Below are 57,671 nucleotides of genomic sequence, written 5' to 3'. Positions count from 1 at the left end.
CGATCACTTCAACAAAAGTCCTGATGATTTGTGATACCGGCTTATAATTGGTATCTGAAGGGAAATTCCCCCAATTATCGTTCATGGTCATACAGAATTCCCATGCCCCATCAGGTCTTACGATAGGAACACCTTGTTCAGGAGTACTATAATCGCCATAAGTTTTGAGTCGGGAATTGACAATCACTTTTGGGTTCCAGGCCAATAAGGTGTCTTTTAAAAATTCTGCGCGCCATTGTTCGCTCGATTTTTCCCAATCGCCATCAAACCAATATAAATCTGGATTATAATTCGTACTCAACTCTTTTAGCTGATCATGATTAAATTTAAGAAAACGTTGCCATGGCGATAATTGATTTTGATTCTTTTGAGGATAATCCTTTCGGGTATCAGGTCGTGGGAATACGACATCATAATCAGGGTGCGACCAATCAATCAACGAATAATACAAACCTACTTTCAGGTCTTCTTTTCTTAAGGCATCTACCAATGGGCCCACCAAATCGCGTTTGGCAGGTGTTTTCTCCACCACGTTCAATTTACTCACTTTAGTACCCCATAAAGCCACTCCATCATGATGTTTTGTGGTCAACACCGCATAACGTGCTCCAATTTTCTTGAACAATTTTGCCCAAGCTTCAGGATCGTAGTTTTTTGCAGTAAATTCTTTGCCTTGCGCCATATAATCATCATAGGTGATTTGCTTATGGTACAACGACCAAGATTCGCCAATACCGTTGACGCCATAATAGCCCCAGTGCATGAAGATACCGAGTTTAGCATCTTGAAACCACTCCAAGCGTTCTTCTTTTGTTAGCTTTTCTTGAGCCGTAGCTTGATTGGCGACTAAGAAAGCTAATACCGCAATAATCTTAAAATATTTCATCCTTAATTGATTTATTTATATCTTTTGTTTTGTCTGATCTTTTTAAAAATACCATCTTTATTTCAAAGTAATTTCTATAATGGTATCGATTTCATTTTGGTCTGCTTCAGGGATTTCAATACGTAATCCATCTTTAGATTGTTTGGTCTTCACTTTACTTTTATTAGAGAATAATTTAGCCGATTTAATAATTGCCTTAAACTCTGGAATGACAATAGGTTTTGTTTGTTTTTCTAACAAATGAAGGTAAAGCACATTTTCTTTTTGGGTTGAAACCCAGTCTTTGCTTGGTGGGATAATTCCAGCTTTCGTCCCGTATATGGTCTCCCCGTTTGTTTTCAACCAATCCCCTATTTCAGATAGAGATTGAATATGTTCCTCTTGTATTTTACCGTTCGGCATAGGTCCGACATTTAACAACAAATTACTTCCAAAACCCGATGCTCTGACTAAATAATGAACAAGCTCTTTCTGTGATTTATGCTTTTTGTCCCGTAAGTCAAAACCCCAAGACCCATTAATGGTCGCACAAACCTCTCTTGGCAATTTACCAACATGGGATGCTGAAGTCCCAAAACTTGTTTTGTTTTCTCCAGGTAAATCTCTTTCAAACATTTGAAAATCTTCTCCTGGCTTAAGGGCGTCGTGATGGTTATTTCCAATTAAACATTGCGGTTGTAGATCGTGTATTAGTTTATATATCTCGTCATAATGCCAGTTGGCATTCTTTTTATCCCAATCGCCATCAAACCAAATTCCAGCAATATCGCCATAGTTGGTCAACAACTCTGTTAATTGAGCTTTCATAAAATCAATATAGGCATTCCAATCCCCCTCTTTTCTTCCTTCGATTCCATTACCTGTCGAACCTCTCGGGAAATAATCATCACGATGCCAATCAAGCAACGAATAATAAAAGAAAAGTTTGATTCCTTCCTTCTCACAGGCCTCTGCCAAATCTTTTATAACATCCTTTCCATAGGGTGTTTTTTTAACAATAGTATAATCTGTGGCTTTAGAATCAAACATTGAAAATCCATCATGATGTCTCGTAGTGATGGTCATGTATTTCATTCCCGCATTTTTTGCAATCTTCACCCATTCTTCCGCATTAAATTCAATGGGGTTGAAAAATGAAGGCAATTTCTCGTAAGCATCAATTGAAATATTTTGATTGTTCATCACCCATTCACCATCACCCAAAATACTATACACCCCCCAATGAATAAAGAGTCCGAATTTAGCATCTTCAAACCATTGCCGAGCCTCCAAATTATTTTCGGTTGGCACATAACTGGTTTGGGAAGTAACCTCTTTGGATGTACTCAAAAAGATTAATGCCGCTATTATAATTCGTATCGTCTTTAGATTCATTCTTTAATTAATTATAATTTCATCAACAAATAACCACACACCACCAACAGCACCAGGAAGTTTCTCCAGACTTTCAGCAACCACTTTTACATACCTTACCGATTGTTCTTCAAATGACACTTTAAAATCTTTTAAATCGGATGCTGGGTTTTTAGCAAAAGCTCTCTTTTCAACGCCTACATCTTTATAAGTTTTACCATCGTTGGAAACATAGACGCTTACTGAAGTTGGGAAATAAATTCCAGGCCCTTGATTTTCTAAGGTTCCTACAAGAACTTCATGAATAGGCATCTCCTCACCCAAGTCCACAACGGCTTCCATTCCTTTCCCCAACCACGCTTGCCAACGGCCGTCCTGGAAGTTTTTGCTGCCTCGTAAGGTGTTGACCATGCCAAACTCACCATCACCTTGATAGCGATCGTCATAAATTTCTTTAAAAGTCACCTTTTTACCTACGGCTTTATGAAATGCGACCGTCGTATTAAACGGCACACCAACCGCTTTATCATCTTTAAATAATGACGCGTGAATAGTCGTCGTTTTATCGATTTTTAAAGGTTCGGTGTATTTTATGGCATTGTCTGAAAGTTGATCTTCATTTAATGAATATCGAATATCTGCATCGGTAAATTCATTTTTCAGGCTTACAGAAGCCTCTTTGGTATCCATGTCTATTTGCACGTCGGCCATAACCAGATAGGCACTTTTCGCATAATTAATATCTAAATACTCAAAACGTTCGAAAAGGGTCAAAATTCTTTTTGAAAAATCATCCCAATCTCTGGATTCCTTTGGGCTCCAAACGGCTTCAGACAATGCCGCTAGCCTTGGATAGATCATATACTGAGAATGTGATTCCGTTTTAATTTGCTCGGACCATAAATTTGCCTGCCCTCCCAAAACGTGTTTGGCCTGCTCCGGTGTCATCGTTTCTACAATAGGGTCAAATTCGTATACTTTGCTTAAAGGGATGTAACCACCCCACGCCAAAGGCTCTTCATTTTGTGGCCCTTGATAATAATCAAAATACATATACGAGGTGGGCGTCATAACCACATCGTGACCTTGGTCTGCAGCTTCAATACCGCCTTCAAAACCTCTCCAGCTCATCACAGTAGCTTCTGGAGCCAAACCACCTTCTAAAATCTCGTCCCAACCAATCAGTTTTCTATCGTGTGAAGCAATAAAACGTTCCATTCTTTTGATAAAATAGCTCTGTAATTCATCCACGCTGGCCAAACCCTCATCTTTCATACGTTTTTGACAATGTGGACATTTCTCCCAGTTGGTTTTTGTAGCCTCATCACCACCAACATGGATATATTCCGATGGAAACAATTCCATAACTTCCAACAGAACATTTTCTAAAAACTCAAAGGTCGATTCTTTTCCTGCGCAGTAAATCTCTGTGATTGGCCAAACCCCACCTGATGGCACACCAATAGGCGTTTCAAAACATGACAATTCCGGATAGGCTGCAATGGCACTCATAACGTGCGCCGGCATTTCAATTTCAGGAACCACCCCTACGCCTTTTGATTTGGCATAGGCCACAATTTCCTTGATGTCTTCTTGTGTATAGAATCCGCCGTAAGTGGCGTCATCTTCTGGGGTCGTCACGCGACGGCCATCCCAATGTGAGTCTTCTTGATCGTTTCTAAATCCACCGATTTCAGTCAGTTTTGGATACTTTTTAATTTCAATTCGCCAGCCTTGATCATCCACTAAATGAAAATGAAACACATTCATTTTGTGCATGGCCAACATATCGATGGTTTGTAGGATATATTCCTTTTCAAAAAAATGACGGGCGACATCCAAATGTAAACCTCGCCACCTAAAGCGCGGTTCATCCTTTATGGTGAGGTTCGGAATTATCCAGTCAGTATTTTCTACAAGATCCTTACTTTCAATTTGTGTAGGTAGTAATTGTCGGATCGATTCCACTGCATATAAAAATCCTGAAAAGGTTTTTGCTTTTATGGCGACTTTTTCAGAATTCACAACCAGTTCGTAGGCTTCATCATTTAAATTCTCATCGACAATAAACTCGACATAATTAGTCTGAGGTGCTTTTTCCGAAACACCCAAAGTCCATCCTGCTGCATGTTTAAATTTATCCGCTAAAATGGAAATAATTTCATTTTGAGAAGCATCAGAAATCACAAATTGCGTTTGGTCATTAAACTCAAAAACGCCGTCTTTCAACTGCAATTCTACTGGTTTTGGGATGATGGCAATGTCAGCTTCTGTAAAAACTTTAGTCTCTTTACTTTCTTGGCAGGACGCCATCATGGCGATGACAACTAAAACCATCATCTTTTTTAATACGTTCATTTTCAAAAATTTAAATATTGCGATAAAAATCAATAATTCTACAAAGATGTTGCTCCTCTGGAGCTATTTAACTTTAAACATGGTTCTTATTCCTCCCAAGCCATTTTAAACGTGGCATCTTCCATGCGGTTGCCTTGTTCTTCATCGTATATGGCATAATTAAACCCAGAACGCAAACTGTAACCGGCATGCTCGCCATTTTTATTGACGGCGATAAATCCGACTTGGAGATATTCCATGTCCTTGTGGTTTTTATGCTTATTGTAAATGCGTTCCACAATTTCCTTACAGGCTTCAAGAGGCGATTTGCCCTGACGCATCAATTCCACCACCATGGCACTTCCTGCGGTTCTTAATACGGCCTCACCCAAACCAGTGGCCGCTGCCGCGCCTACTTCATTATCTAAAAACAGGCCTGCACCGATGATTGGTGAATCGCCAACACGTCCGTGCATTTTCCAAGCCGCACCACTTGTGGTACAACCTCCTGAAATATTACCATCTTCATCAATAACCAACATGGAAATCGTATCGTGGTTTTCCATATTGATGACGGGTTTATATTTGGATTCTTCCATCCATTTTTTCCAATCGGCTTCTGCTTCTGGCGTTAATAAGTTTTCTTCCTTAAAACCTTCAGACAAGGCAAACTGAAGCGCACCTGCACCTGCGAGCATCACGTGAGGTGTGTTCTGCAATACTTTTTTGGCTACTGAAATGGGATGTTTGATGCCTTGCAAAAACGATACGGATCCACAGTCGCTGTTATGGTCCATGATACAGGCGTCTAAGGTTACTTTACCTTCTCTATCAGGAAAACCACCGTAACCCACACTTCTCACCTCAGGATCTGCTTCAGGAATTTTCATACCCTCCTCAATGGCATCCAAGGCCGATTTTCCATTTTTCAATTGCTTCCAAGTTTCGTCATTTGCCGGCAAGCCATGGTTCCAAGTGGAAATCACCAAGGGCTTCACTGCTTTTTTATTAGATGCAGCAGCTGCCACAACAGGCTCCTTACTGGTTAAATTATTACAGCTTAAAACCGTACTAACTCCTATAGTTCCTAAGGCAGCTTTTTTTATAAAATTCCTTCTATCTGACATTGTCTGATTTTTTAATTATATAGTTTAGAAGATGGTGCCATTGAATTTTTACTGGTTTTACTGGGCGTATTTCCCATATTAAAAACCAATTCTCCACCTGCCATAATCTCTTTATGTGTGATGTAATTTCGGTCTATCTTCTCGCCATTTAGTGTAATGGTTTGAATGTATATATTGTCTTTATTGTTATCCAAAGCCTTTACTGTAAAGGCTTTTCCATTTTCCAAATTAAGGGTTGCTGAATCAATCAGCGGTGATCCGAAGACATATACCCCTTGTGCAGGATTCATAGGATAAAAGCCCAAGGCACTGAATACATACCACGATGACATTTGTCCGCAGTCTTCATTGCCGCAATGGCCGTTCGGTTCATTTTGATATTGGGTTTCTAAAATCTCTCGGACCAATTTTTGAGTCTTCCACGGCTTTTCAATATAATTGTACAAATAAGCAACGTGATGACTCGGTTCATTACCATGCGCATATTGACCGATCATTCCTGTACTGAAAATAGGTAATATGTCTTCTGGCAACGGGTTTAAAGTAAACATGGAATCGAGTTTCTTTTCAAATACTTCTTTACCACCAAGAGCCTCCGTAAGCCCTTCGATATTGTGCTGAACTGACCAAAAATATTGCCAGGCATTACTTTCGCAGAAATATGACGAATAATCCTTAGGAACGAAATCCTCAACAAAAGTGCCATCTTTTAGCTTTGGACGCATAAATGTACTTTGCGTATCATAAACATTTTGCCAATTTTCCGAGCGTTTTATAAAGGTATTATAATCGTCCGTTTTTCCCAAGGCTTTTGCGAATTGTGCAATGCACCAATCGTCATAGGCATATTCCAAAGTTTTGGAAACCGACCAATCATCTTCCTCGTCACCCGCTGGCACATATCCCAAAGCCATATACTCATCGATTTGTCGAGAAGCATCTGTAGCACTGGCGATACACGCTTCGTAAGCTAAATCTGCATTGAAATCTTTAATCCCTTTAAAATAAGCATCCACAATTACGGGAACAGCGTGGTAGCCAATCATCATATTGCTTTCATTGCCTTGCATGGACCAAACTGGTAAAAGACCTGTTTCCTTATAATGGGCGAGCATGGAATTGACCATATCTGACACCCTATTTGGATGCATGATGGTATATAATGGATGCGCCGCGCGATAGGTATCCCATAGCGAAAAGGTATCGTATCTATCAAAACCTTGAGCGTTCATGATACTATCATTGGCGCCTTTATAATCGCCGTTATGATCACTTAATAAGGTGGGTGCCAACATGGATTGATACAGCATCGTATAAAAAATACGCTTTTTGGTATCGTCAGCTATCGTGATGTTGATTTTATTGAGTTGGGTTTCCCATTTGCCTTCTGCCTTGCTTCTTATTTCATCAAAATCAAAATGTGGTGCTTCCTCTTCCAAAGATTTGTACGCCCCTTCAATAGTTGCTGTCGATATTCCGGTTTTTAAGATGATTTGGTCGCCTTCTTCAGTGGCATAATCCAAAATGATCTTTGTGTTTTTTCCTCTAACTGGCGACTTCGTCAACGAATCATTTTTAAATAATTGATACGACTTAAAAGGTTTCGAAACCTTTATTACAAAATAAACCCGTTGGTCTTTTGCCCAACCTGTAGATTTCCGATAGCCTTCAATGGTGGTGTCATCAACCACATTAAAATGGGTTTCAGTAGGACTGTCCCAATTTAAGGAATAGCCCAAATCGATGTGAATTTGCGTGCTATCGTCTTTAGGAAAAGTGTATCTATGAATGCCGGTTCTTTCGGTGGCGGTTAATTCTGCCTTAATGCCAAAATCCAATAAATCGACCGTATAATACCCCGGCGATGCGGATTCCTTTTCATGTGAAAAGCTCGAAAACGGTTTAAATAGATTGGCTTCTATGCGTTCTGAAAATCGGCTGTTGGTAGGCATTACCAAAATATCGTAGAGATCGCCGGCGCCTGTTCCGGATAAATGCATATGTGAGAATCCAGTAATAATAGAGTCTTGGTAAAAATAACCTGAAATGCGGTCCCATCCAGAAATCCCAATATCAGGACTCAATTGTACCATCCCAAAAGGAACGGTAGCACCAGGATAAGTATTTCCAGGGCCATCAGTTCCAATAAACGGGTTGACAAAACTGGTTAATTTAACTTGGTTTGATACATCCGCAGATTCCTTGCACTGAAGCAAAAACAGCGTAAAAAAAAGCGTTATTAGACCAAATTTTTTCATTTCTTCTTATTTAAAGCTTTCTTTCGTTTCCCTAATGGTTTGCAGATAAGCATCGGTTAATTGTGGTCCATCAAAGAAGGTAACGCCTTTGGCACCATTGTCCTTGGCGTAATGAATGGCTTCTTTTAATTCTTCCGCAGATGTAAATGGCGGTAAAAAAACGCCAGTATTTAATCCGACATTTTTAGGTTCTAAATCGGTGACGCCTTGTTTAGTGGCATACCCGATCCAATCGATTTCCTCGTTATAAAATCCGTGGTAAATCATTGGATAGACTTCATCAATATTCCATTTGTCCCAACGTTGACGTACCATATGATCGGCCATTTCAGGATAAGGAAAAACCGCTGCAGTTAAGTTTTTGTTGTGTTTATGGACGATATCATAAGCATCATTCACCAAATTGCGAATCGCATTCAACCTGAAATTCTTCCATTCCATATCGATAGCGGTGTTCTCACTTTCCAATGGATTTTTATGATGTATTTTTTCGAATTCGCTAATGCAGACCTCACAATAACAAAAATCGTATTCTGCCATTTCAGTTTCTTGCTTTAAATTATATTTCGGAAGTAAACCGATTGGTAAGAAGATATCGGGAAAACGAATATAGTCCAAATGCACACTTTCAATGCCGTCCACTTTTGCCATTTTCTCAACCAATCCTAAAATATGGTTTCTCGATTCAGTCCGTGTAGGGCATAACCACTGATAGTAGTTGACATACGGACGGGTATCAAAACAGGAGTTACCATCTCTGCTGACCATATACCATTCCGGGTGTTTTTGAGCAACAGTATCGCCTGCGCGATTTGCAGCCCACATCCAGGCATGTACTTTTAAACCTTCTTTAGCGGCTAACGGGACCAAACGTTCGAGTTCCTCAGGATCTGTGGAAGTATTAATGAGAAGTTCATCAATTCCGCCGTCTTTATATCGCTTAAATTCGGCCGCATAATCCGCATTGGCTTTGTCTTTATTGGAAGTGATCCAAGTCCCAAATTTAAAAGCAGGTTCTGCAGGTGCTACAACTGTTGCTAAATTGTTCTGCTTGCTTTCTTGTTGATTACAACCAGCCAATACCGAAAGACAGATGACAAATAAGAGGAATTTAATTTTCATGTGAATGGAATTTAATATGAATATTTAGTACAAACTTTCAAAAAGAGTATTTAATAGCTCCTGATCTTTATCTAAACTATATTCCCAAAACATAGCACCACCCAAACCTTTTTCCTTAATATAGTCTGCCTTTAACTTTATTTCTTTAGGTGTATCATAAGAAATAAAAATTTTATCGGTGGGATTCCAGAGGTAAGATGCTTTTGCAGATTCGTCATACATTTTTTCGTACTTGCCAGATTTTAATTTTTCAAGAATTTCCCAGTAGGAAATAATATAACCACCTTGATTAGCGTTGGCGTATAAAGGAACTTCTGTTGGTGCTACTTTCTCCCATTGTCTGCCATAAAAAGGAATTCCCAAGACTAATTTTTCAACTGGAACACCCGCTTTAATATGTCTGTCGATGGATTCTACGCCACTATTTCCGCCATATTTTTCTTTATCCGATGAGTGTAAATTAGCATGATGCCCAGTTTGGAACATCCAACCTTGGTAAAAGTCGTAGCCCATCACATTAATAAAATCAAGGTGCTTGTGTGCTTCTCCTAAATTGGTGTGGTCGATATAGGCTTGATCCGCACCGGTGGCAATAGTTAAAAGATAATGTGTGTTGTCTTTCTCACCTTGTACATCCAATGCTTTACGGATTTCAGCCAAAAGCAAAGTGAAGTTATCTTTATCGGATGGACGGAAGTCATTGTCTTCTGCACGTTGACCAGGATATTCCCAATCTAAATCGACCCCGTCAAATTCATGCTTTTTCAAAAGTGCAACGCAGCTTTCTGCAAACTTTTTTCGAGATGCATCATAAGCTGCCATAGTTGAAAACTGGTCAGACCAAACCCAGCCGCCCACAGAATACAGGACTTTTAAATCGGGGTTTTGCTCTTTAAGTCCAATCAAAGTGGCGATTTTGGCCGCATCCGTTTCCAATTCAAACGCTGCTTTTCCTTCTACAATATTGGCAAAGGCAAAGTTAATATGGGTGAGTTTTGTGGCATCGATCTTTGAAAAATCATAATCTTCGTATCCTGCGGCATAACCAATGATTTTCATATCTACGTCAGATCTTTTTTCAATGGTTTGCTCCTGATTTATTACGTCTTGATTTGTTTCTCTCTTTTTTTCAGAGGTGTTGCACGCGAAAAAAAGTGGGATTAGAAAAAGATATTTGATTATTCTCATAATATAATTTTTTTATACCTCTCAGTCCCGATAACTATCGGAACTGAGAGGTTTTGTCGATACTCAATTCATTGACTTAGAAATTCCCCATCCTCTTTTATGATCAGCATTTTATCTGTAAACGGACTTTTAGCTGAAATGGTCCATCCAAATCTATGGGTTTCAATTTTTGGTTCGATCGTTTTTCCTTCAACAACTATTGGGGATGAGGATAGTTGTTCCACCGAAGTTGCCCATTGTTTATTCGTCTCGTAATGTTTCTTTTGGGCTCGGAACAAATTATACATCTCCCATTTTATTTTTTCATCATTTGGGATTTCAAACGTATCCTTTCCGCCTGCTTCTGTTGATGAGAAATATACATAGCCCCATTTTTCAGGTTCGTGCATATTGATGACGCCTTGTGATGACCAGACCCAGTTGTATTCTGGTAGATAATTTCCTTTGGCATCTTTTTTCCGTTCGTATTTACCATCGGTAATTTGATGATCCCAATTGACTCTGGAAAAATTCACACGCCAAAAATCATCTTTAGGAACATTTTCTTCAAAATAAGCTTTATTGAAAACATCCCAAGGAATTGCCATTTCGAGTACCCAACCTTTGTCGGTATCATTAGGATTATTCAAAGTGCCATCGATAGTGATGGCCGATTTCATACCTGTAGCGGTCCAATCGTTTAAAACCACATTGTTTTCACGATAGGGTTTGTTGACGAATAAATCCCAAACTGTATTGATGGCGTTCACCTCTATTTCATAATAATTATGGGCATCGCCATTAGGATCAACAAAGACCTCGAAATCATTGTTATAGAAAATAATGGCGTCGTGTTCAGTAATATCTGCCCAAACGTGTGGTTCGTCCATTTTCGCCATAATATAGAAATAGGTGTCATCCCAGAGCATTTTGACTTGGGTATCGTAGGTTGGTTTTTTTATGCCTTCAATGTCAATGAAGAGGTTGGTCCAATCTACTTTATTCCAGGCGGCATCGGTATCCTTCCCGTCTATTTCAATAGGTTCAGGACTATGATAAGCGATATAGCTTTCTGGAATGATGGTGGTCTGTGATTGCGCAAAAGTTGTCATAGTGACAACTGCGCATAATAGAGTCAAAAAATTAATCTTTAAAATCATTTCATGTCCTAGTTTTAATAACTGATGGTTTTTAGCCTCGTTTTCCTTCGAGTATATTTAGACCTACAAGGTTTTGAAAACCTTACAGGTCTAATGAACTTACAAACTATTGTCTTTTGTAAACTGAACAACTTCGCTCAATTTACCAAATGCCATGGCGACTACAGTATCTGCAGCACCATAGTAAATCGCCAGTTTATCTGCTTCTATATCATGTAACGCCGCACAAGGGAATACCACGTTGGGTACGTCTCCTGTGGTTTCGTAAAGTTCTGCAGGCCCCAATAAATACGGTTGGGTTCTGTATTTCACTTTATCGGGTTGATTTTCATCTAAAAGCGCAGCCCCCATGGCATAACGGAACCCGTTACAGGTAGTGATGACCCCGTGATAGATCATCAACCAACCTTCATCTGTCAAAATAGGAATTGGACCCGCACCAATCTTGGTACATTGCCAAGCACTATCTACAAATGGAGTTGTTTTCATCACACAACGATGCTCTCCCCAATATATCATATCAGGACTGTAGCTGATGTAAATATCACCAAATGGCGTATGGCCATTATCACTTGGGCGACTCAACATCGCGTACTTTCCGTTGATCTTCTTAGGAAATAAAACCCCGTTTCTATTGAACGGCAAAAAGGCATTTTCACATTGGAAAAACTCTTTGAAATCGTAGGTATAAGCAATCCCGATCGTTGGTCCGTGATAGCCATTACACCATGTAACCCAATACCGATCCTCGATAAACACAACACGTGGGTCATATTTATAATCGGATTCGATCATTTCTGTGTTTCCTGCTTGCATCACGATAGGATCATGATTAATGTCCCAATCGATCCCATTTTTACTGAAGCCAGCAAAAATATTCATCTGTACCGATTTGTTATCGCACCTAAAAACGCCGGCAAAGCCATCGCCAAAAGGGACCACGGCACTATTAAAAATACTGTTGGAGGATGGAATATCATATCTGTTGATGATAGGATTTTCAGAATATCTCCAAACTACATCATTGCAACCTTCCGGTTTATCTTGCCAAGGAAATGTACTCATATAAGACTATTATTAATTTTTTATGTTTATTCTAAATTCACTGTTTTTTGTTCTTGTTTCTTTGTAAGTCCTCAGTCAGCCGTCTACAGTCCCCAGTTTTACATCGCTCATGGATTTTCCTGCATTGATCATGTAGTTTTCATCACTCACCACTGAACTTCGCTGATTAGTGTTGACTGTTATTCCTTATTCAAAAATCAACATTCTTCAATCGTTAATCGTTAATCAAATTTCGTTATTTTTTACGACTCACAATTCACCTCTAATTCGGAATCTTCCGCACCTTATCCAACCAAGTAAACTTTAAAATAATGGAGGTTATCAAAAATACGCCTAAAGAAACAAATGCCTTAGGATAATCGCGGATAATAAAGTAAATAGGCAGTACAATCATGCTGGATTGCCAAACAATCCCAATGGCACAATTTAACATGTCTGCCCAAAATTCAGAATTTCGTTCAATTTCAACTTTGTCTTTCTTTAATTCCTGTAATACAGGTTTCCAAAACCCCCAAGGATGGACGTTCGAATAAAATGCTTTGAGCACCTTCATATCTGTGGGTTGGGTGAGATACGTTCCTAAGAAAGAACCCAAAAGCGACACCCCAAATATGATTGGAAATAAATAGATAGCAGAGACATGCGATAAATCGTAAAGCAACGTGCCCTCCGAAAAATGCGCTTTATTCTGATCCAATAAAAATTGTAAACTGGCAATAATCAAACCTGACAACATCCCCCAAAAATAACCCCAGCCGTTAAAACGCCACCAGATCCATTTCAGGAAATTGGCCGCCACATAACCACCAAACAATGAACTGGTAATCCATAAGGTCAACGAGTTGATGGAGTCTGCAAAAAAGCCCATAAACACTCCTAGACCAACAACGGCAAAAGAAGCAATATGGCTGGCCTTTATATAATGGCTATTTGATGCTTTGGGTTTAAAATATTTCTTATAAATATCATTGACAATATACGCAGGCCCTGCATTGACAAAGGCCGAAAATGTAGACATAAACGCCGCCAACAACCCTGCTAAAAGCAAGCCTTTAATGCCCACCGGAACATGGAAATTAACGACTTGAGGCAGTAAAATTTCCAAATCGCCCCAGGCCAAATTTGGATTTGTCGCCATTTGTGGAGCCAATACCACCAAGGCAATGACTACAATACCACCTATTAATAAATACCGTGGAATAAACAATACTAAGTTGGTGAAGCCACTCATATATGCCGCTTCCTTAACCGTTTTTGTTGACAAAATGCGTTGCATATCAAAACTTGGTGTAGGCCCTGCAATACTGGCAAAAAATCCTTTAAAAAGACTCATCCCTATCAAAGCACCAAACATTTTATAACCTTCTGAATCTACTAAATTATTAAAAGCTTGATATTTGTCGCTCCAATGCGTTCCTAATTCCCAATCGAAAAAAATGTTTTTCCACTCTTCAGTAATCACACTTGTAACTTCGATATCAGTAAAAGCAAAAAACGAATATGCCGCAACCAAAACTCCGGCAAGAACCATTATTCCATATTGTAGCACCTCAGTAGCCACAACGGAGAACATCCCTCCTTTGATCGTGTAGATGGTCGTGAGCAAAATAATAATTAAGGCATAAGATTGCTCAGAGGTCAATAATTCTGAAGCTCCACTATACAAGGCTAAATCCCATGGCAAAATAACGGTCATAAACTTCCCGACCCCCTCAAAGAAATAGGCAATAAAACCAATAGAGGCAATGACGGCAAAAAGTGCCACAATTTTATGCGACGCTCGTCCGGCTTTGTCATCGCCAAATCGGGTTAATATCCATTCCGATCCGGTCATGATATTGGAGCGCCTGATCCAAACGGCCAAAAACATCATGATAAAAATCTGATTCCATATTGGCCAGAGCCACATGAGCATAAAACTCTTGGTCCCATAGAGAAATAGCCACCCGACCATTAGTGCCGTTCCTGAAATATCAAACATTCCAGAACCGTTGCTCAATCCTAAATAATACCATTTTATGGAATTGCCACCCAGAAAATAAGAATCCAAGCCTTTGGAAGCTCTTTTGGACATCCAAATCCCCACGCCCAATGTCAAAACAATATAGACAGCAATAATTGATATGTCAATAATATCCATTTGTCGTTAGTTGTTGGATGGTTGCGAAATGTTGTTTACTCCCCAGTTTTTATTCGGTTGGTCACCCATCACAAAATGTAAAGTGCCACCTTTTAAAATTTCTTCATGAGAGATTCTTGTTTGATTAAATTCCTTTCCATTCAAGGTTGCAGATTGGATATAGAAGTTTTTATCTGAAACATTTTCTGCTTCAATAACAAAGCTGTTATCTGCCAGTTTAATGGTCGCTTTTTCAAAAATAGGCGTCCCAATTTCGTATTCTGCCGAAGCAGGATTCATAGGATATAAACCTATTGAGCTCAAGACGTACCATGCGCTCATTTGTCCGCAGTCTTCATTCCCACTCAAGCCATTCGGAGTAGTATTGTATTGGGTGTCCATAATATGGCGCGCCCAATATTGTGTACGCCAAGGCTGATCGGCATGATTGAACATATAGGCAATATGATGGCTTGGCTCATTCCCATGTGCGTATTGACCAATAAGTCCGGTGATATCTGCAGAAATATTATCGCCTGTAATTTCAGAGCTTTCAGTAAATAACTGCTCCAATCGTTTTGAAAACGCATCATTTCCACCGTGGATTTTTATCAGGTCATCCACGTCTTGTGGTACAAACCAACTGTGTTGCCAGGCGTTACCTTCGGTATAATCGGTCTGTTCTCTGTGATTGGAATGTTTAGCGTCAAAAGGTTCGTTCCACGATTTTCCATCTACCGATTTTCCGCGCATAAATCCGGATTCCGCATCATATAAATGTTGGTAAGCTTTTGATCGTTTTAAGAAAAACTGATAGTCTTCTTCCTTGCCCAATTCCTTTGCCATTTCGGCCACACACCAATCGTTATAGGCATATTCCAAAGTGATGGTCACAGATTCGTCCAATAAACTGTAAGGAATATAGCCGTGTTTTTTATAATGATCCAAGCCACGTTCATCCTGCATCATGGTGTTTTTCATCGCTTCGTAGGCCTTTTCTGCATCAAAACCGCGAATTCCCTTTTTATAGGCTTCCACGATTACGGGAATAGAATGGTACCCTGTCATGGTATTTGTTTCGTTGCCGTACAAGGTCCATACAGGTAATATCTTTTTAACTTCATAATATGCCAACATGGAGTTGACCATATCAGAAACCCGATCAGGAGCGATTAAGGTCAACAAAGGATGTTCTGCTCTAAAGGTATCCCAAAGGGACAAAGTGGAATAGGCCGTATAATCATCTGCAGTAACTATGCTATCGTTCTCCATTCTAAATTGGCCATTTTTATCACTAAAAGTTACAGGTGCCAATTGCGCGTGGTACAAAGCCGTATAAAAAATAGTTTTTAAGGAATCGGTTGGAGTTTCAACAGCTATTGCCGACAATGCCGAATTCCATAAGTTCTTGGCATCTGATTTGGTCTTCTCAAAATCAAAACCATCCGTCCCTAAATTGTCTTTGGCATTTTCAATACTCACCGATGACACCGCTACTTTTGCGATTAACTCCGTACTTTTTTCATTATGATCAAAAAATAACTGAGCGGTAGATTTAATGCCTTCATGCCCCCCATCTTTATAGACTTCACCATCCACATAGAGTTTATAATCTGCAATTGGCTTTGAAAATTTAGCCACGAAAAACACCTTTTGGTTGTGCGCCCAACCCGTGCTATGACGATAGCCACTAACAGTATAGCGGTCCTCAACTTTTAAGGAAGACGCCACAACTTTATCCCAGTTAATTGCAAATCCTAAATTGATAATTACCGATTGGTCATCATCCTCTTTAAAGGTGTATCTATGATAGGCCGTTCTTTTGGAGGTTGTCAATTCTACATTGATATTGTGATCCTCTAGAAACACCTGATAATAGCCAGGACTTGCCTTTTCATTATTATGATTGTATGTCGATTTATACGGAAGACTATCACGAGACATTGGATTTAAAGTCAAATCAAAGGCTTTGTTACTAGGCATAAAAAGAATATCTGCCAAGTCGCCAATTCCTGTACCACTTAAGTTCAAATGACTAAAACCTACAACAATGCTATCAGAGTAATGGTAACCAGAACACCAATCCCATGCACTAATACCGTTTACGGGACTTACTTGAAGCATTCCGAAAGGAACTGTTGCACCCGGGTAGGTATGCCCATGTCCTCCAGTTCCAATAAATGGATCTACATAACTGGCAAGATCCACCTTTTCAGTTGATATAGATTCTGGCTTTTCTTTACAGCTTACTATAAAAACAGTACTTAGAACAATGAGGTATAGTTGTTTCATCATGATATTTTAATCAGAATTATTAAATGCATTGTATTTTATTCACTTCTAAAAAAAGCAAAATATTCCCTCCTTGCTTCTATTCTGTAAAATGTACAGTCCTTTACTCTTTACAAAGAAAATGACATACATTTAACTCAATTTGAGACGATCTCATAATCCTTTCAAAAAACAAAAAAACAAGACGAGATCAATCTATAAATTTTCATAATTTTAACCACAATTAAAATAAATTTAGACGGACAACACGTTAACTCCCCTGAACATCACTAAAAATATTTTTTAATGAAATATAACTCCAATCGACTTTACAGAATCTCGTTTTGGCACCACATTATATTCTGGTTAGTTTACTTTTTATTCAATACGTTTCGCTGGGGAAGCTACTTTGATGATTACCTCTATTCATTAAAAACAAATTTGATTGGCTTTCCAATTCATATCTCGTTGTGTTACTTCAATCTTTATTTTCTGATGCCAAAATTTTTGTTCAAAAGAAAATATACCGTTTATATCATTGCAATATTTTCAGCCGTTTTTTTAATGGTGCTTGCAAAATTTAACCTTACTTATTTTTTAATTAGCAATGAAGTTTGGCCAGAAGGTCCGGAGCCAATCCATGCATTATCCTTGAATTACGTTATTGATATGATGATTGGTGAACTTTATGTAATCACATTTGTAGCGGCCATTAAGGTAACTTTGGACTTTTTAAAAGAACAGAAGCGAGTTGCCGACCTAGAAAAAAACCAATTAGAAACCGAATTGTTATTTTTAAAATCGCAAATATCACCCCATTTCTTTTTCAATACGCTCAATAACATTCATTCTTTAGCACTGGAAAGATCAAACAAAACGTCTAAAATCATCTTAAGGCTTTCAGAATTGATGCGGTATTTACTTTATGAAACACAGTCTAAACGGCAATCGTTGGAAAAAGAAATCATCTGTATTCAAAATTACTTAGATTTAGAAAAAATTCGTCATGACGATTTACTTGAAATCAACATGACCATTTCAGGAGAATTGGAAGACAAAGAAATTGCTCCAATTTTGTTGCTCACTTTTGTAGAAAATGCTTTTAAACATGGTGTCAATAAAAATATTGGGACCGTTAAAATCGATATTGATTTCACTATTATAGAAGATTTTCTCTATTTTACCCTCACAAATCCATTACCTGCAGTGACAGAATTTAAACATGAAGTGAGTCATTCAAGTGGAATAGGATTAGAAAATGTGAAAAAAAGATTAAATTTAGGCTATAATCAGTCAGATTTTAAGTTGGACATTAGTAATGATGACCATGTTTTTACCATAAAACTCAAGATAAAAGTGATTTAGCAACCGCTTTAAACTCTCATATTTATAAAATAGAACGCATGAAAATAAAATGTTTAATTATTGACGACGAGCCCTTAGCTGTTAATGTAATTAAAAATTATTTGCAGCAAATTGAAGATATTGAAGTGGCTAACACCTTCAACAATGCCATTGATGGGTTAAACTATTTAAAAAACCATAAAGTGGATGTCATTTTTCTGGACATCAACATGCCAGTTCTTGATGGTTTGAATTTTATTAAAAGTTTAAAAGAACCGCCCTTGATTATTGTGACCAGCGCCTATAGTGAATATGCCGCTGAGACTTATGAACTTGATGTTCTTGATTATTTAATAAAGCCCATAGAATTCCCAAGGTTCATGAATGCCTTAAATAAGGTTTATAGACGTATGAATATCAGTCAACCGTCTGCAGAGCCCATTAAATCACGGCCCTATCTTTTCATAAAAATTGACAAGAAAAAAATGAAAAAAGTCTTTTTAGATGAAATATTAATTATAGAAAGTCTAAAAGATTATTTAAAGATCAATACCACCAACGGAAGGTTTATGATCCATAGCACCCTCTCCGATTTTACCGATTTATTACCTGCTGCGGATTTTATTAGGATCCATAGATCTTATACTATTTCCATCAATAAGATTGATGCCGTAGAAGGTAACAGTATTGAAATAGATGGAATGCGTTATGTTATAGGAAGATCCTACCTTGATGAGGTCAAGGACAAGATTTTAAATTCTTCCATTTAGAGACGCAGTATTAAGTATGAGGAATTAAGAATTAAGAATTAAGGCCTCATATCTCCTTTATAAATCCTCTTCATTGCCCAATAAAACGACATACACTTACCACTTCCAAAATACCAATCATTCAGATCAAGATGTATGTCTGAAAGAAGGTTTGTGGCGGACCTACTCTGCCTTAAACCTTTTCTACCAATCTGATTTTAAATTGAACAGCATCCAGAAAAACCAAATGGACTGGAACTAAAAAGGGAGAACTATTGAAAGTTCCCCCTTTTTGACTAAACATAAAATAAAAAAATGAAAATTATGATCTTATTCCTGTTGTGCCCACCATAATGGCGTAAACACAGAATCAGGACCGCCTAATTTCTCGACAGCTTGGCCATATCCACCTGGGATGTTGCTACCGAAGTTAGAAGGATATTTTAACCTTTGAGCAAAAAACTTAATGCTGCTCGTCATATAATTACCATCTGTTAATGCTGGCATATTAGTTAAAGGTTTTTCAACCGTTGGGTTTTCAAAGAATGGCAACCCAAGTCTTCTATGATCATTCCATGTTTCCAATGGCAACCATGGGTTTTGGGCAATAAACTTTTGAGTAATGACTTTAGTCAAAAGATCATTGTTCACATTGCCATCTTTATATAATCCATTTGCAGGATACTTTAAATTTATTGTACCCGCAGCACCGGTATAACCGTCTTTATAAGTCATAGCTACCGTTGACGATGGCTCCGTTGTATGTCCCCAACTTACAGAAGTTCCTACTCTACTGTAATCTTCAGAAGTTAAATACTCACTTAATTGCGCTGAGACACCATTATAGGCAAAACTGTCCGCGATACCTTGCTCATAAGCAGCTTGGCCACTCAAAGGCACAGCCCACCCTCTTACCGCTGCTTCAGCGATTAAGAAATGAGATTCCCATGAGGCAAAGAAAATCCTTTCGTTAGAATTATCTCTATATTTATTAACCAAACGTGGCAAAGTACCGATCCAGCCGTACACCCTGTTTTTGGATCCTTTATCTCCCCAATCACCTCCACCGTAAGCATTCCAAGTGAAAGCCGCATCAATGGTCTTTATGACATTTTCACCAGAAGCATCTACTAGCGTCCTTACTGTGGTCTCTGCACTGTCATCCCAAGAAGGATATCCGTTGAATTCTGGGTTATTAAAATCGCCAGGAATCGCGTACAATTCATAAGCTCTCGGATCTATAGTATTTTGCAATCCATCAAAAAAGAAACCAGCAGAAGGATCATTTGTTTTTGAGGCAAAATGCTCATCAAACTTTAGACCCATATAATTGGCTGGCTTAATATAAGAGTGCTTATCTGCTGCTAATACATCTTCAGAAGGGATACCTCCCAATCCAATCATAAGGTTGTTAATCGTTGCAGACATTCGAAAATCATTCCATTCTCTGGTCATTACTCCTGAGTAATTATCCCATCCTGCTTTTTCTGCAACTGCAAAGTTATCATCAGCCGCTGAAATAAATATACCACCATTTGCAGCATCTTCAAACTCTTGCTGCGCTTTAGACGCGTCAACTTCAGATAAACGCATTGCTAAACGCATTCTTAAAGAATTTCCATATTTTTTCCATTTGGCATAATCATATTTATAGGCTGGATCCAATTTTTTAAGAGCATCATCAGGGGATGAAACTTCCATATCCAATGCATTGGTTGCCTCTTTCAATTCTTGAAGCATATAGTAATACACAGATTTTACATCTGTATACTCAGGATTAACGCCCTCAAAGCCATCGATAGGAATAGGTCCAAAGTTATCGGACATTTCACTCATAAGGTAGGCACGCCAAATTCTTGCAACTTGTTTAAGATTTGGAACATGCTCTCCAGCAGTTCCTTTTGCAAGTTGCTGATCTGCAACCACAATCCCTGCGTTAATATTCTTCAACCAAGAAGACACGTAACCATTGTAATAGTCACTTGACCAGTCATCATTTGGACTGCCTAGAGCTAACCCAGCAGGTCTAGTCATTCCTCCTACACGGTCCCAATATAGCGCATACATACGCTCTGATATATGAGGATCCATTTGGGCGCCACCAATAGAATTATTAATAAAATACTCTATTTGAACCTGGTCTGCACTTGCTGCAACCGGGTCTATGTTTATTTCTTCAAAGTCCGAGCAGGAAAGAAATGCTAAAAGCAGACCACCCACTAGGCTTGTTTTGTTAAATATTTTTCTCATAACTTATATATTGTTTTTTTAACTTAAAGATAAGCATTTCTTAAAAACTTAATGAAAGGTTTAAAAATATACTACTTGTTGTTGGAGGTGAAAGGTATTCAAACCCTGTTGCATTCGTACCTGTAGCAAAAACAGATTCTGGATCAATACCATTCAAGTTGCTGTCAATCATCCATACATTATTTGCAGAAACTCCAACTTTAATATTTTGAATTCCTGAATTTCCCAACAATTTTGAAGGAATTGTATAATTAACATTTACACTTCTTAACCTTACGTTGGTAGCATCGTAGATATTTGCCTCGTTGATTCCTAAGTTTCCAGAGTTATTGGTGATATGTTCCCAGTAAAGTCTTGGAGAAATGTCTGTAGTATTGACAGCATATCCTCCGCTTCCATCACTAACTACACCGTCAACCACAATATCGGCTCTTTCGCCGTTAACCACGGTTATGGCTGCAACCCCCGCTTCTTGCATTGCACGATTGGTACCAGAGAAAATCTCACCACCTATTCGAGCATCAATCATAAATCCGAAGGAAAGATTTTTGTAAGAAAAATTGTTTGTAAACCCAAGCATGTAATCTGGTTGTTGATTACCCAATTTAAATTTCTCTCCATTATTTGCTACTTGTGGACGTCCATTGGCATCTACAATTATTTTTCCAAAATAAGGGCTGGCCTGGTCTTCTACTCTAGCATACTTAGTACCCCAAATCTCACCATAACCACCACCTTCTATTGCTAATACTGCTAAGTTATCAAAACCTCCCAATTTATATTGTGTGATATCATCAGCTAAACTTTCAATAGTGTTTTTGTTTTTTGAGTAGTTTAAACTCGCATCCCAGTTAAAACCTTCAGGATTGTCAAATATTCTTCCATTAATGGATAACTCAACACCTTTATTTTGCACATCTCCAGCATTGACCATCTTAAAATTATAACCACTCAAAGGATCAAGAGGCAAGGGAATCAATTGGTTGGTAGCGTTAGATTTGTACCAAGCAAAATCAAATCCTAATCGGTTATTAAAGAAACGACCTTCCAAACCAATTTCTTGAGATTTAATCAACTCACTTTTTAAATCAGGATTGAAAAGCGTGTTGCCCGTACCTGCAGTGGTATTACCATTGGGATCATTTCCAATATTATAACTGTTATAAAGCTTATAAGCATCAAGGTCATTACCTACCGTAGCATAAGATGCTCTGATTTTACCAAAAGTTAACCAACCTGGCAATTCAGAACCTGCTTTTCTAATCATATCTGTAAATACGAATGACGTACTAACAGATGGATAGAAGAATGATCTGTTTTCTTCACTTAAAGTAGAAGACCAATCGTTACGTCCTGTAAAATCAACGAATATGAACCCGTCATAATTAATTTGCAAAGTTCCGTAAAGTGAATTGGTTTTTCGTTCTGTTGCCCCTTGACTTACGCTTGGGCTACTGACGCCATTATTTAATGAGAATAAGTTAGGCACCACAAGTTCTCCAGAATTTCCATTGATATAATTAGAGTTTCTTCCCATCAAGTTTCCACCAAGTGTAGCAGAACCACCAAATTTTCCAAAAATATCATCTTGAGCAGCCATCAACAAGAAACTGAAGTTTTTCTCTATAAATGATTCCTTACCAAAAGTATATCTGCCCGTGTTGTTCCCTGGGCTACCAGCATACAATTTAGATTCTGTAGTGGTTGTATAAATATCAGCACCAGCTCTTGCTTCAGCACTTAACCAATCAGTAATATCATATTTAATAGATCCGTTCAATAAGAAACGATCTCTCGCATCATTGCTCAATCTATTTTCAGCAGACCAATATGGGTTCTCAGCATTTTCACTCACGAACCACCTCATTTTTCCAAATTCATCCGTAGTGTCTCTAAACTGTCTGATATCAACAGATCTTGGCATTTGAACTACCGTACCGAAGGCGTTATTATTATTATTTCCATTCAAAGGTCTGTTACCTGCTTTTGAATTGATGTACTGAACTTTTACATCAGTAGTCCATTTCTTAGTTTCTCCAAATTTTGTGACCGCTCTAGTGGTTAGATTCAATCTTTCAAAAGTTGATCCCGGGATATTACTATCGTCGTCTAAATAACTCGCTGACGTGTACAACGAAGTCCCATCAGTAACTTGCTGTTGGAATGACAAGCTATAGGTTTGGTTAAAACCACCATTATAAAAGTTGCCAAGATTGTCATAAGAATTCAACGTCGTTGGTTTACCTTCCCAATCCACAACTGATTGTCCTTCAATTCTTGGGCCCCAACTTAACTTGCTTCGTTCATTATAAATTCCCAAATCCCCTTGACCAAATTGGCTTTGAAGTTCTGGCTCAATAAATAATCTTTCAAATCCTGTAGTTGCAGAAAAAGTAATTCCTAAACCTTTTCTTGACTTTCCTGTTTTAGTTGTAATTAAAATTACACCGTTACCTGCACGTGAACCATATAAAGCTGCTGCAGAAGCACCTTTTAATACCGTCATGGTTTCAATATCATCCGGGTTTAAATCGCCTAAACCATTCCCCATATCCGGTGAAGGATTATAGAAGTCATTATTATCGGCACCTGTAAAGTTATCCATCGGGATTCCATCAACCACAATCAATGGTTGGTTGTCACCCACAAGCGAACTATTACCCCTTAGTACAATTTTTGAAGAACTGGCAGGACCATTACTTCCTTTAATAACTTGAACACCTGCTACTTGACCAGATAGTGCATTAGCCACATTAGACTCTCTTGTCTCTGTTAAAGTCTCACCTTTTACTTCTTGAACCGCATATCCTAAAGATTTACGTTCTCTTTTAATGCCAAGAGCAGTAACTACTACCTCATCCAATTGACTCACATCTTCTACAAGCGATACATTAATAACAGTTTTGCCATTAACTACTACCTCTTGAGTCGTAAATCCAACATAAGAAAATTGTAAGGTACTCTCAGCGGTTGCTACTTCAATACTGTAATTACCATCAAAATCTGTTGTAACTCCTTGGGAAGTGCCTTTTACTACCACACTCACCCCTGGAAGTCCTAAACTGCTTGCAGCATCAACAACAGTTCCATTCACAGTTGTTTGTGCCTGCATACCATAAGTGCATAGAATCCCAAACACCAATAGTAATTTAAGTACTTTTTTTGTCATAATATTATATAAGTTTAATTTGATCTTATAAATGACTGTAATTAATCAAACAATACTAAATAATTTCGACTAATGACATTTTTAGAGAGGAGTTGGTCGACATATAACCTTGTAGTTGCTAATATTTATGGTTTTTAGCCATAAAATTGCGTGAAGGCAAAATTATGAGAAAGCCTTGTATTACAACTTTTTAACGCGCTTCCAAAATCCTATTTTAGGACTTCCAGAATATTTAAAAATTCAAGAATTTCAAACATCAAACAACGCGTTTTATGAGTACAGTTCATTTTTGTAAATAGTTCATATATTGACCACATTATAAGCACTTTTAATTACACAAAATGTTGAGATAATTCTTTGATCATGGAAATATTAAACCGTACAGATTTGGATACAAACCACTGATAATAGTCAAAAGGTGCAAAAAACTTCAACTTTGGCTTCATTATTTTAGACTCTTGTCTAAAACTACAAATCTTAAAAAAAGCATTTAGGATCACTTTTCCAACCCATTAAAAAGGGCTTTAAATATTAAATCACTAGCTTCTTTAATCGCACCGTCCTCCATATGAATTGGGACGCAAGTAAACATCCATTTCCAAGAATTATTATCCTGGGGAATTTTTAAAAGAATGGTATTCCATCCCTTTTTAAGCTGGATTTTTGTGGGTGCTCGGTAAAAATAATCTTCGTCAATAAAAGGGATTTCATCGGTTTTAGTTTCTAAATTGGGCTGTTTCCAAACCGGAGGTGCCACTTCTTCAGTATTAATCCATATTTTGGGATTTGTGGTGTGCCACTGCCCCTGATCAGGGAAAGGCCCCACCCTACGACCTCCCGAACGCGACCAGCCCTGAAAACCTATCCAAAAATCCTGTAGACGCTCATCGGGCGAATAAATTTGGGTTGTAGCATAATAAGTGCCCGTTTTCTCAGTGGTTAATGCAGGAAAACCAAAAAAGTGTTTTAAATGAAGCGTACCGCCAACTTTAGGTTCAGACCATTTATAGGTTTTTTCGTCAACATTATACGATGCTACTGGGGAGTCTCCAACAGGAAAATTCAGTGAAACATCATTAGCATTTTCAAAGGGTCCGATCACATTCCAATGGAAATCGGTTTGTCGGATATATTGAAATTCCTTGCCCTCAAAAAAGAGATCCCGATGAACGATGACCTTGTCTTCAAAGGCCTCAAATTCATGCAAATCGGCAGTGTTTAAGGCCGGTAATTTGGCCCAATAATCCAATTTATTCTCTTTTCTTCCTTTCCATATCGCATCCGCATAAAAAACTATGGAAGGATAGATGGGGTTTTGTTTCAAAATATCACGCTCATTCGCCACATTATTGTCTGGCCACGCACATAATATCCCACCCAAAGCAAGAGAATCACCTTTAGGCTGTCTACAAGGTTGCTGGAAGAACAAACGCGACATGCCTGCAAAAGGATCTAAATGGTTGATATAATTAGCGCGCGAGTCTATAAAACGATGTCCCTCTCGAGGATCAAATTGGGCCCAAAGCTGATTGATGGAGGTAGAATCTCCCTTCACTTCAATACCTTCCATCCAAACGATTAACTCTCTATCATGAGACTGTACGCGATCCATAATTTGTTTTACAAATCCGTCTTCCACATATTCTTCGAGATTCCTAACCTCATCCGTACCGATATGTATATACGGCATATCCTCAGCACTCACCAATGAACATAATTCATCAAACAGATTCAATAATGTGGGTAGCGCCCTTTCATCCTTCATCGATTCAAAACCCATGGCTTTCCTAAATGCTGCGGAATGGCCCGGAATATCAAATTCTGGAATGACCGTGATATGACGTGCTTTACAAAATGCTACGATGTGTTTAAAATCTTCTTGGGTGTAGAATTTCCCTTTACCTCTTGATGTTGCATCTTCCGATTGTAACTGTGGATACAATTTACTCTCCAAACGCCAACCTGGATCATCGGTTAAATGCCAATGGAAGACATTGTATTTGTATTGCGAAAGGACTTCAATTTGTTCTTTTAACTGGGCTACAGATTGAAAATTCCGTCCGGTATCATGCATAAATCCCCGGATTTTAAATGCGGGCCAATCCGTGATATTTAATTTTGGAAACAGGCCTTCTTTACCCTGTTTTCTAAAAACCTGTTGGAGTGTTTTTATGGCGTAGTAGGCCCCTTTCTCAGTACTTGCCCAGATTTTAATATCGCCATCAATAGTTAACTTATAGGCTTCATCAGGATTATCGACTGAAAGCTCTTCCTTAATGATTTGAACGGTTAAACCATTTGACGATTCGCTAATGCCTTCTTTTTGGAAGAATGCACTCAAAAGATCGGATGCATTTTTAAAATCGGATGCATTAATATGAATAGACTTAAACGTCAGTTCTCCCGCGCCATAAGTGATTTCTTGTGGGGATGGGATGATGGGGTATTTGACTTCAAGAGGATCTACTTGTTGTGAATTGGCATATCCGTTGAAAACAAACATTAGGCTTAAAGTCATAAAATAAATGGTAGCCTGAAAGGTGTTTTTATTAAGAGATAATATCATAAGATTTGATTTACTAATTCTATAGACCTCACAGGTTTTCCTCCTTTGGCGGACAGGTTGAAACCTGTTAGGTCTTGCTTGACTTCAACTTGTTATTTCATCAACCTAAAAACGATCACATCTCGGGATGGCACGTCAATCGACATTTTACTGTCGGTCGCACCCACAACCGCATTCTTCCAAAGGTCCTTTACCTGATAGTTGCCTTCAAAACCTTTGATTTTGATGTTAGCCCACTCAATTTCATAGGTCTTATTTGTGGTCTCTCTATTAAAAAAGCAGATAGAAATATCACCATTTGCCAATGGTTTTTGCCAAATTTCAAAATTGCCAAAATCTTCAATTTTAAAGCCTTGCTTGCCCAAAACGTCTTGGTTAAGGGCAATTAATTCTTTATTTGTTAAGATATTGTGATCAACAGGAGTCATTTCCCTTAAATCGTTACCGGCCATTAAAGGTGCTGCCAACATACACCACATACTAAAATGGGCTCTTGCTTCATTTTCTGGCATATTGTTATTTCCAACGGCCAACATATCCGGATCGTTCCAATGTCCAGGGCCCGCATATTTTTCCAAACCAACCTGCATATCGACCAAGTCTGCCCACCCAATGAGATTTCCCCAAATATTGCCATCGTATCTTGCTCCCATATCAATGTCTAAGGTAGTTCTCCAAAGGTGGCCTACATCTTTTGCCCATTCCCATGGTTTATTTTCACCCCATTCGCAGATGCTAAAAACGATTGGACGTCCGGCCTTAAAAAGTTCATCCCTCATCAGGGTGTAAGATGCTATAGCGTCTTGCCCTTCTGTATGGCACCAATCGTATTTTAAATAATCAACATCCCATTTGGCATAAATTTCTGCATCCTGACGTTCAAATCCCTTACTTCCAGGTCGGCCAGCACAGGTTTTTGTTCCGGCATCAGAATAGATTCCGAATTTCAATCCTTTTGAATGAACATAATCCACCAAACTTTTTATCCCAGAAGGAAATTTCTTTTTATCCACTATGATATATCCATTTTCATCACGACCTATTTGCCAACAGTCATCTATCACAATATACTCATAGCCAACCTCCTTAAAACCTTTTTCGGCCATGGCATCCGCCATTTCCTTTATCACGGTTTCATTGACACCATCACATTGAAAACTGTTCCAGCTATTCCATCCCATGGGCGGGGTCATTGCTAAATTATCGAATTTTTGAGCGGCCATTTCTTTTGACAAAAAGAAGGTCAGTAAAAGAAAAAAAATTCTTGTTTTCATGAGTTTGATATTTGGTTTAATTGATAAAATTTGAAAATGTTGGCGCAGGCAAACCGTAATTATTGACTAAATTTCCATTGGAAAAAGGTGTATACCCGTATTTCACATATCGTGGGTGCTCAATTTCTGGGGACCATACCTTCAACATCCCATTCACTATTTTAGTTTGGGCAGGCACAAATTGTTTATCGGAACTCGCAATAAAAACATCTTGTACCGAGGAGTTCTTTAAGGTACTTAAACCTTCCCCGTATTTGAAATGAATTTCAAGGGTATTGCCGTTGACGTTTACGAAATCTAAAAGAGGGCCAGAATAACCCATATCAAAATCATAATCCTTATGTAGTGCTATGTTTGACAAACGCTCGCCAACGACCCACTTTTTTATTGGATGCACGTCAGTTTCATTCCCGACATCATAACTGACCGCCATTCCTGTATTTGGAATATCCAATAACCGTCTTTGTGAATCCCTAAACTCTCCCCAACCCAACCTGTTTAAGCTACTTAATTGCACATAATAAAATGGTAACTCCCCCTTTTTAAAATGGTGGCGCCAATCGTTCACCAACATGCCGAATAAATTTGAATGGAGCTCAAGTTGCTCAACATTGGATTCTCCTTGATACCATATGACGCCTTTAATGTTGCAATCTTTAATGGGAAGAATACCAGCATCAAATAACATTGTGGGCTGATAAGGATGTCTGGCCTTTATTTTGGTTTTGGAATGCTCGGCCATATTCAACTCAATCCTATCCGCCACCCAGGTATCTACCATCGGATTTAAACGCGTGTCATTTAACAGATCAATGGTTTCATGTTTTTGTTCCATGGCTTCTCTGCTTATCCAACTTTGAGTGGGCGAGCCACCAATGGCATTACAAATTATTCCTATAGGAACATTTAACTTCTTCTGAAGGGAATAGGCAAAGGCATAGGCTACCGCTGAAAATTTTTCAAGATTCTTAGTATTTGAAGTTGTCCATCCTGAAGATTCAAAATAATCTGCCGCATTGCAATTTTCAAGATTGGTATCACTAAATTTTTCTCCGGAGAGGGTTTTCCCTTCCATAGAAAACAAAAACACCTGATCATTCAAAGAGTCCTTTAAGACGGTGGCGGCGCTTTCCATATTTCGTACCATAAAATCCATATTGGATTGCCCAGAAGCCAACCAGACCTCACCAACATACACATTTTCTAACTTAATGGATTTTGTTGGTGTTGAAAATTTTAGGGGATAGGGCCCACCGGCTTTCTTGGCTGGGAAATCAACTTTCCAATGGCCATTAAAATCAGATTTTACTGTTTTGGATTCCTTGTTAAATTGAATCGTCACGGCGTCATTAAAATTAGCAGAACCATTAAAACGAATCGTTTCATTTCTTTGAAGGACCATATTTTCACCGTAGAGCAAAGGCAATTTCAAATCGCCATAATCTCCTGTGATAGCACTAAAAACTTTATTGGCGATTATTTGGGCGCCTTCTTTGGTAGGATGTAAATTATCGGGAAAATATTCTGGAAATCGATATAATGGCTCGTGCAAATCAATTAAATCAACGGCAGCCTTTTTAGCAATAATTTCTATTTTTGACTGAATTTCCTTAAAACTCTCGCGCATGCCTTCTTCAAACCAATGGTGCCCCGAAAAAGTTGGGGTCATTCTGCAAAGAATAACCTTAGGTTTTGAGGGCAGGTTTTTATAGATAGCAATCATATCAAGATAGTCCTGCTCAAAATCTTCTTTATGATTGGGCCAATTGTTATTGCCTTGGTCATTCAATCCTAAATGGAGAATAACAATATTGGGTGCAAAGTCTTGTGATTGTTTAAATACCGCTTGATTCCAATAGGGTTTATGTCCATTTTTCAGCATCGTAGCACCAGAATAACCAAAATTACCCACCTTATAATTAGAACCTAGTTTTTGCTGAAGCTGTGCAGGAAAGCTATTTTCCTCGCGATCTTCAATTCCTGCACCAAAAGTAACGCTGTCACCAACGCAAGCAACTTTTAGGGTTTGGGAAAACAGTGCGGATGCAAAAAGCAACATTACCGACATAATAAGGGAATGTCGGAGAATCCCTAGTGTTTTCAGTTTAGAAATCATGGTGTATTGTTTTTTTTTAAGCTGAGCCTACAATTAAAATCACAACATACGGTGCAATTAACGTGGTCAAGATCCCGTTGACACACATTGCCAATCCGCCGTAAGCGCCAGATAAATGCCCTACTTCCAAAGCTCGAGCAGTTCCAATACCGTGTGCTGCGGTCCCTAAGGCAGTTCCCATGGCGGTTTCACTTTTTATTCCGGAAAACTTCAAGAATGCCGGTCCAAACGCATTTCCAAAGATTCCAACTGCAATCACTACACCGGCAGTAAGTGCTGGAATTCCTTGAGTAATCTTTGTTATTTCAATAGCTATAGGCGTAGTAACTGATAGTGAAATTATAGATTTAATAATCACATCAGGCGCATTTAAGAAAATTGTAAGCAAAGACACTGATAAAACACTTATGATTCCGCCACAACAAACTGCCAATAAAAAAGGATAGATGTTATGTTTGATCAATTTATATTTCTCAAAAAACAAGACACCAAGAGCCACGATGGAAGGCCCTAAGAAAAAGCTTAAATACTTTCCCCCTTTGTTATAATCGTCAAAACTGATATCAAATAGAACCAAGAACAAAATAATGAAGCTTATTGCGATCAATACCGGATTAAAAAGCACAAATTTCAGTTTTGTTCGTAATGCTCTAGCGGCAATGAAAGCCGCCAAAGTAATGACAATACCAAAAACAGGAAGCATATAGAGCTCAGTCATTTTTCTCAAATTTTTGTTGGATCAGTGCTGTGACGTATAAGGTGATTAAAGTACTTACTCCTGCGGCAACCAAGAGAATCAACCAATACGACTTTATAAAATCGAAATAAGACATCAGCCCAACACCAAACGGAATAAAAAACAAAATCAAATAGTTCAGCAAGGTATCGGCAGCAGGTTTTACTGACTCCAATTTGATGAGTTTCAATTTCAACGCGGTAAAAATCAAGATCATTCCCAAAATATTACCTGGTAATGGGATTTTAATTAGGGAACTGATCAATTCTCCTAAACCTAGAAATATAAATAAGATCAAGAATGCTTTGAGCATTTTCAAACCACTCTTGAATGCGTTTTTATTTTTTAAATTAATCTTCAATGACCTATGACTCATCCGTAAACTTTGAAATTATAAAAACAGAAACGAGTGTTGAGGATACTAAAATCTGATCCTAAAACAGTCCTCGCAGTTCCGAAATATAATGATAATACCTACAAGGTTTATAAAACCTTGCAGGATTATGTCACGAAATATCAACTCCTATATTCTATTTTTTCGGCTTTTTGTAAGAATCCTTCCCATCCGTCAACCAGTCTAAAGAAAAACTAACAAAGGGATTTTTTGTGTATTCATCCTGTTCAAAAAACAATCCGATATCGCCGTTTTCAAGAATGGTCATGTCTGAGTATGCTGAAGGTCCTTCATAAATAGTTTTACCTTCTGACCAAGTTTTGCCTTCGTCATAACTGATACGTACCGACATATTGACGCGTCCTTTTTCTGATTTGGCATTGGAAAAAAGAAGTCTGTTCTTTTTATAACCATCTTCAATTGCTGTATAACGAATGATGCTTGCATTACAGCCCGGATCAATTAATTCTGGCGCCTCTTTAGTGGTCCATGTTTTGCCTTCGTCAGTTGAGGTGTGCACATAGCGCATTCCCTTTCCATTGACACGTGCATTTATCATTAAGGTACCATCAACAAGCTCAATCACTTTTGATTCGTCAGCTGGCTGAATAGCTGTATCTATAAAATACCACGTTTTGCCGTGATCGTCACTTCCAAATAGATGAAGTCCACTGTTGAGATTCACCATCGTATGCAACAATTTGCCGGAGCGTGTTTGAATTCCCCTGCCTGAAGTTATGAATTTAAAATCCTTTTTCCATTCGGGTTTTGCAATTTGAGAGGTGATATCAACCGGCTTACTCCATGTTTTACCGTTATCAGCACTTTTCACAAAATGAAGATAATAGATGTCTTTTTCAGTATCTAAATTCATAAAATTGTAAAACATGAAAATTTCGTTGGTCACATGATCTACAATCAAAGAAGGATCAGATGCCGATTGTCCATCAGGAAAATCAACTACCGATTCTATATTGGACCAAGTTTTCCCATTATCAGCGCTTCGTCTAATAATAATGTTGATGTCCCTACTAAATTTCAAATCGCCACAACCCGGAACGCGCTCATCAATAGCAGCAATAACATCGCCATTTGGCGCGGTTATAATGGCAGGAATTCGGTAGCATTCAACGCCTTCCGTCATAGAAGTGTTGAACAAATCCTGAAATACCGGCGCCCCATCACTAGTGGCTTTTTGAGCTTTTACACCGCAATTAAAAAAGAATGCTGAGATGAGTACTACGACTAGTTTTTTCATATTAATAGACTTTAAAATTAATTATTCATACATATTATTGACATCGGCTTGATGTAATTCTTCTAAAAAATCAGCGACATTTTGAACAACGACATCTAAAAAAGCTTTGCCTTTTTTTTGGGTAGCCCTTACCGGATTTCCCACTCCTGTATCTTTAGTGACCTGTGTCCATTGGCGCTGTGCGCTCACCCAACCTTCTTGGAGGCCTTTTATTTTAAATTTTTTAGCGCTCCCATTTCCGGCATCATCCAAAGACAACACCAAATGGGGCGCAATATGTAGCATGGCAGAGGTTTCCAATTCTCCAGCATGGTCTCCTGGTTCATCAAAATAAGATTTAGCATTGGATGCTTGCCACCAGTTGATTGAACACACAAATACTTTTGGAAAATCTAAACTTAATTCCCGTATCATTTGTTTAAAGTTATTTCCTCCGTGGGAATTGATAATCACCAATTTTTGAATATTATGTCCATTCAAAACCTCAACCACATCTTTGAGAACCGCATATTGCGTGCTCGGGCTCATATTCATACACAGACTTATATCCATTTGTCCCGTATTGACACCAAAGGGGATGGTAGGCAACACAATCACCTTTGCCTCTTTTTCCCAAGCCTTCCTTGCGCCTTCAATAGCCACAAATTCCGCTTGAAAATTATCGGTAGCATATGGGAGATGGTAATTATGGGCCTCTGTAGCGCCCCACGGCAAAATAGCAACGGTATACCTGGTTTCCTTAACGGCTTTCCAATTGCACTCCGCCAATACATATGGTCTTATGGTTTTCTCCATGGTCACTAATTTTATTTATTTTCAATGCGTTCAAAAGTCTTCCAACATTGGTACATGGCTCTTGGAACGTGAAAACAGCCTTTCCATTTTCCGCCTTTCAAATCTAACAATACTTCCCCCTGCCTATTTAAATAACCAAACCATTCGCCATTTTCAGGATCAGAAAAATGAGACCAGGCATACTCATGAACCTTTTCGTACCACTCCATAAGTTCTTTTCTACCCGTATGTTCATAAGCTTTGGACAATGCCACCAATGCCTCCAGATGCACCCACCATAATTTTTGGTCCCACTCCAATTGTTGTGGTGGCTTTCCCAAGGCGTCCATAAAATACAAAATACCGCCGTATTTCTTATCCCAACTGTAGTCTAAAATTCGCAAAATGGTATCTGCCGCTTTGCCAATGAGCTGGGCATCGTTTCTTCTAACACCAATATCAATCATAAACCACATGGCTTCGATACCATGACCGGGATTTAAAAGACGTCCGTTAAAACTATCTTCATGCGATCCATCCGATCGCACAAATTCATAGATAAGCCCTGATTCTTTATCTAAGAAGACATTCATAACTTCATTAATGCTGAAATCAATGGTTTTGTTGACTTCCTCCACGTCCAAAACACCTTCCAGTTCCAATACTAAATTGGATAAAATCATCGGTAGCGAAAAGCTCTTTAAAGACCGTTCACCCGTTGTTTTCTCATAATACCCCTTAGGATTGTCTTTTTTCCTTAAGATATTGAGATAGGTTTTTTTTGCGAGTTCTTTGATGCCATCATCTCCTGAGGCAATGGCGTATTGGCTAAACGCCATAGCCGCAAAGCAATCTGAAAAAATATTATAAGGCTGCACCAATGGTCTTCCTTCTTTTGTGGTTGAGAAATAAAAATTACCATCTTTATCCATTCCATGTTTTATGATAAAATCAATGCCATGTTTGGCTATTTTTAGCCAATTCTCGTTTTTTTCAACCGTATTATAAAGCATCGAAAACGTCCAGGCCTGTCGGCCTTGAAGCCACATAAATTTATCCGTATCATAAACGGTTCCATTTTTATCCAGGCAAGTGAAATAACCACCATGTACGGAATCAATGGAATTTCTTTCCCAAAATGGAATAATATCATTTAGGAGCGTATTTTTGTAGAGTGATGTATATTTCATTTAACCTAATATTTATTAAAAATTAAACGTACTTTTTAAAGGTAAACCCTTATATTTACGTTATATGTTATACATAATACAAACTTAATGAAATTAGAATTATAAATTACATTTGTACAAATTAAATTAGCATGAAAAACCGCGTAGGCCTTAAACCGTTAACCAATTTAAGTTTAGTTGACAAAGTTGAAATACGAATCACAGAATATATTAAATCCAACAAACTTGAAGTAGGCGACACTATTCCAAAGGAGATGGAGTTTGCAGACGCTCTTGGAGTCAGTAGAACGGTTGTGAGGGAAGCTTTGACCAGACTGAGAACCATTGGCATTATCGATTCAAAAAAGCATAAAGGCATGGTGCTCTCACAACCAGACTTTATTGAAAATTTCGCAAAAATAATGGAGACCAATTTGGTTGGTGATGAAACCTTAAAGGATATTTTTGAGCTACGTTTAATTATGGAAATGGGGATGGTGGATCTTGTATTTGCCCGTAAAACAGATGAAGACTTAGTGGAGCTGGGCAAAATTGTAGACGAGATGGAAATTGACAAAATAGAATCTCACGTTTTTAGCCTTAAAAACGAGGTTGCTTTTCACGGAAAACTCTACGAAATGTCTGGTAACAAAACACTACACAGACTTCAAAACATACTACTTCCCGTTTTTCAATATGTACATGACCACAAAATGGCAGATGCCAGAACATATACCTATTCCAAAAAATTTGTATCCCACCGTCAACTTTTAGACTACCTGAAAGAAGGCAATAAAGAAAAGTTCAGAAAAGGGCTGGCACGTCATTTAGAGCCTCATTTTGATAGAGTTCTTAAGAATGTCGAATTTTAACTTTAACAACTGCTTTTTTTACGTTTGATGGCTCTCCGGTAGTGATATCTGGCATGTGGATATCATCTGGAAAAAAAATTGCGTACATTCCTTTATGGACTGTGATGACATCAAAAGGCTCATCAAATAACATATAATCGTCAACGTTGTCATAAGCTTTTTTAGGTGTTTGACCGTGGCGCATGGTAATCCCCATTTGTTCAACACCTTCAATAATATATTGAACATCTATATATTTTAGATGTGATTCCAAAAGATTTCCATCCACTTGCTTCGTCTGATATTCTTTATAAATCACAAAAAGATCATCACCCTCAATCTCATGTCTGCCCATTGGCAACTCATTGAAGTTCGTATTTTTTATATAATCCAAAGCCTTGGCAACACCCGGATGAATTGCTTTATAAAGCTCTATATTTTCTAATTTGTCCAATATCATAATCCATAAATTGTTCTTAGGTTAAAAAAAAACCAAACTTAAAATAATTATTTAAGCTTGGTTCTTTTCAAAATATAAAAATTGCTAGTAATCACTCAAATGTTCTAATAACCCAATAGCATCCAACTCTGCTTTTATACCTTTATAAGCCTCTTCACCTAAGGTTGTATGCGGAAATCTGCTAGGCCCACAATCAATGCCAAAGGTTTTCATAAAGCCTTTTGCAACACCGTTAAAACCACCATGACTGTCTAAAATCTCAACAAATCGGATAGCTTTTCTTTGTAACTCTGCGGCTTCGGTCATATTGCCTGCCTCAAACAAGGTTTTTATTTTGTAATATAATGGTGCCATGTGGTTGTACGTACTTCCCACCCATCCCTCTGCCCCTAATGGCAAACTGGAAATAAAAATTTCATCAAACCCAAACAAGATATTATATTTCCCACCTTCAAAATGTTTGCAGTGCAAGAAATCGATCAAATTATTATTTGTAAACTTGATGCCCTCCAAGGTTGGTATTTCTTTGGATGCTGCTTTTAAAAAGTCAAGCATATTCAAATTAGCACCACTTAAAACTGGAATATGATAATAGTAAAAAGGAATGTTTGGCGCACATGCGGCAACCTCTTTACAATACTGAACTAATTTTTCAATACTATTTAATTTAAAATAGTAAGGCGCTAAAACAGCTATGGCATCTACCTTATCGGCTGCATGTGTGGCTAAATCTTTGGCCACTTTTAGACTTGGATCGCCAACATGATCAATCAGATAAAGATCTGATGATTTGTTTTTGGACCAAGCCGTCGTTATTTCCTTTCTTTCTTCTGTAGATAAGGACACAAAATCACCAGTGGAACCATTCATAAACACACCCGCAATTTTATTTTTAATTAAAAAACGATGGTATTTAGGAATAACACCGGTGTTTAATGAACCATCTTGATGCATGGGCGCATAGGTTGCTGCGATTAGGTTTTTTATTTTCATACTTTCTAAATGTCTTTGGAATTATTTTTAAGCCGTACTATATATTTGAGAGCCCGCTATCCCAAAAGCTATTGGAACAACCATTAAAACTCATTTCGCCTTGCTTTTAGGTTTATATCTCACCAAAAAATGGCATGTGTTCAACCGGCACAACATCATGTGCTTACTTCGACAAGCTCAGCCCAAGTCGCTTTTATGTTTTGCCAGCCTGTCGGCAGACAGGAGCTTAGATCCTGCTAACGAGCGGGATTAGTTCAACCATCAAAACTCAATACGCTTCGCTTTTGAATTTTGGGTTCCACTAAAAAAAAGAGAGTTGAGATTTACGCAAAACTCTCTTTTCTGACTAACTCAAACAAAATTACTCAACTAATTTGTATATCCCGGTGTTTGATCCAATAAAGGATTTCTTCCGATCATGTCCTGAGTGATTGGCAATTCTAACAAATATTCATCACCAGGATTTAAAAAACTTATATTGTCAATAACAAAACTATTTCCAGCGCGTCTTAAATCCCACCATCTTTTACCTTCACCAATAAATTCTTTGTAGCGCTCATTTAAAATGGCGTTAGCATTGGCCGTTTTTGAACCGTTGACATAGCCATCTGTGGCTCCTACATAATTTGCTCCTAAAGCTCTTTCACGTATTTGATTAATTTCAGCACTCGGATCTTCACCCAATTGATTTTTTGCTTCTGCTAACAATAAAACCACATCGGCATACCTATATACTGGCACATCATTTTGAAAAATACGTTCTGAACCAATCACCTCTCCTAGGAACTTATTAAAGATTGATCCAAAATACTTTGGTTCATTATAATTTGGATATCCAGCACCTTCATTATCATCGGTATAAAGACTGATAAAAGTAGCATCTTTACGACTATCATCGTTATCATCTAAAAGTAAGATGGTTTCTTCAGAAGGACCATACCTGTTAGCTCCGGCAATGACAAAATTCTCCATGGAGTTGCCATTATCATCAAATTGAGGGTTAATTTCTGTACTCCTCCCCGTTAAACTGTTATAAAAATTCTCAGCCTCATCTTGCTGGTATTGGATGGCGAAAATAAACTCTTCGTTATCTTCATTATCCACTCCCCATAAGCTTGAAAAACTTGGCTCTAGGCTTATGCCGAAAGAAGACACCTGCTGTAAGGCTGTTTTAGCCTCTGTAAAATCAGCATTACCACCTCCCATTAAATTTCCTGACCAAATATATACATCACCCTTAAGAGCCAAGGTTGCAGCTTTAGACCAGAATATTTTGCGGCCTTGATAAAAACTGTTATCAGATCCAAAAGCGTTCAAAGATGCTGCCAAATCAGACTTAACCAAGTCCATGACATCTGCTTTAGGCGATCTTGCTCTACTTAATCCCTCCGGATTCAAATCAGTTAAAGGCTCTGTAATTATAGGCACATCTCCCCAAGTTTTAAGCAATGTATAATAATAAAATGCTCTTAATCCGTAAGCTTGACCAATTAAATGGTTCTTTTCTGATTCATCTAGAAACTCCACATTTGGCACGTTCAACAAGAAGTCATTTAACCTGTGTATTCTTGTGTACAAACCTGCCCAACCTCCAAAAGGCGCTGTGGCAATTGTGATGTTATTTTCGATGAGATTTTCACTGAAAGGCGACTCAAATGTACGACCTCCCCAAATGTCACTTCTCATTTCGCCCAATTGCCATAATGTTCCGGCAGACGATCTAAAGTTGGCATACAATCCGGTATGTGCAGTTTTTGCACCTTCCTCGGTATCCCAAAATCCCGCTGCCGTCAACTCACTTCGGCTTGATGTTTCTAATTCACTTTCACAAGCACTGAATGTGATTGCAGCAATAAATATAATTATGTACTTTTTCATCTTCTAAAATTTAAAATGTTACGTTACAACCAATGGTAATTGTCTTTGGCACTGGAAAATCACCATACCTTACACCACCAACTTCTGGGGTATCACCACTCATACTTTTAAAATAGTACAGATTGGAACCTGTTACATAAATACTTAAACGTTGAATGGCGCCTTTAAAATATTCAGCAGGCATATTATAACTTAAAGTTACTTCACGCAAGGCTAAATAATCACCTTTTTCCCAGAATTTTTCGTTTCCATAATTCTGTAGATCATCACCACCTTCACCACCTCTCCATACGTTTTTGGATCCGTTCACGAAAACAAAACGTGGCCAATCTGTATCGGTATTGTCAGGAGTCCAAGAGTCTGCTACTTCAGCAGGTTGGGCCAAGTTACCTTGGGTTTGACCATAACCCTTATTTCTAATATGGTTCCAGACTAAATGTCCTGTTGCAAAATCAGTTTTCACGAATAAATTAAAGTTTTTATAATTCAAACTCGTCGTCAAACCTCCAATAAAATCTGGCGTGGTACGACCAATCACTTTTCTGTCAAGACCGTCTATAACTCCATCACCATTTTGATCTACCCATTTCACGTCACCTGCCCAACGTTTGTTACGGCTAGCTACTGGCATATACGTATCAGTAATAGAATTATCAGCGTCTGCTTCAGCTTGCGTGGTATAAATACCTGCTTGCTCAAAAGCCACCACCAAGTCATGACCTGAACGCTGACCTTCTTGGTAACCACCTACCCATTCTTCTTGACCTGTATCAGAGTTCCAGATAAGCGTACCACCTTGTCGATTTAAGTCGTTATCATTTTCTGGAAGCTTGATGACGTAGTTTTTATTGGTTGTAAAAGTCGCACCAACATTCCAAGTCCAATCATCATTACGAATGATATCACCATTAACCTGCAATTCAAAACCTTTATTTCTAATGGTACCATTATTGGTTCTTATAAACTGAAAACCTGTATAGTAAGGTAATTCAAGATTGGAAATCTTATCTTTAACATCTCTAGAATAAACATCTGTAATAAATGACAATCTATTATCGAAAAATGAAATATCCAATCCAGCATTAAAGGTTGTTGATTTTTCCCAAACCAAATCCAAGACAGGAAGTTCGGTATTTGCGTAACCGGTTTGGCCGTTATACACGCCCTGATCACCATAAGATCCAAACACCGTATAATTACCAGTATAATCTCTCGCGCCAGGACTTGTTATGGAATTAACACTACCATTGACACCATAACTTAATCTTGGTTTTAACCTGGAAATAATAGTGCTGATTGAAGAATCTTCAAAAAACTGTTCATTATGTGCGTTCCACCCAACGGATACCCCTGGGAAAAAGTCAGATTTGTTATTTCCCAATCGTGAAGCACCATCATATCTATAGGTAAAACTAAATAGGTATCGGTCGTCAAAATCATAAAGCAAACGTCCAAATGTAGAAATAATCACTTGCTCAGATTCAAAACTGTACGGCACACCATTGGCTTCAGCACCAGCATTTAAAGTCTCAATGAGATCAGAAGGAGAATTTCGAGTGCCAGCGCCACTTAAGAAAATATTATCCTTAAAATACTCTGCACCAATCAGCGCGTTGACGTTGTGCATTCCAAACTTTTTTGAGTAATTCAAAGTTCCCGTCAATTGATTTCTTAATGTTCTTTCTAAACTTACAGAAGCTTCACGCCCAGTACGCAATGGCCCGGCATTACTACCAACGCGAAATGCCTTATTAAAACTCTCGTTGTGATTGTTAATGGTGAAATGGCTTCCGTTTAAAGAAAAAGTCACATTATTAAAAATATCCCAATCAATACCCACAGAAGCAGATAAGCGTTGCTCCAAATTTTTTCTTACAAATTTATCTTGGTAATATAATGGATTTCCAAAACCTTCATTTTGTCCTGGCGCGTATTGGTCTGACCAAGTACCGTCAGCATTACTATCATAGGTTCTTGAGGTTGCCGCCTGGCCTTGAAATCTCCTAAATACGGTATCATCACCTCCCAATGGACTCCTACTAAGGTTAGAGTGTGAGTACAAAATATTTGAATTGACTTTAAATTTATCAGAGATATTGTAAGAACCACTAAACTTTCCTGAATATCTTACAAATCCAGAGCCCAATACCAATCCATCATTATCCAACGCTCCTAAACCTAAATAATAAGTGCCATTCTCATTACCCCCATCAAACGATAGGTAATGATCTTTTGACGCACTATTTTGATAGATACGGTCACCAATGGCGCCGTCGTCATAAAATATAATATCCCGGCTTGGATTCAAAACATCTGGAATGGATTTCCATCCCGGTTGATTTAAGAGGTAACTGTTTTCAGAAGTTAAATACTGGGTTGTAAATGGATCGTTGGTTCTATTATTACCTGTCCCTGCACTGTTATTGCCATCTAAAAAAGCACCAAAAGAACCTGGATTTCCTGCCACTTCTCTATACCAAGCAATAGACTGCCTATTATAGTTGATATGATCAGCGGCACCAAGGTATTTCTGGTCATCTCTTTCATTATTCATACTATATTTATACTTATAGCTGATGGAAGATTTTCCTATTTTTCCTGTCTTTGTAGTTACCAAAATAACTCCATCCGCTGATCGTGCCCCATAAATCGCTGTTGCGGCAGCATCTTTTAAGACTTCAATAGACTCAACATCATCAGAATTCAATGCATAAAAATCACCTGGTATACCATCAATTAATATTAGAGGAGACCCTGTACCATTGAAATTAGTCCCTCCACGCAAAACGATTTGTGGAGAAGAACCTGGTTGTCCGGTAGTATTAGTGACTCTTAAACCTGCAATGGTACCTTGTAAAGCCGTTGCCACGTTAGATCGGGTTGAGGTTTCTAAAACCTGCGTATCTAATTTTGAGACAGAGGTCGTCAATTGAGACCTGCTTTGCTTACCATAACCAGTTATGACAATTTCATCCAACATTGCAGTATCTTCAACCAGAGACACGTTAACTGTTGTTTGGTCTGCTACTGTAACTTCAACCTTGTTGAACCCAATATAGCTAAATACAAGAACAGATCCTGTACTTGCATTAATAGTGTAGTTTCCGTCAAAGTCTGTGGTCACCCCTGTGCTCGTCCCTTTTACGAGGACGGTGGCACCTGCCAATGGCAATTGATCACCAGACGAAATTACCGTTCCTGTAATTGCTCGTTCCTGACCAAAGCTTAACATTGGCAAGGCAAAAAGCAAAATAAATATCATATACATGATATTAGAATTTTTATTTCTCATACTAAATTATTTGAATTAGTTAAAATAAGTGCTTGAATCGTAGAAAGTATTATGTTATACATAATGCAATATTATATATTATTTTTCATTTTACAAAAGTTTTATTTAAGAAAATTTTAACCTAATCACTTCAGAATTTAAAGATTATGTTAAGATCTAACAAGAAACCTAGCCCTTTGACCATTTTAATATGGCGTACTTTTGAGGATTATTTCATAAGACATAAAGGGGTTGCATTTCACATTTTAAGAATGTAATCATGGACCTCGTAGCGAAGGCTATGACAAGGAAAATTCAATTTTATTTTTGGGATTGAATGGAAGGATGGTGATATCACTTATGTACATATTATCGGGAATTTGTAGAATAGTCAATCATTCTTCTGCAGGCATCTCATCTATTTAACCGAACATACCAGCGCCGGCACTATTAATAAGAATCTCTGGACAATTATTTTCGGTAAAGATTTCACTAATCCCATTTTTTTACAGCGCCACGATTTGAAACATCCAACACAGCCGCATTAAAGCGATCACCAAGTTCATCCTCAAGTAATTGATGTTTATTTTTGATACCGGTAAGACCAAACACATCTACCCATTTTGAACTAATGCTTCTGAAATTGCAGCACCAAGACCGCTGCTGAGACCGATTATGACGGCTGTTTTATTTACGATATTCACTAGTGATGTATTATAAAATTATTAGAGCGCCGTGCCTGCCGAGAGCAGATCATCTTCAAAAGTCAATTAAGCGTTGCACATGCACATCTAACTTCAGATCTATCTAAATGTAGAAATTAGTTTTCAAATTCATCCATGACAAGTCTCTTTGTGAATTGACCCTATTTCAATACACTGACACTTTAATTTCAGCATTCGTTATTCGTTGTTCAAAATTTTCCTTTTTGTGCACCTCGTGTTAAACCTTGCACACCTAGCGTTTAGAAAAATTAAACCTTAAAGCGTTTAGGCTTTTTGCTAAGGTCTTAACGGAAAAAAACTCCACATTATTTTTTATCTACATTCCATCAAAACTTTAATATTCAATATCTTTCATTTCGAGTTCAATTTCAACTTCATCTTTGAATATCGATACGATTTACTAAAGTTCTCAAAGCTCTACTTTTGGATCCGTTTTAAATGGATTATATTTAAGCTCAAAAATTTAGAAGATGCATATAATATCATGGAACGTCAATGGCATCCGTGCCGTTGTTCAGAAAGATTTTTACGACACCATTGAAAAATTAAACCCTGATGTGCTTTGTCTCCAAGAAACCAAAGCACAAGTAGATGAAACGAAAAAGGCTTTAGCGCCATTGACCGGCTATCATCACTACTATAATTCAGCAGAGAGAAAGGGCTATTCCAGCACGGCAATCCTTAGCAAAATCAAACCCTTATCTTTCACTAACGACATGGGGATTTCTGCACACGATAATGAAGGAAGAGTGCAATGTAACGAATACAAGGACTTCTTTCTAGTCAATGTTTATGTTCCAAATTCAGGTCAAAAACTAGATCGGTTAGCGTATCGTCAACAATGGGATGCCGATTTTCTAATCTATTTAAAAAATTTAGAAGCAATCAAGCCTGTGATTGCCTGTGGCGATTTTAACGTCGCGCACCGCGCCATTGACCTTAAAAATGATAAAGCCAACTACAACAAAACAGCGGGTTATACCCAGATTGAAATAGATGGTATGGATAATTTTTTGAAAGACCAATTTGTTGATTCCTTCAGACTTTTACATCCTGATGAAGTCGCTTATACTTATTGGAGTTACCGGTTCAAGGCACGAGAGCGTAATACCGGCTGGCGGATTGATTACTTTCTGGTCAGCAAAATTTTAGTCGATAAAATACAAGCAGTCACTATTTATTCCAATATACTCGGGTCGGATCATTGCCCAATTGGTCTTGAAATTGATTTGTAATATTGATTAAGCTATAAAAAAATTCCATTCTAAACGATATCCAGACAATCAAGAGCGGTTTTAATTGTTGTCGCTGATTCCATAAGCCACCTGGCAGGTTACTTGGGCGTTGTAATTACAGGGACGATGGTAGAATATGGTTATATAAATGAATCCAATGCTATCCCTTTGGTCATAAATAAGGTTTGGGAATGGTTTTTAAAATTTGATATTTCGGAAAATGATATTTAAAGGTTGGTTTGACAAAGTTGAATCTACACGAGAACTCAGAGTCACTCCAAAAGGACGACAAGCATTGCATGAACATTTAAGAATAGATCTCAAATTGTAATTTTAATTTAAAAAGAACCTTAAAGCGGTTCAGGATAAGTTTGGCAATAAACTCCAGGATGGCATGACATCAAACAACAAAAATCTCGCACCACAGGACAAAACCACTTTTTCAGTGACTAAGGAACTCATTTATCCAAATTTAAAAACAGAGGATTTTCCACTCGAAAATTCCAAAAAGGCTAGTTTTGAATCAGTCGTTCCAAATGTTCCCAAGTACGTTAACGGCATCTCGCCTGCGGCAATTAAAAAAATTGAAGCAAAATTAAAACTAACCTTTCTACTCGAAAAGGACATGGAAAGCCAGGTTTGTATGGCAAATAATCCTGAAGTTCGGGATGAATTTAAGGACATTTTTGATAAGAAAGATCTGCTCGATTATATATATGCGGTATTACATTCGCCAAATTATCTCAAGAAATATCAGGATGTATCAAAAATAATGGACTTTCAAATTGCCTATCCAAAGGATTCTTTTCTCTTTTGGAGATTGGTTGATCTTGGGTCAAAATTGAGAGATCGAAAGCTTTTGGGCGCAGCTTCAGAGGAAAAGCATAACCACGAAACTAAGGAAATTCTAAAAAGATTACTGAACTTGAAACCGAATAGCAGTGCCAGGAAAATGAAAAACATCACCATAAGACCCTGTTCATCATTCAGGCAGGTTTTAAGAAAACTCACTGATTTTTGAAAAATCTTTCGACTTTTCAGTACGTGTAAGTATTCTTGATAAATTCAATTCAACCAGTCATGCTTCTCTGAGCTAACTCGTGATTCCGATAGACGTGTCAAAAAAACTATACTATGAATTTTAACAGAAATGTTCTCAACCAATAAACAATGAAAATAACCAATAGCACAAAAGAAGATATTCCTGAGATTTTTAGACTCTACAAACACGCGACTGATTTTCAGAAAATAAAATTCCCAGAAAACCATTGGCCGCAATTTGATGAAGCGTTAGTGAGCACCGAAGTCAACCAAAACAGACAGTTCAAATTAGTAATTGAAGATCAGATTGCTTGCATATGGGCCATCACGTACAGCGATCCGCAAATATGGGAAGCTGCTGATACCGATACGTCTATTTTTATTCATGGATTGCTACAAATCCTGATTTTAGAGGTCGCAACTTCGTCAAAATCATCGTGGATTGGGCCATCAATTTAGCCAAAGAGCAGAACAAACAATTTATAAGAATGGATACCTGTGGTAAAAACGAAGGACTGATTACACACTATCAACGTTGCGGATTTGACTTTTTGGGAACTAAGAAGCTAAATAACGTCTCACATTTACCAGCGCATTATCATAATGTTGAGGTATGCTTTTTTGAGATCCAACTATCATAAAACCTAAGCAGCATCTAAAATAGAATCGCTTAAAGCTCAACAAGCACATGCTAAAACTAAGTACGTGGCATGATTCTAAAAACCAAATTATGCAACTCAGCGTTTACTGGTATCTGGCAAGCCAATCGGCTGTTTTGAGTTACAGCTTCACTTTTAGAAAGTGTTTCTTTTTCATCAGCATCCATTTTTTCAGAAAGACTGCCGTCAAGAATTTGGATATGACATGTCCCACACCAAGCTCTGCCTTTGCAGTCGCCAACATCTTCCATGTACCTATCGAAGAGCAGCTCCATTAAATTATGGTATTCATTGTGCTTGAATTCTGCTTTGCATGTTTCATTAAACTCATTGATATAGGTAAAACAATATGTTTTAGATGCCATAAAGTATATTCTAATTAGTCTAAAAATATTAGGTGAAAATAGCGTATTGTCACAACATCACTCCAAAATATTCCTTGATAATTTCCGGTACAAAACAATTTCTCACGATTATTTCACCAACCACCAATAGCGATATTTTTCGAGTTTCACCCATCCTTAACGCCACATTGTCTTTGGCACCTATTCAGATACCACATTTACATCAGCTTCAGAATGCTTGTTGCAAGTGGGACATTCTGTAATTTCTCCTTGTTTTAAACGGATGCCATCAACATACTTCACCATAAACTTTTGGACCTTCATATAACTGTCCTTATGGTTGTTTACGTCTATTTGTTTATCCTTAAACATCTTACGAAGCTTGCTATCATATTCCTGATAGCCCCAACAAACAGGACAGGTGCCCTCTGGAGCCTTCCCTTCGGTTTCAGTTTTTGGTTTTCGCAAAAACTGTACTATGTTTTCAATTAAGTTCATTGTAGTATGGTTTAAGTTTTACTTTTCTCTATTTTCTTATCTTCACCCTGGGTCTAAATTTAAAAAGTGAAGTCGTTTTAAACAAAACGTCTACCCTACCAATGTTTCAAAAAATGGATTACATAGCCCATCTTATTTGCGACATCATGTTACTACTAACTGAATTTTTCCATTTCTTCCATGGCAATTGAAGCATGGGCATAAGCTGCTCCAGCGCGCATTTCAGCGGCAACCCAAATAGCTTCCATCATTTGCTCATTGCTAGCGCCTTTCAATTGCGCTGTTTTCGTATGGCCTTTTATACAATTCGCACATTGGGTAACATGTGAAATCGCCAAAGCAATCAGCTGCTTTGTTTTTTCGTCAAGCGCACCTGCAGTAAATACGGCATTACTGAAAGGTCGCCAAGCCTCTACCTGTTTCAAAGCCAAATCTGCTTTTTTTCTAGCCATTTCTGGAGTCGAGGTTGGATATAATCCTGCTTCAGCATTGCCTTCCATGGCGTCTACTGCAATACTCGCATGGGTGTAGGCTCCACTTGCCCTGCCAGCAGCGGCCACCCAAATGGCTTCCATGATTTCCTCCTTAGTGGCGCCTTTACGCATGGCTTGTGGGGTGTGAGCTCTAATGCAATACGGACATTGGGTAACGTGTGCCACAGCCACGGCAATAAGCTGTTTGGATTTTTCGTCCAAAGCACCTTCCTGAAACACGGTTCTACTAAAGGTTCTCCAAGCTTCTATTTGCTTGGGCGCCAAGTCTGCTTTTTTCTGTGCTAATTTCCTTGCGTTTTCCATTCTAATGAGGTTATTGAAGTTGTGCGTCCATATTGATATTTAGGCTCAAGGCTTTGCTTACTGGACAATTATCTTTGGCGGCATTGGCACATTCCATAAACTTATCATGGTCGATATTTGGGATGTTTGCCTTGAGCGTCAAATGTGACCCTGTTAGCTCCAATTTATCAGCATCCATGGTCACTTCAGAAGACACTTCAAGTGCATCCGGAGTATAGCCTTCTTTGCCAAGAATCAAACTCAATGCCATGGCAAAACAGCCGGCGTGAGCGGCGGCAAGCAATTCATCTGGATTGGTACTCTTGCTTTCTCCAAATCGGGAGTTAAAACAATATTGTGAGTTGTTTAAAACCTTGCTTTGGGTTGTTATTTTTCCTTCCCCTTCTTTTAAAGGGCCGTTCCACACGGCATGAGCTGTACGTTTCATAATATGAAATTTTATAGGATTTAGATTTTATATTAGTTTACATTATTGTCCGAAAAAGAATCAAGACATTTCGCTTATAGAATAAAGAACAAAGACTAAAGTGTAAATAATTGACAAACAGCTAGTATTTAATCTAAAATTGGCCAATCACTTTCCATACCCCAAGTTTCTAAAAAAGGAAGAGATCATTTTTTGAAAACCCCGTGAACACTTCTCTTTTAATGGGTATATTATCTTTTCTAATTTTTATTACTGGACTCTAATGATTATTTTTTATGATTTATTTGCAACATCTTCCACACGTTTCGCACTATCTGCTTTATTCAAGCTTAACCTGACAATACTGTCTTTAACTGCTGTAAGATCGTGAGGCACTCCGCCATCAAGTGAAACTAAATCACCTTTGACTAAATTGAGCACTTCTCCATTGACTCCAAAATCAATTCCACCTTCAAAAATCTCAACCACAATGGCGAAAGGGGTTTTATGCTCCTTCATAACCTGGCCTTTTTTGAATGCAATCCGTATTTCTTTTCCGTTTTCTGTTTCTAACAACACTTGAATGGTGGGTCTCGTTTCGTGGTATTGGACGTCGCTTGTTAATGATGCTGTTTTCATATATAATTATTTTTTTTGAATTTCTGACAGTACAAAGTTACGCATATTTTTAATTAGGATAAAGTTATCCGAATTAAATTTATGATCGTAAAAATTTCTCCCTAAGAATTTGGAAACTGACAATTTCTATTTTATGCAGTTAAACTATCACTTTTGAATGGCATATTGGTATCGGGCAATTTTATGTTGGAATATTTCAGCCATCTTTGACGCGCGCCATTTGGCTTCTTCTGCTTTCTCACCTACAAAATTCTCGTCAATGGAAATAAAAAAAAGGTCTAGCCATTGGTCAAAATGTTCTTTTGTTATGGCTAAATGTGCATGTGGTGGGAAAGGGCTGCCAAAGTAAGTGTGCTCACCCAATAAAACCGTCTGCCAAAACGTGTACATCCTTTTGAGATGTTCTGGCCAGCGGTCCTCAATAACGCGATTAAAAATAGGCGAGAGCAAATCGTCTTCCCGCACCTTGCCATAGAAAGAATCGACAAGGATTTTTATGTCATCCAGGTTCAAAATTTCACTTTGCATATCTAAAAGAATGACTTATAAAGTTCAGGATCCCAGTACATGATGATATAAAACAATCCGAAGGCAAAAACCATAATCAATAATGCCCAAACCCAAGCAGTAATAGCCTTAGGTGTTTCAGAACCACGAATTACAAAAAAATCGGAGGTTTCACTTCCGTAGGCGTTTATGGTTATAGGGATTTGAGAATCTACCGTTTCGTTTTCCTTCAATCCCAGAACCGAGATTTCCGGTCCGTTACGCACTACAAAAGGAATTTCTCTTACTCCTTCCACATTGTTGGAGGATTTGGCCACAATTTTCAATACATGTTTTCCATCTGGTATTTTCGTAGTATCCAACACTATTTTCACCGGAGGTGCGAATGACGCAAATGGCTTCGTGTCATCATCCAAAAAAACTTTGATGTTTCTATTGTCTTCCATAATTCTAAAACCCTTCGTTTTTAACAATGTTCTTTATATGATCAGGATTACCCTCTTTAGGTCTTATCAAATATTTAAGACTATAAACGAGTGTAAACCCAACGATAATAACTGCACCCCAGATAATAATATAATCCAGGTTTCCTGACGGCCCAGCACCATGGGTAATATTTTCAAATCCTTTGGGCTGATTTTCCTTGCAAACATCGCAAGCAACTGCCCAATATTGACCTACAAAAAATAATAAAACGGCTAATAAAGTTCCTTTTTTCATGTCCTATTTATTTAGTTCCATTTCTAAATATTGTCTTATTTTTGCCACATCCTCTTCAGTAACAGGAGCCGCGTCGTTCCCCCAGCTGCTTCGTTCATGCGTAAGTATGGCAGCAATCTCAGCATCGGTAAGCTGATCTCCAAATGGGGGCATCACACCGTAATCTGTACGGGCGTCATACCCTTGGAGAACTACTCTAATCAGTTTTTCGGAGTTTTCATCGTTCACAATTGAACTTCCAACCAATGACGGGAAGGCGCCCACAATATCTTTTCCTGTACCCTGATGGCACGCTGCACAAACCTGAGCATATAAATTGGCGCCATCTAAAGATTGGGTTCCGTCCTCTGATCGTGCCGCTTCAATTTTCTTAAGCGCTGGAATAAAATCATTAACGTTGTCTCCAGGCAATTCCGTTTGTTTCAAGTATTTTAAATAATCAACTAACCTTAGAGCGTCGTAAGAGGCTATTATTTTTTTACCAGGTTTGTTGAAATACGCCTTCGGAACCGCGACTACTTTAGCGTCTGTCGGCATATATGAACTATCCACTTCTTTGAACAGCCAAGGATAGGACGGCATGACAGAAGCTGAAACCACCGCTCTTGGATTATATAAATGAAGCAGATGCCAATCTTCACTAGGCTGACGTGCGCCTATATTTGTAAGATCAGGCCCCGTACGCTCACTTCCTAAAGTAGAAGGCGATTGTCTCCAAACGTCCAAACGTTTTTTACTATAAAAATAATCTGAAGGAATGGACGGTCTACTGCCCCATACATTGTCCATTTCAATATTTCGCACTTGTTGTGTGTGGCAAGCCATACAGTTTTCAGACACATAGACCCTAAGACCTTCTTCTTCATGAGCGGTCAATGGTTTTTCGTCGGGAATGGGTTCAGTGCCCTGCATTTGAAATGCCGGAAGTATGGCGATAAGCGTACTCAAGGCAATAAATACACCGCCTGCCGTAAGCACCAAGTTTTTATGTTCTTTATGAAAATTAAGCATGTTGTACGTAGGATTAAACGGTTATTTCTTCTATTGGTTTTGCTAATTCTGACGGTTTTGTCTTATTATATCCTTTCACCATATAGTAAAAGTTATATGCAAATACGAGGTGTGAGGCAAACATCAACGACCCTCCAACGGCACGCCATACCCAATATGGTGTCATCAATATGACCGACTCTATAAAAGGGTTGCCATCTATCCAGCTTAAGCCTCTGTAGGTACCTCCAGCCATGAGCGAAATCATATAGGCAAAAAGACCAATAAAAGCCAACCAAAAATGAGCGCCTACAAAGACTTGTGAAGGCTCCTTTCCGGTCAATTTCGGTAAAATGGCATAAATACAGGCCCATAAGAAAAAAGCAATAATGCCATACATGGTCATATGGGAGTGGGCGACATTAAAATCAGTAAAATGCCAAACAAAATTCGTAAAACGAAATGCCTGAACACTTCCTTGCATCGATCCTACAAAATAGAAGACGGTCCCTACCAAAAAGAACGGCAGTACATAACTCTTGGAGATATGGTTCCACGCTCCTTTCATGGTCATTAAAAAGTTGGTGGTACCAGCAACAACCGGGATGACCATTCCAGCACTAAATACAATGGCTATGGTTTGCAACCACCAAGGTAGCGGACTAAACACAAAGTGATGCGTCCCAATCATGGTATAAAAAAGCATTTGTGTCCAAAACGCCAACACTCCCAATGAATACGAATAAATAGGTTTGTTTAATGCTGATGGCAAATAATAATAGACCAACCCTAGGGTAAAGGTCATAAACCACATGCCTACCCCTTGGTGCATATAATAACCTTGGATGACAGTTTCACCCAATCCATCTTGGTAAAAAGGTAAATAGCCAATGATAGCCAATACTATGGTCCAGATGAGCGCCGCCAAAATAAACCAATTGGAAATGTATATTTCGGATATTTTACGGGTGGCGACCGTTTTATAGAAATTATAAAACGTAATAATTAAACCTATGGCAAATAGGATCATAACGGGCCAAATATACTCCCTGTATTCTCCACCACCGTTATTGATACCTGCCATTAAACAGAGAGTACCCAATATTATAGTAGCATTAATAAGCAACCACGCCGTCCAAGCCCATTTGTAATTGTAAATTTTAGTGTTTGAGGTACGGGCAATCACAAAATAACCAAGACCAATCATCGCCAATGAAGACCAGCCCCAAAACACCATATTCGTATGCACCGGACGTAAACGACCGAAGCTCAACCACGATTGCTGGTCCATTTCTGGCCAAAGGAATTTCATTCCTAAATACTGGCCAATCAAAGTCCCCAACACCAGCCAAATAGCTGCAGCACCAATATAATAAATAACTATTTTCTTTAATTCCTGAGGCGTTTCGAGACTGAGAGATGTCTTTTTCTTTTCGTCAAAGAAGGCATTGTTCGGATCTTTTTCTACCCGATGTAATAACCCTTTATCATCAACCGCCTCATTATCTCCAGATAATTCGTCCCCTTTGAGTTTGTAGGTTAAAGCGGCTTTACGCTTTTCAAGAATAGTATCAATATCAGCACCTTCCATTGCCACAATCTCATCATCAAATGCCATCCGATGCTTATCGAGCTGCCTACGCTTCATACTGTCGATATAGCCATTTAATTTTATGAACAAAATAATGATCGCAATGATCATCACAATGGCTATTAAGATGAACGTCCCAATAATTCCAGGACTGGAAAGCCAATTATCTGTTGTAATTTTCTCCTGGGCACTTAAAATGTTTGGGAGTACCGCTAAAAACAACAAGATTCCTATCTTACAATTTTTCATAAAGTTTAATTTATTTCCTATTTATCGTTTCTTGGGACACGAATTCTTCAAAAGCATCAAGATCTTCTTGAGTAGTTATTGTAATTCAATTAATAAGTAAATTAATTACGTCATAAGTAAATGGTGCTTACCGTACGCAAAGCAGACTTTGCTATGATGATCATACAATCCGCGGATAGTTTAATGCGAAATATCAAGGTTCCACTAAAGCAATTCGATTGAGCAATTTCCAACACAGGAATGGTAAATCACTTCTTCCTAATTTCATAAGAAGCTATATCGCAATATTTCACTTCCGAAATTTCAATGGTTGCGGCACTCTAAATTTAACAAATTAAATGCTCCGTTTTGCGAATTTATCAAAATGATTATGCAAATATACAAGCTCAATTTAATGCAGATAAATTTATCCGATATAAAAAAATAAATAATTTATTTATTGCTGAAGCCGAGAACGTTACAACAATAGTGGCCTTAAGGGGAATAATTTTTGGTATTTCTTGTGAAAGACGTTTTAAAACCTAGACTCTTATTTATAGATAATATGATGATAAAATTTAAATTATTTACCGATTTAGTGAATGTGTCTAAATAAAAAAAGCCTCTCTAAAAAGAGAAGCTTCGGTTTTGTATAGGTGGGTTCCCGATAGCTCCTGGGACGAACTCCCACACCTTGCGGCATCACGCCCCAAAGCGTGACGTCTCTACCAAATTCCTTCAAAAGCAAAAAAGCCCCTCTAAGAAGAGAAGCTTTTTTTCTGTACAGGTGGGGAGACTCGAACTCCCACACCTCGCGGCACTAGATCCTAAGTCTAGCGTGTCTACCAATTCCACCACACCTGCATAGGTTCCGAATATTATCGGGATGCAAATATAATGATTCCTTTGAATATACAAATAACTTTATTCAAGAAAAATTCACTTCATTTTTTGTACTTTTGAATCACTCAGAAATCAACGCCCAAAACATTGGAATTAATTAATTATTATAACATGCAAAACATAGATAGTTACGTAGAAAAAAATAAAGACCGATTTATAAATGAACTCATAGAATTGCTTAAGATACCATCGGTGAGTGCCGATTCTGCTTTTAAAAAGGATGTTCTAAAAACGGCAGATGAAGTTAAGAAAAGCTTGGAAAAAGCAGGTTGTGATCATGTTGAAATTTGCGAAACTGAAGGTTATCCAATCGTCTATGGTGAAAAAATAATTGACAAAAATTTGCCAACGGTTTTGGTTTACGGCCATTATGATGTACAACCGGCCGATCCTATCAACCTTTGGACCTCACCACCGTTTGAACCAGTGATCAAAAAAACAGACATTCATCCTGAAGGCGCCATATTTGCTAGAGGTGCCTGTGACGACAAAGGTCAAATGTATATGCACGTCAAAGCGATGGAATTTATGACGTCAACAAATCAATTGCCCTGTAATGTTAAATTTATGATAGAAGGTGAAGAAGAGGTGGGCAGTGTCAACCTTGGAAAGTTTGTTAAAAAAAATCAGGAGAAATTAAAAAATGATGTCATCCTCATCTCTGATACGGGCATGATTTCACAAGACACCCCATCAATTACAACAGGATTACGAGGCTTAAGCTACGTGGAAGTAGAGGTTACTGGGCCAAACAGAGATTTACATTCTGGCCTATACGGCGGTGCCGTAGCAAATCCGATCAACGTGTTAACTAAGATGATCGCATCTTTGCATGACGAAAACAATCATATTACCATTCCTGGGTTTTATGATAAGGTTGAAAATCTATCAGATGAAGAGCGTGCTCAAATGGCAAAAGCGCCGTTTTCATTGGAGAATTATAAAAAAGCTCTAGATATAGACGATGTATACGGTGAAAAAGGCTACAACACCAACGAACGTAATTCTATAAGACCAACCTTAGATGTCAACGGCATTTGGGGCGGTTATACCGGGGAAGGTGCCAAAACGGTTATCGCGAGTAAAGCGTTTGCGAAAATTTCAATGCGGTTGGTGCCACATCAAGACTGGGAGGAAATCACAGAATTGTTCAAGAAACATTTTGAAAGCCTTGCGCCGAAAGGGGTTAAAGTATTGGTAAAACCGCATCATGGCGGTCAAGGCTATGTTACCCCAATTGATAGTGTTGGCTATCAGGCTGCTTCAAAAGCTTATGAAGAAACTTTTGGAAAAACGCCAATTCCACAACGTAGTGGCGGCAGTATACCTATTGTTTCGTTATTTGAGCAGGAATTAAAAAGTAAAACCATTTTGATGGGCTTTGGCCTGGACAGTGACGCCATCCACTCACCTAACGAACATTTTGGAATTTGGAATTACTTGAAAGGAATTTCAACTATTCCTTTGTTTTATAAGTATTTTACCGAGTTGAGTAAATAAGATTTTCTCTCTCAGACCTGCCTGCCGGAAGGCAGGGTCGCTGAGGCGCAAAGATTTTGAGCCACTAATTTACGAATAGGTTTATATCACATTCGTATATTAGTGGCTTTTTATTAAAACACTATAAATAAAAGTAAAGATGAAACGGATGGTTATGTGGTTGTTATACAAGACGACAACGACATCTTACAACCGGCAATGACGGCAAGTGATCATATCGCTGATAGGAAGGAAAAAGGCGCACTCTTTTTCTATAACAGCAAACCAATCTCAGGCGATGAGGCCTTAACCTAGGTTAAAAACCGTTAAGGAGCTTTATATTTCAACAAAACAAATGGACACCAAACAGCCTAAGGTATATATCACCTCCACTCATATGCCTTTAAAAGATTGATTTGGATACTTAGAATTCATCAATTTCCTAGATTAGACCTGACAGGTTTTCCTCCTTCGGCGGACAGGTAAAAACCTGTCAGGTCCTTTTGCATTCTTTCTATTACTTACATTTCTATTCATTCTAATTTTTCAACGTAAATCTTACCATGAAATCATAAAACAAACTAATTCAATTTTAGACCTAACTAAATTTCAATTATATTAGTCGTATTGAAATCCTAACGCATGAGTTAATTGTTTTTTGGAACAAACACAACATTTCCTAAAATCGCTTAACTCACAATTAAATTTTAAACCTCTTTTAAATGGAAAAACACAGACGATTATTTTTGAGAAATCTTGGCCTAGCTGGTGCCGCGGCAATATTGACACCCTCTGTCTTTGCTAAGACACCTGAAGCCCTTAATTTTCTTGAAAGGAAGACCTTAGATTCAAACAATCCCAAAACGCTAAAAATCGCATTAATAGGTGCAGGTGGCATGGGCGTTGCCGACACCAATACCGCCTTACAACATAAAAACATTGAGCTAGTTGCAGTTTGCGATCTCTATGATGGACGGATAAATGATGCCAAAACGACTTGGGGAAGCAATCTGATGGTCACCAAAAACTACCAAGACGTTTTAAAACGGTCAGATATTGATGCGGTGATTATAGGAACTCCTGATTTTTGGCACAAAAAAATCAGCATTGATGCCTTAAATGCAGGTAAGCATGTGTATTGCGAAAAACCTATGGTACACACTGTTGATGAAGGACATGAGATCATTAATGCCTGGAAGAAATCTGGTAAGGTTTATATCGTAGGAAGTCAGGGTATGTCTTCCTTAGGCAACGAAAAAGCAAAAGAACTATTGGCCGCTGGCGCTATTGGTGAGCTCAATTATGCCGAAGGATTTTGGGCGAGAAACTCCCCAATTGGGGCATGGCAATATCCTATCCCTAACGATGCCTCTACGAAAACGGTGGATTGGAAAAATTATCTTTCCATAAGCAAAGACCTGCCTTTCGACCCCTTACGCTTTTTTAGATGGCGCAATTACCTCGATTATGGGACAGGAATGGCAGGAGATCTTTTCGTACATCTTTTTTCCAGTTTACATTTTATCACAAATTCTATAGGCCCCAATAAAATTGCAGCTATGGGCGGATTGCGCTATTGGAAAGATGGTCGGGAAGTTCCTGATATCTTATTAGGAATGTTTGATTATCCCGACACGAAAGAGCACCCGGCATTCAATCTTTCTCTACGTTGTAATTTTGTGGATGGCACCAGTGGCACCACCTATCTGAAACTTGTGGGGAGCAAAGGCTCAATGGACGTAGAATGGGATCGTGTGACGTTAAAGCGTAATGCAGGTGGCGAGAGTGATGATCCCTTTTTAGCGGCAAAAGCCAAGGAAGCAAACACTAAATCCGATAGGAAAACAATGGAAGCCCCACTGACCACAGTTTATAATGCCCAAAGTGGTTATAAAGGTGCACATTATGACCATTTTGGAAATTTTTTCGATGCCATCCGAAATAATGGAACAGTGGCGGAAGATCCACTTTTTGGTTTCCGTGCCGCAGCTCCGGCATTACTCTGTAACGCAAGTTATGAGAAAAATGCATTTATTGGATGGGACCCACAGAACATGAAAACGATTTAATATTAAACTTATAATAATGAAAAGAACATTAACGAGTGTGTTATTGGTACTATCAATAATTGCCTGTAAAGATTCAGATAAGAGCCGTAAGCAAGTTGAAGAAGAAAAAGTCGCTCTAGAAAATAACCAAAGTGAGAACCAAATAAACGACGGAGATTGGCAGTATTTGTTTGACGGCACCTCTCTTGACGGTTGGAGAGCCTACAATGAAGAACAATTACCTCCTGGTTGGATCATAGAGAATGAAGTCCTTACCTATAATACAGAGCTCGGGTTGGAAGAGGATTACACTGGCGGACGTGACATCATTTATGGTGCTGAAGAGTTTGATAATTTTGAACTCTATTTGGAGTGGAAACTTCCCGAGGGCGGAAACAGTGGCATTCTTTACCATATTAAAGAAGGCTATTCTGCACCGTATAATGTAGCTCCAGAATATCAACTCATAGACGACAAAAATTACGAAAAAATCCACGATCTTACCGGATATAACAAAAGCCTTGGCCATACGGAAAATCTTTCAGAGTTAAAGCCTCTCAATAAAACAGCCTCAGATTACTCCATGCACGCCCCAGATCCCGATAAAATTCAACTCAATCCTATAGGTGAATGGAATTCCAGTAAAATTGTATTTACACCCGACAATGTAGAACATTGGCTGAATGGTATAAAAGTACTATCATTTGTTCCGTGGGACGAGGAATGGCATAAGAAAAAGAATTC

The 57,671-nt window shown here is 38.3% G+C and carries 46 protein-coding genes and 1 tRNA gene (2 of these 47 cut by a window edge); 11 read left to right on the top strand and 36 right to left on the bottom strand.

Annotated elements, in window-relative coordinates; all coding sequences use genetic code 11:
- The 11 genes from G525_RS0109345 to G525_RS0109295 all read right to left on the bottom strand — a co-directional run.
- Positions 1–886, bottom strand: the 5' portion of a protein-coding gene (locus G525_RS0109345; RefSeq protein ID WP_027125939.1) for an alpha-L-fucosidase. The gene continues 461 nt to the left of window position 1, outside the view; 886 of the gene's 1,347 nt are visible here — the first part of the coding sequence; its start codon is at positions 884–886; the stop codon falls past the left edge of the window.
- 57 nt (positions 887–943) lie between these two features.
- Positions 944–2,260, bottom strand: coding sequence for an alpha-L-fucosidase (locus G525_RS0109340; RefSeq protein ID WP_027125938.1), 1,317 nt, complete (start codon positions 2,258–2,260; stop codon positions 944–946).
- Positions 2,261–2,263: 3 nt separating this feature from the next.
- Positions 2,264–4,597: a glycoside hydrolase family 20 protein gene (locus G525_RS0109335; RefSeq protein ID WP_027125937.1), complete on the bottom strand. Its 2,334-nt coding sequence runs from the start codon at positions 4,595–4,597 to the stop codon at positions 2,264–2,266.
- A gap of 86 nt (positions 4,598–4,683) precedes the next feature.
- Positions 4,684–5,703 carry an isoaspartyl peptidase/L-asparaginase family protein gene (locus tag G525_RS0109330; RefSeq protein ID WP_027125936.1) on the bottom strand — a complete coding sequence of 340 codons (1,020 nt, stop codon included), beginning with the start codon at positions 5,701–5,703 and terminating at the stop codon, positions 4,684–4,686.
- Positions 5,704–5,714: 11 nt separating this feature from the next.
- The gene (locus tag G525_RS20635) at positions 5,715–7,961 is read right to left on the bottom strand and encodes a GH92 family glycosyl hydrolase (RefSeq protein ID WP_035479381.1); all 2,247 of its coding nucleotides are present in this window, start codon (positions 7,959–7,961) and stop codon (positions 5,715–5,717) included.
- A 6-nt stretch (positions 7,962–7,967) separates the two neighbouring features.
- Positions 7,968–9,083: a family 10 glycosylhydrolase gene (locus tag G525_RS0109320; protein WP_027125935.1), complete on the bottom strand. Its 1,116-nt coding sequence runs from the start codon at positions 9,081–9,083 to the stop codon at positions 7,968–7,970.
- A gap of 24 nt (positions 9,084–9,107) precedes the next feature.
- Complete coding sequence (locus G525_RS0109315; RefSeq protein WP_051209870.1) at positions 9,108–10,271, bottom strand: glycoside hydrolase family 18 protein; 1,164 nt, start codon at positions 10,269–10,271, stop codon at positions 9,108–9,110.
- Positions 10,272–10,339: 68 nt separating this feature from the next.
- The gene (locus tag G525_RS0109310) at positions 10,340–11,389 is read right to left on the bottom strand and encodes a carbohydrate-binding family 9-like protein (RefSeq protein WP_245577761.1); all 1,050 of its coding nucleotides are present in this window, start codon (positions 11,387–11,389) and stop codon (positions 10,340–10,342) included.
- A gap of 120 nt (positions 11,390–11,509) precedes the next feature.
- Entirely contained in the window at positions 11,510–12,475 is a 966-nt protein-coding gene (locus tag G525_RS0109305; RefSeq protein WP_027125932.1) for a glycoside hydrolase family 130 protein, read from the bottom strand.
- A gap of 262 nt (positions 12,476–12,737) precedes the next feature.
- Positions 12,738–14,615 carry a sodium:solute symporter family protein gene (locus tag G525_RS0109300; protein ID WP_027125931.1) on the bottom strand — a complete coding sequence of 626 codons (1,878 nt, stop codon included), beginning with the start codon at positions 14,613–14,615 and terminating at the stop codon, positions 12,738–12,740.
- 6 nt (positions 14,616–14,621) lie between these two features.
- Positions 14,622–16,892: a GH92 family glycosyl hydrolase gene (locus G525_RS0109295; RefSeq protein ID WP_027125930.1), complete on the bottom strand. Its 2,271-nt coding sequence runs from the start codon at positions 16,890–16,892 to the stop codon at positions 14,622–14,624.
- 468 nt (positions 16,893–17,360) lie between these two features.
- Here G525_RS0109295 and G525_RS0109290 point away from each other — a divergent pair, with 468 nt between their 5' ends.
- Complete coding sequence (locus tag G525_RS0109290) at positions 17,361–18,230, top strand: sensor histidine kinase (protein ID WP_425402517.1); 870 nt, start codon at positions 17,361–17,363, stop codon at positions 18,228–18,230.
- A 38-nt stretch (positions 18,231–18,268) separates the two neighbouring features.
- On the top strand, positions 18,269–18,979 hold the full coding sequence (locus G525_RS0109285; RefSeq protein ID WP_027125928.1) for a LytR/AlgR family response regulator transcription factor: 711 nt from the start codon (positions 18,269–18,271) through the stop codon (positions 18,977–18,979).
- A 309-nt stretch (positions 18,980–19,288) separates the two neighbouring features.
- Here the strand turns inward: G525_RS0109285 and G525_RS0109275 are convergent, their stop codons facing one another.
- The 10 genes from G525_RS0109275 to G525_RS0109225 form a co-directional block, all read right to left on the bottom strand.
- The gene (locus G525_RS0109275) at positions 19,289–21,208 is read right to left on the bottom strand and encodes a SusD/RagB family nutrient-binding outer membrane lipoprotein (RefSeq protein ID WP_027125927.1); all 1,920 of its coding nucleotides are present in this window, start codon (positions 21,206–21,208) and stop codon (positions 19,289–19,291) included.
- Between the two features lie 40 nt (positions 21,209–21,248).
- A complete protein-coding gene (locus G525_RS0109270; protein ID WP_027125926.1) occupies positions 21,249–24,377 on the bottom strand; it encodes a SusC/RagA family TonB-linked outer membrane protein in 3,129 nt (1,042 codons plus the stop codon).
- A gap of 496 nt (positions 24,378–24,873) precedes the next feature.
- Positions 24,874–26,943, bottom strand: coding sequence for a family 20 glycosylhydrolase (locus G525_RS0109260; RefSeq protein ID WP_084647734.1), 2,070 nt, complete (start codon positions 26,941–26,943; stop codon positions 24,874–24,876).
- A 92-nt stretch (positions 26,944–27,035) separates the two neighbouring features.
- Entirely contained in the window at positions 27,036–28,217 is a 1,182-nt protein-coding gene (locus G525_RS0109255) for a glycoside hydrolase family 27 protein (RefSeq protein ID WP_027125924.1), read from the bottom strand.
- A 16-nt stretch (positions 28,218–28,233) separates the two neighbouring features.
- Positions 28,234–30,333: a GDSL-type esterase/lipase family protein gene (locus G525_RS0109250; protein ID WP_051209869.1), complete on the bottom strand. Its 2,100-nt coding sequence runs from the start codon at positions 30,331–30,333 to the stop codon at positions 28,234–28,236.
- 16 nt (positions 30,334–30,349) lie between these two features.
- A complete protein-coding gene (locus G525_RS0109245) occupies positions 30,350–31,051 on the bottom strand; it encodes an LrgB family protein (RefSeq protein WP_027125922.1) in 702 nt (233 codons plus the stop codon).
- Entirely contained in the window at positions 31,044–31,445 is a 402-nt protein-coding gene (locus G525_RS0109240; RefSeq protein ID WP_245577760.1) for a CidA/LrgA family protein, read from the bottom strand. Before G525_RS0109240 ends, G525_RS0109245 begins: the two co-directional genes overlap by 8 nt.
- A 154-nt stretch (positions 31,446–31,599) precedes the next feature.
- Entirely contained in the window at positions 31,600–32,721 is a 1,122-nt protein-coding gene (locus tag G525_RS20630; protein ID WP_035479377.1) for a sialidase family protein, read from the bottom strand.
- A gap of 21 nt (positions 32,722–32,742) precedes the next feature.
- On the bottom strand, positions 32,743–33,516 hold the full coding sequence (locus tag G525_RS0109230) for a creatininase family protein (protein ID WP_027125920.1): 774 nt from the start codon (positions 33,514–33,516) through the stop codon (positions 32,743–32,745).
- An 11-nt stretch (positions 33,517–33,527) separates the two neighbouring features.
- Positions 33,528–34,685, bottom strand: coding sequence for a n-acyl-d-glucosamine 2-epimerase (locus G525_RS0109225; protein WP_027125919.1), 1,158 nt, complete (start codon positions 34,683–34,685; stop codon positions 33,528–33,530).
- Between the two features lie 131 nt (positions 34,686–34,816).
- Here G525_RS0109225 and G525_RS0109220 point away from each other — a divergent pair, with 131 nt between their 5' ends.
- Entirely contained in the window at positions 34,817–35,536 is a 720-nt protein-coding gene (locus G525_RS0109220; RefSeq protein WP_027125918.1) for a FadR/GntR family transcriptional regulator, read from the top strand.
- Here G525_RS0109220 and G525_RS0109215 read toward each other — a convergent pair.
- From G525_RS0109215 to G525_RS0109200, 4 genes are all read right to left on the bottom strand, one after another.
- Positions 35,517–35,975 carry a NanQ anomerase/TabA/YiaL family protein gene (locus G525_RS0109215; protein WP_027125917.1) on the bottom strand — a complete coding sequence of 153 codons (459 nt, stop codon included), beginning with the start codon at positions 35,973–35,975 and terminating at the stop codon, positions 35,517–35,519. The genes G525_RS0109220 and G525_RS0109215 overlap by 20 nt on opposite strands.
- A gap of 84 nt (positions 35,976–36,059) precedes the next feature.
- Positions 36,060–36,968, bottom strand: coding sequence for a dihydrodipicolinate synthase family protein (locus tag G525_RS0109210; protein ID WP_035479375.1), 909 nt, complete (start codon positions 36,966–36,968; stop codon positions 36,060–36,062).
- A gap of 369 nt (positions 36,969–37,337) precedes the next feature.
- The gene (locus G525_RS0109205; RefSeq protein WP_027125915.1) at positions 37,338–38,846 is read right to left on the bottom strand and encodes a RagB/SusD family nutrient uptake outer membrane protein; all 1,509 of its coding nucleotides are present in this window, start codon (positions 38,844–38,846) and stop codon (positions 37,338–37,340) included.
- A 10-nt stretch (positions 38,847–38,856) separates the two neighbouring features.
- Positions 38,857–42,138: a SusC/RagA family TonB-linked outer membrane protein gene (locus tag G525_RS0109200; RefSeq protein WP_035479374.1), complete on the bottom strand. Its 3,282-nt coding sequence runs from the start codon at positions 42,136–42,138 to the stop codon at positions 38,857–38,859.
- A gap of 1,174 nt (positions 42,139–43,312) precedes the next feature.
- Here G525_RS0109200 and G525_RS0109190 point away from each other — a divergent pair.
- From G525_RS0109190 to G525_RS22840, 4 genes are all read left to right on the top strand, one after another.
- Positions 43,313–44,077 (top strand): exodeoxyribonuclease III, encoded by a 765-nt coding sequence (locus G525_RS0109190; protein ID WP_027125913.1) that lies wholly within the window; start codon positions 43,313–43,315, stop codon positions 44,075–44,077.
- Positions 44,078–44,471: 394 nt separating this feature from the next.
- The gene (locus tag G525_RS0109175) at positions 44,472–45,098 is read left to right on the top strand and encodes a type ISP restriction/modification enzyme (protein WP_027125912.1); all 627 of its coding nucleotides are present in this window, start codon (positions 44,472–44,474) and stop codon (positions 45,096–45,098) included.
- A gap of 149 nt (positions 45,099–45,247) precedes the next feature.
- Positions 45,248–45,577, top strand: coding sequence for a hypothetical protein (locus G525_RS22845; protein ID WP_342662751.1), 330 nt, complete (start codon positions 45,248–45,250; stop codon positions 45,575–45,577).
- Entirely contained in the window at positions 45,508–45,759 is a 252-nt protein-coding gene (locus G525_RS22840) for a GNAT family N-acetyltransferase (RefSeq protein WP_342662754.1), read from the top strand. Before G525_RS22845 ends, G525_RS22840 begins: the two co-directional genes overlap by 70 nt.
- A 56-nt stretch (positions 45,760–45,815) precedes the next feature.
- On the opposite strand, the gene G525_RS20620 is transcribed toward G525_RS22840, so the two are convergent.
- The 11 genes from G525_RS20620 to G525_RS0109110 all read right to left on the bottom strand — a co-directional run bounded on the left by G525_RS20620 (position 45,816) and on the right by G525_RS0109110 (position 53,361).
- Complete coding sequence (locus G525_RS20620; protein WP_051209868.1) at positions 45,816–46,142, bottom strand: 2Fe-2S iron-sulfur cluster-binding protein; 327 nt, start codon at positions 46,140–46,142, stop codon at positions 45,816–45,818.
- Between the two features lie 180 nt (positions 46,143–46,322).
- The gene (locus G525_RS20615) at positions 46,323–46,619 is read right to left on the bottom strand and encodes a hypothetical protein (protein WP_035479373.1); all 297 of its coding nucleotides are present in this window, start codon (positions 46,617–46,619) and stop codon (positions 46,323–46,325) included.
- A 155-nt stretch (positions 46,620–46,774) separates the two neighbouring features.
- Positions 46,775–47,416, bottom strand: a complete 642-nt coding sequence (locus G525_RS22655) for a carboxymuconolactone decarboxylase family protein (protein ID WP_035479371.1) — start codon at positions 47,414–47,416, stop codon at positions 46,775–46,777.
- Positions 47,417–47,426: 10 nt separating this feature from the next.
- Positions 47,427–47,843, bottom strand: a complete 417-nt coding sequence (locus G525_RS0109150; RefSeq protein ID WP_027125911.1) for an OsmC family protein — start codon at positions 47,841–47,843, stop codon at positions 47,427–47,429.
- Positions 47,844–48,116: 273 nt separating this feature from the next.
- Positions 48,117–48,461 carry a cupin domain-containing protein gene (locus G525_RS0109145; protein ID WP_027125910.1) on the bottom strand — a complete coding sequence of 115 codons (345 nt, stop codon included), beginning with the start codon at positions 48,459–48,461 and terminating at the stop codon, positions 48,117–48,119.
- A 147-nt stretch (positions 48,462–48,608) separates the two neighbouring features.
- On the bottom strand, positions 48,609–48,989 hold the full coding sequence (locus G525_RS0109140; protein WP_027125909.1) for a group III truncated hemoglobin: 381 nt from the start codon (positions 48,987–48,989) through the stop codon (positions 48,609–48,611).
- 2 nt (positions 48,990–48,991) lie between these two features.
- Complete coding sequence (locus G525_RS0109135) at positions 48,992–49,414, bottom strand: cytochrome c (RefSeq protein ID WP_027125908.1); 423 nt, start codon at positions 49,412–49,414, stop codon at positions 48,992–48,994.
- A 4-nt stretch (positions 49,415–49,418) separates the two neighbouring features.
- Positions 49,419–49,688 (bottom strand): hypothetical protein, encoded by a 270-nt coding sequence (locus G525_RS0109130; RefSeq protein ID WP_027125907.1) that lies wholly within the window; start codon positions 49,686–49,688, stop codon positions 49,419–49,421.
- A 3-nt stretch (positions 49,689–49,691) separates the two neighbouring features.
- Positions 49,692–50,699, bottom strand: a complete 1,008-nt coding sequence (locus G525_RS0109125) for a cbb3-type cytochrome c oxidase subunit II (RefSeq protein ID WP_027125906.1) — start codon at positions 50,697–50,699, stop codon at positions 49,692–49,694.
- A 13-nt stretch (positions 50,700–50,712) separates the two neighbouring features.
- Positions 50,713–52,518, bottom strand: a complete 1,806-nt coding sequence (locus G525_RS0109120; protein ID WP_027125905.1) for a cbb3-type cytochrome c oxidase subunit I — start codon at positions 52,516–52,518, stop codon at positions 50,713–50,715.
- A 761-nt stretch (positions 52,519–53,279) separates the two neighbouring features.
- Positions 53,280–53,361, bottom strand: a tRNA-Leu gene (locus G525_RS0109110).
- A 150-nt stretch (positions 53,362–53,511) separates the two neighbouring features.
- Here G525_RS0109110 and G525_RS0109105 point away from each other — a divergent pair.
- From G525_RS0109105 to G525_RS0109090, 4 genes are all read left to right on the top strand, one after another.
- Complete coding sequence (locus G525_RS0109105) at positions 53,512–54,900, top strand: dipeptidase (RefSeq protein WP_027125904.1); 1,389 nt, start codon at positions 53,512–53,514, stop codon at positions 54,898–54,900.
- Between the two features lie 156 nt (positions 54,901–55,056).
- Positions 55,057–55,194, top strand: a complete 138-nt coding sequence (locus tag G525_RS22235) for a hypothetical protein (RefSeq protein WP_157491911.1) — start codon at positions 55,057–55,059, stop codon at positions 55,192–55,194.
- A 407-nt stretch (positions 55,195–55,601) separates the two neighbouring features.
- The gene (locus G525_RS0109095) at positions 55,602–56,948 is read left to right on the top strand and encodes a Gfo/Idh/MocA family protein (RefSeq protein WP_027125903.1); all 1,347 of its coding nucleotides are present in this window, start codon (positions 55,602–55,604) and stop codon (positions 56,946–56,948) included.
- Between the two features lie 16 nt (positions 56,949–56,964).
- Positions 56,965–57,671 carry the 5' portion of a 3-keto-disaccharide hydrolase gene (locus tag G525_RS0109090; RefSeq protein ID WP_027125902.1) on the top strand. The gene runs 112 nt beyond the window's last position, so only the first 707 of its 819 coding nucleotides appear in the window; the start codon lies at positions 56,965–56,967; the stop codon falls past the right edge of the window.

It is taken from the genome of Gelidibacter mesophilus DSM 14095 (assembly GCF_000423005.1).
Classification (GTDB): Bacteria; Bacteroidota; Bacteroidia; order Flavobacteriales; family Flavobacteriaceae; genus Gelidibacter; species Gelidibacter mesophilus.
This window is presented reverse-complemented; position numbering and strand designations above follow the sequence as displayed.

What these genes read in the sequence shown, in the direction of transcription:
- G525_RS0109245 (WP_027125922.1), bottom strand. Translation starts at nt 31,051, where the DNA reads ATGACTGAGCTCTATATGCTTCCTGTTTTTGGTATTGTCATTACTTTG.
- G525_RS0109250 (WP_051209869.1), bottom strand. Translation starts at nt 30,333, where the DNA reads ATGATTTCTAAACTGAAAACACTAGGGATTCTCCGACATTCCCTTATT.
- G525_RS0109300 (WP_027125931.1), bottom strand. Translation starts at nt 14,615, where the DNA reads ATGGATATTATTGACATATCAATTATTGCTGTCTATATTGTTTTGACA.
- G525_RS0109150 (WP_027125911.1), bottom strand. Translation starts at nt 47,843, where the DNA reads ATGAAACGTACAGCTCATGCCGTGTGGAACGGCCCTTTAAAAGAAGGG.
- G525_RS0109200 (WP_035479374.1), bottom strand. Translation starts at nt 42,138, where the DNA reads ATGAGAAATAAAAATTCTAATATCATGTATATGATATTTATTTTGCTT.
- G525_RS0109220 (WP_027125918.1), top strand. Translation starts at nt 34,817, where the DNA reads ATGAAAAACCGCGTAGGCCTTAAACCGTTAACCAATTTAAGTTTAGTT.
- G525_RS0109105 (WP_027125904.1), top strand. Translation starts at nt 53,512, where the DNA reads ATGCAAAACATAGATAGTTACGTAGAAAAAAATAAAGACCGATTTATA.
- G525_RS0109260 (WP_084647734.1), bottom strand. Translation starts at nt 26,943, where the DNA reads ATGATATTATCTCTTAATAAAAACACCTTTCAGGCTACCATTTATTTT.
- G525_RS0109210 (WP_035479375.1), bottom strand. Translation starts at nt 36,968, where the DNA reads ATGAAAATAAAAAACCTAATCGCAGCAACCTATGCGCCCATGCATCAA.
- G525_RS0109125 (WP_027125906.1), bottom strand. Translation starts at nt 50,699, where the DNA reads ATGCTTAATTTTCATAAAGAACATAAAAACTTGGTGCTTACGGCAGGC.
- G525_RS0109275 (WP_027125927.1), bottom strand. Translation starts at nt 21,208, where the DNA reads ATGAGAAAAATATTTAACAAAACAAGCCTAGTGGGTGGTCTGCTTTTA.
- G525_RS0109140 (WP_027125909.1), bottom strand. Translation starts at nt 48,989, where the DNA reads ATGCAAAGTGAAATTTTGAACCTGGATGACATAAAAATCCTTGTCGAT.
- G525_RS22655 (WP_035479371.1), bottom strand. Translation starts at nt 47,416, where the DNA reads ATGGAAAACGCAAGGAAATTAGCACAGAAAAAAGCAGACTTGGCGCCC.
- G525_RS0109145 (WP_027125910.1), bottom strand. Translation starts at nt 48,461, where the DNA reads ATGAAAACAGCATCATTAACAAGCGACGTCCAATACCACGAAACGAGA.
- G525_RS0109340 (WP_027125938.1), bottom strand. Translation starts at nt 2,260, where the DNA reads ATGAATCTAAAGACGATACGAATTATAATAGCGGCATTAATCTTTTTG.
- G525_RS0109230 (WP_027125920.1), bottom strand. Translation starts at nt 33,516, where the DNA reads ATGGAGAAAACCATAAGACCATATGTATTGGCGGAGTGCAATTGGAAA.
- G525_RS0109225 (WP_027125919.1), bottom strand. Translation starts at nt 34,685, where the DNA reads ATGAAATATACATCACTCTACAAAAATACGCTCCTAAATGATATTATT.
- G525_RS0109095 (WP_027125903.1), top strand. Translation starts at nt 55,602, where the DNA reads ATGGAAAAACACAGACGATTATTTTTGAGAAATCTTGGCCTAGCTGGT.
- G525_RS0109335 (WP_027125937.1), bottom strand. Translation starts at nt 4,597, where the DNA reads ATGAACGTATTAAAAAAGATGATGGTTTTAGTTGTCATCGCCATGATG.
- G525_RS0109120 (WP_027125905.1), bottom strand. Translation starts at nt 52,518, where the DNA reads ATGAAAAATTGTAAGATAGGAATCTTGTTGTTTTTAGCGGTACTCCCA.
- G525_RS0109175 (WP_027125912.1), top strand. Translation starts at nt 44,472, where the DNA reads ATGACATCAAACAACAAAAATCTCGCACCACAGGACAAAACCACTTTT.
- G525_RS0109190 (WP_027125913.1), top strand. Translation starts at nt 43,313, where the DNA reads ATGCATATAATATCATGGAACGTCAATGGCATCCGTGCCGTTGTTCAG.
- G525_RS0109240 (WP_245577760.1), bottom strand. Translation starts at nt 31,445, where the DNA reads ATGAGTCATAGGTCATTGAAGATTAATTTAAAAAATAAAAACGCATTC.
- G525_RS22845 (WP_342662751.1), top strand. Translation starts at nt 45,248, where the DNA reads ATGAAAATAACCAATAGCACAAAAGAAGATATTCCTGAGATTTTTAGA.
- G525_RS20615 (WP_035479373.1), bottom strand. Translation starts at nt 46,619, where the DNA reads ATGAACTTAATTGAAAACATAGTACAGTTTTTGCGAAAACCAAAAACT.
- G525_RS0109290 (WP_425402517.1), top strand. Translation starts at nt 17,361, where the DNA reads ATGCCAAAATTTTTGTTCAAAAGAAAATATACCGTTTATATCATTGCA.
- G525_RS0109130 (WP_027125907.1), bottom strand. Translation starts at nt 49,688, where the DNA reads ATGAAAAAAGGAACTTTATTAGCCGTTTTATTATTTTTTGTAGGTCAA.
- G525_RS0109285 (WP_027125928.1), top strand. Translation starts at nt 18,269, where the DNA reads ATGAAAATAAAATGTTTAATTATTGACGACGAGCCCTTAGCTGTTAAT.
- G525_RS20620 (WP_051209868.1), bottom strand. Translation starts at nt 46,142, where the DNA reads ATGGCATCTAAAACATATTGTTTTACCTATATCAATGAGTTTAATGAA.
- G525_RS20635 (WP_035479381.1), bottom strand. Translation starts at nt 7,961, where the DNA reads ATGAAAAAATTTGGTCTAATAACGCTTTTTTTTACGCTGTTTTTGCTT.
- G525_RS0109315 (WP_051209870.1), bottom strand. Translation starts at nt 10,271, where the DNA reads ATGAGAATAATCAAATATCTTTTTCTAATCCCACTTTTTTTCGCGTGC.
- G525_RS20630 (WP_035479377.1), bottom strand. Translation starts at nt 32,721, where the DNA reads ATGAAAAAACTAGTCGTAGTACTCATCTCAGCATTCTTTTTTAATTGC.
- G525_RS0109320 (WP_027125935.1), bottom strand. Translation starts at nt 9,083, where the DNA reads ATGAAAATTAAATTCCTCTTATTTGTCATCTGTCTTTCGGTATTGGCT.
- G525_RS0109205 (WP_027125915.1), bottom strand. Translation starts at nt 38,846, where the DNA reads ATGAAAAAGTACATAATTATATTTATTGCTGCAATCACATTCAGTGCT.
- G525_RS0109305 (WP_027125932.1), bottom strand. Translation starts at nt 12,475, where the DNA reads ATGAGTACATTTCCTTGGCAAGATAAACCGGAAGGTTGCAATGATGTA.
- G525_RS0109330 (WP_027125936.1), bottom strand. Translation starts at nt 5,703, where the DNA reads ATGTCAGATAGAAGGAATTTTATAAAAAAAGCTGCCTTAGGAACTATA.
- G525_RS0109215 (WP_027125917.1), bottom strand. Translation starts at nt 35,975, where the DNA reads ATGATATTGGACAAATTAGAAAATATAGAGCTTTATAAAGCAATTCAT.
- G525_RS0109270 (WP_027125926.1), bottom strand. Translation starts at nt 24,377, where the DNA reads ATGACAAAAAAAGTACTTAAATTACTATTGGTGTTTGGGATTCTATGC.
- G525_RS0109135 (WP_027125908.1), bottom strand. Translation starts at nt 49,414, where the DNA reads ATGGAAGACAATAGAAACATCAAAGTTTTTTTGGATGATGACACGAAG.
- G525_RS0109255 (WP_027125924.1), bottom strand. Translation starts at nt 28,217, where the DNA reads ATGAAAACAAGAATTTTTTTTCTTTTACTGACCTTCTTTTTGTCAAAA.